General features: G+C 35.2%; 51 protein-coding genes and 3 pseudogenes (1 of these 54 running past the window's edge). 38 read left to right on the plus strand and 16 right to left on the minus strand.

Annotated elements, in window-relative coordinates; all coding sequences use genetic code 11:
- The first annotated feature begins 374 nt into the window (after positions 1-374).
- The 8 genes from BUB45_RS06425 to BUB45_RS06465 all read left to right on the plus strand — a co-directional run bounded on the left by BUB45_RS06425 (position 375) and on the right by BUB45_RS06465 (position 9,352).
- Positions 375-944 (plus strand): biotin transporter BioY, encoded by a 570-nt coding sequence (locus BUB45_RS06425; RefSeq protein ID WP_073006493.1) that lies wholly within the window; start codon positions 375-377, stop codon positions 942-944.
- A gap of 1,244 nt (positions 945-2,188) precedes the next feature.
- The gene (locus BUB45_RS06435) at positions 2,189-2,440 is read left to right on the plus strand and encodes a hypothetical protein (RefSeq protein WP_073006497.1); all 252 of its coding nucleotides are present in this window, start codon (positions 2,189-2,191) and stop codon (positions 2,438-2,440) included.
- 539 nt (positions 2,441-2,979) lie between these two features.
- Positions 2,980-3,282, plus strand: a complete 303-nt coding sequence (locus BUB45_RS06440; protein WP_073006498.1) for a metal-sensing transcriptional repressor — start codon at positions 2,980-2,982, stop codon at positions 3,280-3,282.
- A 196-nt stretch (positions 3,283-3,478) separates the two neighbouring features.
- The gene (locus BUB45_RS06445; RefSeq protein WP_073006500.1) at positions 3,479-5,863 is read left to right on the plus strand and encodes a heavy metal translocating P-type ATPase; all 2,385 of its coding nucleotides are present in this window, start codon (positions 3,479-3,481) and stop codon (positions 5,861-5,863) included.
- Positions 5,864-6,009: 146 nt separating this feature from the next.
- The gene (copZ, locus tag BUB45_RS06450) at positions 6,010-6,216 is read left to right on the plus strand and encodes a copper chaperone CopZ (protein WP_073006502.1); all 207 of its coding nucleotides are present in this window, start codon (positions 6,010-6,012) and stop codon (positions 6,214-6,216) included.
- Positions 6,217-6,498: 282 nt separating this feature from the next.
- Positions 6,499-6,696 (plus strand): cold shock domain-containing protein, encoded by a 198-nt coding sequence (locus BUB45_RS06455; protein WP_050351294.1) that lies wholly within the window; start codon positions 6,499-6,501, stop codon positions 6,694-6,696.
- Positions 6,697-7,402: 706 nt separating this feature from the next.
- Positions 7,403-7,603 carry an alpha/beta-type small acid-soluble spore protein gene (locus BUB45_RS06460; RefSeq protein ID WP_073006504.1) on the plus strand — a complete coding sequence of 67 codons (201 nt, stop codon included), beginning with the start codon at positions 7,403-7,405 and terminating at the stop codon, positions 7,601-7,603.
- Positions 7,604-8,158: 555 nt separating this feature from the next.
- Positions 8,159-9,352, plus strand: coding sequence for an MFS transporter (locus BUB45_RS06465; protein WP_073006506.1), 1,194 nt, complete (start codon positions 8,159-8,161; stop codon positions 9,350-9,352).
- Positions 9,353-9,771: 419 nt separating this feature from the next.
- Here BUB45_RS06465 and BUB45_RS06475 read toward each other — a convergent pair whose 3' ends face one another.
- On the minus strand, positions 9,772-10,173 hold the full coding sequence (locus BUB45_RS06475; protein ID WP_073006509.1) for a secondary thiamine-phosphate synthase enzyme YjbQ: 402 nt from the start codon (positions 10,171-10,173) through the stop codon (positions 9,772-9,774).
- Between the two features lie 1,032 nt (positions 10,174-11,205).
- On the opposite strand from BUB45_RS06475, the gene BUB45_RS06480 reads away from it, so the two are divergent.
- Positions 11,206-11,994, plus strand: a complete 789-nt coding sequence (locus BUB45_RS06480) for a sulfite exporter TauE/SafE family protein (RefSeq protein WP_244527670.1) — start codon at positions 11,206-11,208, stop codon at positions 11,992-11,994.
- 888 nt (positions 11,995-12,882) lie between these two features.
- Here BUB45_RS06480 and BUB45_RS06490 read toward each other — a convergent pair.
- Entirely contained in the window at positions 12,883-14,004 is a 1,122-nt protein-coding gene (locus BUB45_RS06490) for a C40 family peptidase (protein ID WP_073006513.1), read from the minus strand.
- Positions 14,005-15,183: 1,179 nt separating this feature from the next.
- On the opposite strand from BUB45_RS06490, the gene BUB45_RS06500 reads away from it, so the two are divergent.
- The 21 genes from BUB45_RS06500 (at position 15,184) to BUB45_RS06600 (ending at position 39,097) form a co-directional block, all read left to right on the plus strand.
- On the plus strand, positions 15,184-15,948 hold the full coding sequence (locus BUB45_RS06500) for a YveK family protein (protein ID WP_073006517.1): 765 nt from the start codon (positions 15,184-15,186) through the stop codon (positions 15,946-15,948).
- Entirely contained in the window at positions 15,923-16,624 is a 702-nt protein-coding gene (locus BUB45_RS06505) for a CpsD/CapB family tyrosine-protein kinase (RefSeq protein ID WP_073006518.1), read from the plus strand. The genes BUB45_RS06500 and BUB45_RS06505 overlap by 26 nt, the downstream gene beginning before the upstream one ends.
- Positions 16,625-17,029: 405 nt before the next feature.
- Positions 17,030-17,797 carry a tyrosine-protein phosphatase gene (locus BUB45_RS06510; protein WP_073006520.1) on the plus strand — a complete coding sequence of 256 codons (768 nt, stop codon included), beginning with the start codon at positions 17,030-17,032 and terminating at the stop codon, positions 17,795-17,797.
- Between the two features lie 447 nt (positions 17,798-18,244).
- On the plus strand, positions 18,245-18,913 hold the full coding sequence (locus BUB45_RS06515) for a response regulator transcription factor (RefSeq protein WP_073006522.1): 669 nt from the start codon (positions 18,245-18,247) through the stop codon (positions 18,911-18,913).
- A 662-nt stretch (positions 18,914-19,575) separates the two neighbouring features.
- Positions 19,576-21,405 (plus strand): polysaccharide biosynthesis protein, encoded by a 1,830-nt coding sequence (locus tag BUB45_RS06520; RefSeq protein WP_073006712.1) that lies wholly within the window; start codon positions 19,576-19,578, stop codon positions 21,403-21,405.
- Between the two features lie 21 nt (positions 21,406-21,426).
- The gene (gene galU / locus BUB45_RS06525; protein ID WP_073006523.1) at positions 21,427-22,308 is read left to right on the plus strand and encodes a UTP--glucose-1-phosphate uridylyltransferase GalU; all 882 of its coding nucleotides are present in this window, start codon (positions 21,427-21,429) and stop codon (positions 22,306-22,308) included.
- Positions 22,309-22,358: 50 nt separating this feature from the next.
- A complete protein-coding gene (locus BUB45_RS06530) occupies positions 22,359-22,994 on the plus strand; it encodes a sugar transferase (RefSeq protein WP_073006714.1) in 636 nt (211 codons plus the stop codon).
- On the plus strand, positions 22,991-23,857 hold the full coding sequence (locus BUB45_RS06535) for an NAD-dependent epimerase/dehydratase family protein (protein ID WP_073006525.1): 867 nt from the start codon (positions 22,991-22,993) through the stop codon (positions 23,855-23,857). The genes BUB45_RS06530 and BUB45_RS06535 overlap by 4 nt, the downstream gene beginning before the upstream one ends.
- On the plus strand, positions 23,854-24,702 hold the full coding sequence (locus BUB45_RS06540; protein ID WP_073006527.1) for a glycosyltransferase: 849 nt from the start codon (positions 23,854-23,856) through the stop codon (positions 24,700-24,702). The genes BUB45_RS06535 and BUB45_RS06540 overlap by 4 nt, the downstream gene beginning before the upstream one ends.
- 321 nt (positions 24,703-25,023) lie before the next feature.
- A complete protein-coding gene (locus tag BUB45_RS06545) occupies positions 25,024-25,932 on the plus strand; it encodes a glycosyltransferase family 2 protein (protein WP_073006529.1) in 909 nt (302 codons plus the stop codon).
- Positions 25,933-26,001: 69 nt separating this feature from the next.
- Positions 26,002-27,180 (plus strand): glycosyltransferase family 4 protein, encoded by a 1,179-nt coding sequence (locus BUB45_RS06550; protein WP_073006530.1) that lies wholly within the window; start codon positions 26,002-26,004, stop codon positions 27,178-27,180.
- Between the two features lie 44 nt (positions 27,181-27,224).
- Complete coding sequence (locus tag BUB45_RS06555; RefSeq protein ID WP_073006532.1) at positions 27,225-28,367, plus strand: O-antigen ligase family protein; 1,143 nt, start codon at positions 27,225-27,227, stop codon at positions 28,365-28,367.
- Positions 28,368-28,553: 186 nt separating this feature from the next.
- The gene (locus BUB45_RS06560; protein WP_073006534.1) at positions 28,554-29,855 is read left to right on the plus strand and encodes a lipopolysaccharide biosynthesis protein; all 1,302 of its coding nucleotides are present in this window, start codon (positions 28,554-28,556) and stop codon (positions 29,853-29,855) included.
- Between the two features lie 88 nt (positions 29,856-29,943).
- A complete protein-coding gene (locus BUB45_RS06565; protein ID WP_073006536.1) occupies positions 29,944-31,059 on the plus strand; it encodes a glycosyltransferase in 1,116 nt (371 codons plus the stop codon).
- A 259-nt stretch (positions 31,060-31,318) separates the two neighbouring features.
- A complete protein-coding gene (locus BUB45_RS06570; RefSeq protein WP_280157347.1) occupies positions 31,319-32,335 on the plus strand; it encodes an NAD-dependent epimerase/dehydratase family protein in 1,017 nt (338 codons plus the stop codon).
- A 184-nt stretch (positions 32,336-32,519) separates the two neighbouring features.
- Positions 32,520-33,686, plus strand: coding sequence for a nucleotide sugar dehydrogenase (locus tag BUB45_RS06575; RefSeq protein ID WP_073006540.1), 1,167 nt, complete (start codon positions 32,520-32,522; stop codon positions 33,684-33,686).
- A gap of 154 nt (positions 33,687-33,840) precedes the next feature.
- Positions 33,841-34,653 carry a hypothetical protein gene (locus BUB45_RS06580; RefSeq protein ID WP_073006541.1) on the plus strand — a complete coding sequence of 271 codons (813 nt, stop codon included), beginning with the start codon at positions 33,841-33,843 and terminating at the stop codon, positions 34,651-34,653.
- A gap of 303 nt (positions 34,654-34,956) precedes the next feature.
- Positions 34,957-35,874, plus strand: a complete 918-nt coding sequence (locus BUB45_RS06585; RefSeq protein ID WP_073006543.1) for an LCP family glycopolymer transferase — start codon at positions 34,957-34,959, stop codon at positions 35,872-35,874.
- A gap of 124 nt (positions 35,875-35,998) precedes the next feature.
- Positions 35,999-37,456: an APC family permease gene (locus tag BUB45_RS06590; protein WP_073006544.1), complete on the plus strand. Its 1,458-nt coding sequence runs from the start codon at positions 35,999-36,001 to the stop codon at positions 37,454-37,456.
- 274 nt (positions 37,457-37,730) lie between these two features.
- Positions 37,731-37,958: a hypothetical protein gene (locus tag BUB45_RS20130; protein WP_073006546.1), complete on the plus strand. Its 228-nt coding sequence runs from the start codon at positions 37,731-37,733 to the stop codon at positions 37,956-37,958.
- 503 nt (positions 37,959-38,461) lie between these two features.
- Complete coding sequence (locus BUB45_RS06600) at positions 38,462-39,097, plus strand: hypothetical protein (protein WP_073006548.1); 636 nt, start codon at positions 38,462-38,464, stop codon at positions 39,095-39,097.
- A 449-nt stretch (positions 39,098-39,546) separates the two neighbouring features.
- Here the strand turns inward: BUB45_RS06600 and BUB45_RS06605 are convergent, their stop codons facing one another.
- The 5 genes from BUB45_RS06605 to BUB45_RS06625 form a co-directional block, all read right to left on the minus strand.
- Complete coding sequence (locus BUB45_RS06605) at positions 39,547-40,518, minus strand: IS30 family transposase (protein ID WP_073006549.1); 972 nt, start codon at positions 40,516-40,518, stop codon at positions 39,547-39,549.
- 437 nt (positions 40,519-40,955) lie between these two features.
- Positions 40,956-42,152, minus strand: coding sequence for a transglutaminase-like domain-containing protein (locus BUB45_RS06610; RefSeq protein ID WP_073006551.1), 1,197 nt, complete (start codon positions 42,150-42,152; stop codon positions 40,956-40,958).
- Positions 42,149-43,093 (minus strand): hypothetical protein, encoded by a 945-nt coding sequence (locus tag BUB45_RS06615; protein WP_073006553.1) that lies wholly within the window; start codon positions 43,091-43,093, stop codon positions 42,149-42,151. Before BUB45_RS06615 ends, BUB45_RS06610 begins: the two co-directional genes overlap by 4 nt.
- Positions 43,094-43,111: 18 nt before the next feature.
- Positions 43,112-43,723, minus strand: a complete 612-nt coding sequence (locus BUB45_RS06620; protein WP_139300103.1) for a DUF5819 family protein — start codon at positions 43,721-43,723, stop codon at positions 43,112-43,114.
- Positions 43,724-43,843: 120 nt separating this feature from the next.
- Positions 43,844-44,152 (minus strand): hypothetical protein, encoded by a 309-nt coding sequence (locus BUB45_RS06625; RefSeq protein WP_073006557.1) that lies wholly within the window; start codon positions 44,150-44,152, stop codon positions 43,844-43,846.
- A gap of 223 nt (positions 44,153-44,375) precedes the next feature.
- On the opposite strand from BUB45_RS06625, the gene BUB45_RS06630 reads away from it, so the two are divergent.
- The 3 genes from BUB45_RS06630 (at position 44,376) to BUB45_RS19780 (ending at position 46,534) form a co-directional block, all read left to right on the plus strand.
- Positions 44,376-44,813 (plus strand): hypothetical protein, encoded by a 438-nt coding sequence (locus BUB45_RS06630; RefSeq protein ID WP_073006558.1) that lies wholly within the window; start codon positions 44,376-44,378, stop codon positions 44,811-44,813.
- Positions 44,814-45,102: 289 nt separating this feature from the next.
- On the plus strand, positions 45,103-46,377 hold the full coding sequence (locus BUB45_RS06635; protein WP_084723560.1) for a helix-turn-helix domain-containing protein: 1,275 nt from the start codon (positions 45,103-45,105) through the stop codon (positions 46,375-46,377).
- Positions 46,378-46,393: 16 nt separating this feature from the next.
- Positions 46,394-46,534, plus strand: coding sequence for a hypothetical protein (locus BUB45_RS19780; protein ID WP_170861720.1), 141 nt, complete (start codon positions 46,394-46,396; stop codon positions 46,532-46,534).
- Between the two features lie 329 nt (positions 46,535-46,863).
- On the opposite strand, the gene BUB45_RS06640 is transcribed toward BUB45_RS19780, so the two are convergent.
- The 4 genes and pseudogenes from BUB45_RS06640 to BUB45_RS06650 all read right to left on the minus strand — a co-directional run.
- The gene (locus BUB45_RS06640; protein ID WP_073006560.1) at positions 46,864-47,496 is read right to left on the minus strand and encodes a type 1 glutamine amidotransferase family protein; all 633 of its coding nucleotides are present in this window, start codon (positions 47,494-47,496) and stop codon (positions 46,864-46,866) included.
- A 74-nt stretch (positions 47,497-47,570) separates the two neighbouring features.
- A pseudogene (locus BUB45_RS06645) lies at positions 47,571-48,529 on the minus strand (helix-turn-helix transcriptional regulator).
- Between the two features lie 63 nt (positions 48,530-48,592).
- A pseudogene (locus BUB45_RS20375) lies at positions 48,593-48,873 on the minus strand (recombinase family protein); the annotation flags it as partial.
- Between the two features lie 106 nt (positions 48,874-48,979).
- A pseudogene (locus tag BUB45_RS06650) lies at positions 48,980-49,309 on the minus strand (GNAT family N-acetyltransferase); the annotation flags it as partial.
- A 34-nt stretch (positions 49,310-49,343) separates the two neighbouring features.
- Between BUB45_RS06650 and BUB45_RS06655 the strand changes: the two are divergent.
- The 3 genes from BUB45_RS06655 to BUB45_RS06665 all read left to right on the plus strand — a co-directional run bounded on the left by BUB45_RS06655 (position 49,344) and on the right by BUB45_RS06665 (position 51,002).
- Entirely contained in the window at positions 49,344-49,619 is a 276-nt protein-coding gene (locus BUB45_RS06655; RefSeq protein ID WP_244527671.1) for an ATP-binding cassette domain-containing protein, read from the plus strand.
- A complete protein-coding gene (locus BUB45_RS06660; protein WP_244527672.1) occupies positions 49,616-50,314 on the plus strand; it encodes an ABC transporter permease in 699 nt (232 codons plus the stop codon). Before BUB45_RS06655 ends, BUB45_RS06660 begins: the two co-directional genes overlap by 4 nt.
- 148 nt (positions 50,315-50,462) lie before the next feature.
- Positions 50,463-51,002: a GNAT family N-acetyltransferase gene (locus BUB45_RS06665; RefSeq protein WP_073006561.1), complete on the plus strand. Its 540-nt coding sequence runs from the start codon at positions 50,463-50,465 to the stop codon at positions 51,000-51,002.
- A gap of 353 nt (positions 51,003-51,355) precedes the next feature.
- On the opposite strand, the gene BUB45_RS06670 is transcribed toward BUB45_RS06665, so the two are convergent.
- The 5 genes from BUB45_RS06670 to BUB45_RS06685 form a co-directional block, all read right to left on the minus strand.
- The gene (locus BUB45_RS06670) at positions 51,356-51,694 is read right to left on the minus strand and encodes a hypothetical protein (RefSeq protein ID WP_073006563.1); all 339 of its coding nucleotides are present in this window, start codon (positions 51,692-51,694) and stop codon (positions 51,356-51,358) included.
- A 1-nt stretch (position 51,695) separates the two neighbouring features.
- Complete coding sequence (locus BUB45_RS20380) at positions 51,696-52,367, minus strand: hypothetical protein (RefSeq protein ID WP_244527673.1); 672 nt, start codon at positions 52,365-52,367, stop codon at positions 51,696-51,698.
- Positions 52,368-52,448: 81 nt separating this feature from the next.
- Complete coding sequence (locus BUB45_RS20385; protein ID WP_244527674.1) at positions 52,449-53,543, minus strand: DUF6792 domain-containing protein; 1,095 nt, start codon at positions 53,541-53,543, stop codon at positions 52,449-52,451.
- On the minus strand, positions 53,533-54,150 hold the full coding sequence (locus tag BUB45_RS06680; protein WP_073006565.1) for a hypothetical protein: 618 nt from the start codon (positions 54,148-54,150) through the stop codon (positions 53,533-53,535). Before BUB45_RS06680 ends, BUB45_RS20385 begins: the two co-directional genes overlap by 11 nt.
- 255 nt (positions 54,151-54,405) lie before the next feature.
- Entirely contained in the window at positions 54,406-55,017 is a 612-nt protein-coding gene (locus BUB45_RS06685) for a hypothetical protein (protein WP_073006567.1), read from the minus strand.
- Between the two features lie 247 nt (positions 55,018-55,264).
- Between BUB45_RS06685 and BUB45_RS06690 the strand changes: the two genes are divergently transcribed.
- Together BUB45_RS06690 and BUB45_RS06695 are read left to right on the plus strand one after the other, a co-directional pair.
- The gene (locus tag BUB45_RS06690) at positions 55,265-57,067 is read left to right on the plus strand and encodes an ATP-binding protein (RefSeq protein ID WP_342068340.1); all 1,803 of its coding nucleotides are present in this window, start codon (positions 55,265-55,267) and stop codon (positions 57,065-57,067) included.
- Positions 57,033-57,671, plus strand: the 5' portion of a protein-coding gene (locus BUB45_RS06695) for a response regulator (RefSeq protein WP_073006571.1). Its footprint extends 102 nt past the window's final position; the window shows 639 of its 741 coding nt (coding positions 1-639); it begins with the start codon at positions 57,033-57,035; the stop codon falls past the right edge of the window. The genes BUB45_RS06690 and BUB45_RS06695 overlap by 35 nt, the downstream gene beginning before the upstream one ends.

Consider the following 57,671-nt stretch of genomic DNA (forward strand, 5'->3'; position numbering starts at 1 on the left):
CGTGATCCGAGAATAGCTCATGAACATAGGAAAAGTCGCTCGTCTCCTGATTAAGTACGTTTAACGCTATAAGGAAGTAGCCGGTTTAAAATAAGTTACTTTTAAATGAAAAAGAAGACTGAATAACTATCATTATCTCTAGTACTCTTTGCTATATTCAATATTCATTTATATTTTAATTATTTAAAAATGCATCGATTAATGGCATTTACTGAATGACGTATTATTGCTTCTCCCTAATATAGAACGTTTAAACAATAAATTGCTCACTCTAAATGTAAACTATCATGTTAGTGAAGTTGACAATATTCTTTTTTCCAAGTACAATTTTGAAAAAACATGAACGTTTATGTGAAATGGGGGGATTTATTAACATGGAACAGCAACGAAAAAGACTTCGCTTCATGCTTAACTGTGCTTTGTTTGCAGCACTCACAGCTATTTTGGCGCAAATAGAAATACCATTACCACTAATACCGATAAGTGGACAAACTTTAGCAGTCGGAATTACGGCAACTATTTTAGGCAGTAAACAAGGTGCGTTAGCGATGATTTGCTATGCGGTAATTGGAGGTACAGGGGTGCCTGTTTTTGCTGGCTTTAGCGGTGGCGCACATGTGTTAGTCGGCCCTTCAGGAGGATATATTTTTGGTTTTATTGCTACAGCATATGTTACAGGTTTCATTCTCGAAAAGACAAGCTTTCGTTTCCAAAATGCTTTACTTGCAAATATAATAGGTATGTTTATTACATTAGCATTTGGGACAACGCAGTTGAAAATTATTTTAGATCTTTCATGGAATGCAGCATTAGTAGCTGGGGTCTATCCATTTATCATCGTTGGATTGATGAAAGCTGCATTAGCTAGCTGGATAGGAATCGCTGTACGAAAACGTCTCGTACATGCTAATTTAATATTGGAAACGAAACAAGAGGTAGTATAAATAAGGAAGAATAAATTTGTTAAATAAATGAGCCATTATTAGAATTGCCTATTGGAAAAAACTGGACCAGCGGCTTTTCACATTTTTTTTAAAAAGCCCTTCTTCGAAAAAGCGCTCACCTCGAGCGTAAAAACGCTCATCCAGAGTGTAAAATCGCTCACCTCGAACGAAAAAGCGCTCGCCCGAGCATAAAGACGCTCGCCCCGTAGGAAAAAGCGCTCGCTCCGAGTGTAAAAGCGCTCGCCCGAGCATAAAGACGCTCGCTCCGTAGGAAAAAGCGCTCGCTCTGAGTGTAAAATCGCTCACCTATAACGAAAAAGCGCTCGCCCGAGCATAAAGACGCTCGCTCCGTAGGAAAAAGCGCTCGCTCCGAGTGTAAAAGCGCTCGCCCGAGCATAAAGACGCTCGCTCCGTAGGAAAAAGCGCTCGCTCTGAGTGTAAAATCGCTCACCTATAACGAAAAAGCGCTCGCCCGAGCATAAAGACGCTCGCTCCGTAGGAAAAAGCGCTCGCCCCGAGCGTAAAATCGCTCACCTCGAACGAAAAAACGCTCGCCCGCATAAAGACGCTCGCTCCGTAGGAAAAATCGCTCACCCCGAGCGTAAAGGCGCTCATCTCGAATGTAAAATCGCTCATCTCGAACGAAAAAGCGCTCGCCCGAGCATAAAGACGCTCGCTCCGTAGGAAAAAGCACTCGCCCCGAGCGTAAAATCGCTCATCTCGAACGAAAAAGCGCTCGCCCCGAGCGTAAAGGCGCTCATTTCGAACGAAAAAGCGCTCGCCCGAGCGTAAAAACGCTCACCTCGAACGAAAAAACGCTCACCATACGCAAGAATTAACCCTCCGTACTTCGGAAAATTGCTCTCTCCATTCTCATGTTGGCTAAATTGCGCACGCATAAGTAAATAATTCCTTCCATACAAATTAGCGTAGACAGAAAATCATGAAAACGTTAACTTTTTTTGACAATTGCTTGAAAAGAATTGCAAATTGCTCCTATTCATGTAAAAGTTATGATAGCTATAAATGAAGGGGCAGTCGAGAACTTACAATGTTAAAAAGTTTTATTTCATATTAAGGAAATTAGAAGTTTTAAGTGAAACGTAGACTCTCCATGGAAGCTTGGCGTTAATTCACGTTTTTCTAATTACTCGAATGAACATAATAAAACGTATATTGTAATGTTCGACATAGCAATCGTTAATTTTATTAAAAATACGTGTAAACGTGGGGGGATTATTACTATGAATATGGCATTAATTATTTTCTTATTTTGTTTATTTCTTGTTGCTCTTGGGGGCACGTTGTACGTGTTTAAGCAGGAAGAGAGAAAAATGAAGCAATATGAAGCAGAAGGTGAAACCGCTCAAAGTGAATTGCAACGTTCGATGGAATATGAAACGAAATCGTTGAAATCAAATGTGCCAATACTCATCTGGATATATGCAGTGACCATTTTGATAGGATTGATTGCGTTTTTTGTTTATGCATTTTAGGGTTACTCGTTGCAGAAGCTATTTACGAAACTAACTATGAACCTTTTTGGCAAGTTTTTGCTGGAAAGGTTTTTTTGTGGTCTAGGAAATTATAAAATTTAGCAGCTGTGGATGAACTTACTAAGTTATTTAGCCACGTCTGGCTCCAGCGCCCAGCAACTAGGCGATTTCACTCCATTGCCCTACGATAAGTCATCATTGGTTTGTTCTAAATAGAAAGGCCGACTAAAGACGGGCTTGCCGGAGGGAGCCGGCATACTCCTGTTGCAGGAGCATGAATCCTAAAACTTTCGTTGATTCGTTCCACTTTCTACGTTGCTAAACGGGCGCCCCGAGCCTTTGTTCATGGTGATGTAATTTTAAATTTGAGAAATTGGCAAAAAACGGGTTGTTATAAACTCTAATTCAGTCCCAGCTTTTAATTTTGCAGCAGTTTATATTTGTTATACATTTTTATAAGCAAACATATTGCATAAAATACAATAGGGGGGTATAGTATAAGTGTGAGTAGTAAAAAATAAGAAATGGAGTTGATATAGATGACAACGGCAAAACCAGAACATCCTGTAACGCCTCGAACAAAGGATGAAATATCCGCGATAACGAACCGGCTGAAAAGGGTAGAAGGTCAAGTTCGAGGCGTGCAGAAAATGGTGGAAGAAGATAGATATTGTATTGATATTTTAGTCCAAATTAGTGCCATTAATGCAGCGCTTAAAAAAGTAGGTTTTTCCATTGCGGAAAGGCATACGAAGCATTGTGTATCGCATGCAGTACAATCAGGGCAAGGGGAAGCAGCTATTGATGAATTAATGGAAGTGTTAAAACAGCTGTCCAAATAAAAAGGTCATGCACTCCTAAAAGTGTTCTTTTAAAAAATATTCACTTTGAAAAGCAAAATTTTTAATCGGCATGCAGTGTTCTGGCGAAATAATCTAAAGTATAAAATCTTTAAGCTGTATCGTGTATTTGCTCGTCATAAAGACTTAGCGATATTAGTTTTCTTAAGGTATGAGTCAATAAGTGAGGTGAAGGAGAATGCAAGAGAAGGAACATGTAACAGTTGGAGTAACTGGTATGACTTGTGCGGCCTGTTCTAGTCGCATAGAAAAAGTACTGAATAAGGTGGACGGTGTAGAAGCACAGGTGAATTTAACAACCGAAAAAGCAAACTTAAATTACGACCCGGGAAAAGTTTCCTTAGAAGATATTACGGAAAAAATTGAAAAGCTAGGGTATGGTGTGGAAACGGAAAAGGTTGAATTTGATATTACGGGTATGACTTGCGCAGCATGTTCGAACCGGATTGAAAAAGTCTTGTCCAAACAACAAGGTGTGGAGAATGCGACAGTAAATCTTGCTAATGAAACAGCTGTTATCGAATATCAGCCGTCATTCATTGACGAAGAAAAATTTATTGGCATAGTTGAAAAATTAGGTTATCAAGCCCAGCCAAGAGCAAATAAAGAAGAAAAGCAAAGCCATAAAGAAAAGCAAATCCAACGTATGAAAACGAAACTTATCCTATCGGCTATTTTATCTATACCTCTTTTGGTAACGATGCTTGATCATTTGTTTGGACTTAGCCTACCAAGTATTTTTATGAATCCGTGGTTCCAATTTGCTTTAGCGACACCTGTACAATTTATTATTGGCTGGCAATTTTATGACGGCGCATATAAAAATCTTAGTAATAAAGCAGCCAATATGGATGTACTCGTAGCTTTAGGAACGAGTGCTGCTTATTTTTATAGTTTATATGAAGCAATAAAAACGATTGGCAATCCTGACTATATGCCACATCTTTATTTCGAAACAAGTGCGATTTTAATTACGCTTATCTTGTTTGGAAAGTATTTAGAAACAAAAGCGAAAAGTAAAACGACGATGGCAATTTCTAAATTATTGAATCTACAAGCAAAACAGGCACGTGTCATTCGAAATAATGAAGAGGCGATGATACCTGTTGAAGAAGTCGTTCTCGGTGACCGCCTCATTGTGAAACCAGGAGAGAAAATACCTGTAGACGGCGTTGTTATCAAAGGACGTACGGCTGTTGATGAATCGATGCTTACTGGTGAATCATTACCAGTGGAAAAAGATTTAAAAGATACAGTAATTGGCGCAACGATGAATAAAAATGGAACGATAGAAATGGAAGCGACTAAGGTAGGAAAAGATACGGCTTTAGCTTCGATTGTAAAAGTAGTGGAAGACGCGCAAGGCTCAAAAGCGCCGATCCAACGTTTGGCAGATATTATTTCGGGTTATTTCGTACCAATTGTTGTTGGAATCGCAATGCTCACATTTATTATTTGGATTGCTTTTGTGACACCAGGGGAGTTGGAGTCGGCATTAGTCGCATCCATTGCTGTTCTAGTCATCGCATGCCCTTGTGCACTCGGTTTAGCAACGCCAACATCGATTATGGTCGGAACTGGTAAAGCTGCCGAACAGGGGATTTTGTTTAAAGGTGGGGAGCATTTAGAGCGTACACACCAACTAGATGCTATTATTTTTGATAAAACAGGAACAATTACCAAAGGGAAACCAGAAATAACGGATTTCACGGGTACGGATGAAGTTTTACAGTTAGTTGCAAGTGCGGAAAAAAGTTCTGAACACCCACTAGCAGAAGCAATTGTTTCTGGGGCAACAGAAAAGGGCTTGGAGTTATTCGATACGGAAGAATTTCAAGCAATACCTGGTCACGGTATTTCTGCCCAAGTGAATGGAAAAATGATTCTTGTAGGAACAAGGACGTTAATGGAAAAATACAACATTGCTTACCAGCAGGAAGAAACGACCATGCAATCCTTTGAAAAAAATGGGAAAACTGCCATGTTGATCGCTGTAGATGGTCAGTTTGAAGGAATTGTCGCCGTAGCGGACACGGTGAAAGAAACAGCGAAAGAAGCGATCAGTCAGCTACAAAGCGAAGGACTTGAAGTTATTATGCTAACAGGCGATAATGAACGAACAGCGAAGGCAATCGCCAAGCAGGTTGGTATCGATCATGTGATTGCGCAAGTTTTACCAGAGGAAAAAGCGGATAAAGTAAAAATGATACAGGAAATGGGCAAGCATGTAGCGATGGTTGGTGATGGTATTAATGATGCTCCAGCATTAGCTGTTGCCGATATTGGTATTGCAATTGGAACAGGTACAGAAGTGGCAATAGAAGCTGCTGATGTAACTATTTTAGGTGGCGAATTATTATTGATTCCAAAGGCGATTAAAGCAAGTCATGCAACGATAAAAAATATTCGCCAAAACTTATTTTGGGCTTTTGCTTATAACACAGCAGGAATTCCGATTGCAGCAGTTGGCTTACTTGCACCTTGGATTGCAGGTGCGGCAATGGCATTTAGCTCTGTAAGTGTCGTATCAAATTCCTTACGATTAAAGCGGGTAAAGCTATAGGGAAATAAACATTTCCATATTAGCTTCTCTATAAATATTTCAACAGGAACTGATTAAAAGCTATTCGTACGAAAAGCATCGATAGTTGTTGTTTGATCAGACTTGTTGAAGATAAATCTTAAAAGTATTGAAAGGAGATTTGCGCTATGCAAACAACTTTAGATGTAAAAGGAATGACTTGTGGTCATTGCGAAAAAGCAGTAAAAGGAGCACTCGAAGCATTACCAGGTGTGACAGGAGTAGAAGTACATTTAAATACAGGAAAAGTAGATGTAACTTATGATGATGTACAAACAAACATTCAAGCAATGCGAGAAGCAGTGGAAGAACAAGGTTATGATGTTGTTGTATAAATAATGCTCATAAAGGCACTGTCTTAGGTTTTGACAGTGCTTTTTAAATACAGAAATAGGTAATATTTTTGCGGGAAATTTCAAAAAAAACTACTAATGGAAAAAAATATTACAAATTTTAGATGTATACACTTGCATTTTGTTTCAGAAAAGGGTAAAGTTAAAGGTGCAAAAGGAAATTGAAGTTTGGATATAATACTTTACGATCTCTTTATCAAAGTGGTGTAAAAGTATTCATGATTCAATTACTTTGCACGATATTTGAATAAGGAGGTCATTTTAATGACTGGTAAAGTAAAATGGTTTAATGCAGAAAAAGGATTTGGTTTCATCGAGCGTGAGGACGGAGACGACGTATTTGTTCACTTCTCAGCTATCCAAGCTGACGGTTTCAAAACTCTTGAAGAAGGTCAAGACGTTGAATTCGAAATCGTAGAAGGAAACCGCGGACCACAAGCAGCTAACGTAACTCGTCTATAATAGATAATAAAAAAAAGCTTATTTCCAATAGGAGATAAGCTTTTTTTCTTTTGTTGTCTAGGAAATTAAAAAAATTTGCAGCTGTGGATAAACTTACTAAGTTAATTAGCCACGTCCGACTCCAGCGCCCAGCACTAGGCGATTTCACTCCATTGCCCTACGATAAGTCATCATTGGTTCGTCAACACCATCTCATCATGATTCCTAAAACTTTAGTCGTTTCGTTCCACTCGCTACGTTGCTAACCGGGCGCCCCGAGCCTTTGTTCTTACAATAAAGAATGATGCAGGAAAAGAAATATATGTATGCTTAGGATGCGGGCCGAAGCCAAAGGAAAAGTGTTTCGGCATATATCGAGAACCGCCCATCGTTGGTAACCGTGCGAGCGGAGGTTAGAAATTTGTGTGGTATATATCAATGTCGCTCAATAAATAGTTCATGCGTTTTATATAAATAACTATGGGGCATAAAAATAGAACTTACTGGTTCAGCGTATAAAAGTAGAAGTTTTTCGTCTTATACATCAAGATGTTACTCACCTTGAATGCATTTGAAAGCGTAAAGTTGTCTGTTATCACATAGCGATAATGCATTGACACATAATCATGCATCCTTATATTGCCATGTATGTACCAGCTGCACCCACGCATACTATTACTGAACAGTATTTACTGTTCTACTACTTTTCCCATTAGGAGTGTTTCCGATGGCTCGACGAAACCGTAATCAGTTAGAAGTGCCAGGTGCAGAAAAAGCAGTCGACTCCCTAAAGTATGAGATCGCTAATGAATTTAATGTCGATCTTGGCGCCGATACTACTGCAAGAGAAAATGGTTCCGTGGGTGGCGAGATGGTGAAGCGTATGATAAAAATGGCAGAACAAGATCTCGCAAATAGACAGAAGTAGTAAATGAAAGGGAGCGTGCATCTGCGCGCTCCCTTAATCTTCGTTCTCGCATAAGGGTCACACATTTTTGTGCTACATATATTATGTGGATATTTAATGAAACTACACCGTATTGTGGTTTTTGGATAGTTGTGTTTAAAAAACATTTTCTTCAATGTTTAACCTGTATTAAGTTATAAAAATTTTAAAAATTTATGTCTTTTCTATTTGATCCACTTCTGTATAATTAAAGTATATATTTTGTTAGGAGGTCATTAATGTGCAAAAAAGACAAACGATTTTTCTCAAACCAACAAGTAGGGGTGAAAAATTAGGATAAGAAAAATAACGGATTATCCAACATGCTTTCTGCAAAAATGTCCATGGAGTTAAGCGATTGTATTTAAAACGCGCTTGAAAATGCTTTTTATTTTCAGTTGTAAGTCATTTCAAATGGGATATATGTGGTTTTTGCATAGCATAGAAAAAAATGGGTAAGCAGAGTTAAAAAAATTCCATCGTTGTTCACTCCTGCTTGTTTATAGCGAAATAAACAGGAAGCAGGAGGATGAAACATTGAAACAAGGTACATTAGCTTCACGAAACATTCGTGTGTTATTTTGGGCGGAATTATTTGGCAGTGTTCGATTTATTCAACCAGTCTTAGCATTATTTTATTTTTCTCGTGGACTGGATGAAGCATCTATATTATGGTTATTACTCTTTTGGAGTACTGGCGTATTAATTGGTGAAATTCCAACAGGTATGTTTGCGGATCGATATGGTGCAAAAATGTCGTTTATGATTGGAGCATTTTTAAGTATTATTAGTCATGCAATGTTAATTTGGGCATACGACCCATGGGTATTTGTCATTAGTAGTCTTTTAAGTGGATTCAGTGTAACGTTTTTTAGTGGTGCTGATGAAGCTTTTATCTATGAATCTTTAAAAGAATCAAATGAAGAAAATATGCTAGATAAAGCACTTGGAATTATCCAATCCGCGCAATTTATGGTCATGGTTATTGTATTAATACTAGGCGCTATTATAGCTCAAAATTTGACAGATGAGCAATTTGTCCTGCTTATTGCATTAGGTGTTTTTTTTCAAAGCTTGCAAATTGTATTGTTAACTTTTGCAAAAAATCCACCAGAACATGGGAGCTATCGCGAAAATCCTTTTAAACAAGTGAAAGAAGGGGTGCTAGCAATAAAAAAAGCACCTCAGCTGTTATGGATGTTTTTAAATATCACACTGGTATTTATCCCATCTGTAGCAATTTTTGATAACTTTAGTGACAAGTTACTTCTAGACGCCGGCTTGCCTGTCTATTTCATTGGTTTTTCGCTTGCGGGACTTTCCGTATTTAGCTTTTTCGTTTCTCGGTCTATTGGGTGGATGACATCTCGCATTTCTCGAATTCTATTTTTATATATAACGGGTGCTCTTGCCGTATTCGGATTGTTATTAGCAGCTTTTTACCGTGAAAATCTTTGGATTTTACTCTTTATTATGGTTTTGCTTCGATTTGTTGGTGCTGTACGCTACCCGGTATATGCGCAATTAGCTAACGATATAATTCCTTCAAAGGTAAGAGCAACAACGATCTCATTGCTATCTATTATTGATTCGGTTTGTGATTTGCTGGTTTTTAGTAGTGTGGCGACAATAGCAGTTTTCGGCTTTGACAAATTATTTCTAGCTGCCGCTGCAATTGCATTCGTGGGAAGTTTACTCCCCTTACGATCAGTGAACAGGGAAAGAAACTAGCTTTTTTTTGTACTTTAGCAAAGCTAAACTTTTTACGGGTTAATAGTATAAGCAAAACGACGGTATTCTGTCGATATAAGACTTCGATAGCTAAGTTTTTTAAGTGACTTTGGAAAAGAACGAAGAAGGACTACTTTGACACTGACACTGAAGTAATGGCAGGACTTTTTTTAATGGTTCCTAACATCAAGTTTGATAATAGGAACCATTTCCTGTTTCATCTGTTGAACAAAGCACTATTGGATAAGCAAAATGATAGTATCATAACCGCTTGGTGGATCAAATTTATCCAACAGATTAAAAAGAGGGGGCTTGTCCTCTTTCAAGTTCCCTTAAATGTGTTGGGATAAAACTGCATTGCTTCGAGCGTGTGACAAGTTATTTTATGATCGACTTTAAAAGCTTCTCTCCAATCTTTTTTATTCTGGAATCACCATAGCATGAAATTTTCGCTTTCGTGGACCATCAAATTCACAAAAGTAAACACCTTGCCATGTACCTAAAACAAGTTTTCCATCTTGGATAATGAGCGTTTGCGCATGACCAACCGTACTTGTTTTTAAATGTGCAGCAGTGTTGCCTTCCATATGCCGATCCTCTGCATGTTCCCAAGGATAAATTTCATCTAATCGCATCAGCATGTCTGTTTTTACATCGGGATCAGCATTTTCGTTCACCGTAATTCCTGCAGTTGTATGCAAGGAAGATACAACCATCATTCCGTTAATAACCTTTAATTCATAAATCCATTGTTCCAGCTGGATTGTGATATCGATCATATCAGTATGACGATGCGTTGTAAGTGTAAATGTTTTTTGCAATGTAAACATCCTTTCTGCATGTAAGTTTATTTTTTAATAGGAAGAAGCGCTTGGTTAACGAAAATGTCACCACACAACAATTTTTTGTTAGCATTGGCTGCTGAGTGGAAAAAGGATGCGCAGCAAGTTACTTTACAAACTTTATCCTTTCGTTCATGTTACAAGAAAACTACATATCCATAAAGGTTTGATTTGGCGATAAGCCGCGTTTTTCTAAAAAATGCGCATTTCATTTTACTTGCAGTGAGTGTGACAACTAGCCAGCAACTTCTTTTGCAAAATAGCCCCCCTTTTCGTTCATATTATCATGATAACCTGCTGATGAAGAAACAAAACAGAGGAAGAATATCGCTGTTCAAACACCCTTCACAAGATTTTTATGTTTTTGTGCTAAAATAAAAGATGTTGCATGGATGTCGAAATGAGGTGCTGTAAGATTGGCGCTTGAAGTATTAAAGATGTCAAGTGAAGGATTGCAGAGTCAATTAGAACAACTTATGCATTGAAGTTTCTCTACTGTAAGATGTCGGTAGATGTGGGCAAAGCTGATGGGAAGATAGCAGCACCTACGTCCTTTTTAGGTTATACATTGAAGTACGAAACAATTGGCGGGGGTGAGAGAAAACCGTGCTAATGGAAGCTCCCTTTTATAACCTTACACTACGCTGTATAGAATTAGAAGATCCGTCATCTGATAGGGAAGAACTTGAAGGCGAGTTTTTTATACAATTTCCGGGTTTATCGTTAAGAAAAACAATTGATTTTACTTTCATTCAATAAACCCAATAGAATGAGATTTTATTTGGATAATTATATACTCTATATGGTATTTGGGATAACCAGTGGCCTGTTTGCAGAGAACGAAAACGGACGGCTTTCATCATAAACAATTGGCGATAACCAAGTTTTTCTTGAAAGATAAGAAAGCATCAAATTTGATGCTATGGCGTAACCAAACAACCGAACGCGCTCTGTCCGGCTTCATGAAGAACATGACATAATTTACTGCCCCACAACTTAGAAAGTGAGATGATGATCATTTTTATAATTTACTTCTTAATAGGGTTGATCGCCTGCACCGCTGGAGCAATGGCTGGCTTAGGCGGGGGAATTATTATGAAGCCTTTATTAGATATGTTAGGGCATTACAATTTATCGACGATTGGTATACTTTCTGCAGCAACAGTTTTTTCTATGTCTGTCGTTTCCATAGTCAAAGCGCGAAATTCTAGTTTACATATCAATTGGACAAATAGTTTATTCATTGCAATTGGCTCGATTGCAGGTGGTTTCATTGGAAAAGGCATTTTTAATTATTTCGTTGTCCAATCAGGCTTATCTACGGTTATAGGTATGATTCAATCTATACTATTAGCTATTTTATTAATCATTATCTTTATTTTTATGAAGTATAATCATCGAATTAAAACATACCAGGTGCAAAATCGTGCCCTCATATTATTCGTTGGGTTTATTCTTGGTTTATTATCTGCTTTTTTAGGCATTGGAGGAGGACCTTTAAATGTTGCTCTGTTAGTATACATTTTTTCTATGAATACAAAGGATGCCAGTATTAATTCCATATTTATTATCTTTTTCTCGCAACTATCTTCACTCATTTTAGTAGCAATTTCGACTGGATATGCGCCCTATGATTTATCCATGATTTGGTTTATGGTTCCTGGTGGAATTCTTGGCGGAATGATTGGAAGTAATTTAGTCAAAAAAATATCCACAAGTGTTGTAGAACGTATTTTTAATATAACACTGTTAATCATTATTTTAATTACGATTTATAATATTGTGATGGAGTTGGTGTAAACTGAACCTCGTCAACTTCTCCGAGATAAGTCGTCTCCCGTACGTCGAGATATGGAATACGCTCCTGTCCGAGTAGAAATCGCACCTCGCGTGCTGAGACTCGCTCCTGTTTGAGTAGAAAACGCACCTCGCATGCGGGGGCTCGCTCCTGTCCGAGTAGAAAACGCACCTCGCGCGCTGGAATACGCTCCCGTTTGAGAGAATACCGCGCCTCGCGTGCTGAGACTCGCTCCCGTTTGAGTAGAAAACGCACCTCGCGCGCAGAAACTCGCTCCTGTCCGAGAGAATACCGCACCTCATGCACGGAGATACGCTCCTGTCCGAGTAGAAATCGCACCTCGCGCGCTGGAATACGCTCCCGTTTGAGAGAATACCGCGCCTCGCGTGCTGAGACTCGCTCCCGTTTGAGTGGAAATCGCACCTCGCGCGCAGGAACTAGCTCCCGTCCGAGAGAATACCGCTCCTCGTGTGCTGAAATCGCTCCCGTCCGAGAGAATACCGCTCCTCGTGTGCTGAAATCGCTCCCGTCCGAGTATAAAACGCACCTCGCGTGCTGAGACTCGCTCCTGTCCGAGTAGAAAACGCCCCTCGCGCACGGAGACACGCTCCCGTTTGAGTAGAAAACGCACCTCGTGCACGGAGACTCGCTCCTGTCTGAGTAGAACACGCACCTCGCATGCGGGGGCTCGCTCCTGTCCGAGTAGAAATCGCACCTCGCGCACGGAAACTCGCTCCCGCCCGGTAGAACACGCTCATCCCGCGCGAAATCTCGCTCATGTCAAAGGAAACCTCCCTTTACCGGACGTTCCACCCGATTAACCAGAAACCACGATAAAAAGCTTTGCAAAACATTGCAAAGCTTCCTTATAACTTATCTTGTATTCTATGTTAATAAAAACGTTTAAAGCTATCGAAATGGCTTTTCCAGTAGGAGTTATTTAGATTACTAATTTCTACGCCATTTGCTCCTGCATGAATGAAATTATTGTTTCCTAAATAAACGCCTAGATGCGAGATTCCTGGGCGATAGGTGCCTGCAAAGAAGACAAGGTCGCCTACTTTTGGATTGTTAATGTGATAGGATCTGTTGTAATATCCGTCACTAGATGTGCGGCCCATGCTTTTTCCACCTTTATTGTAGACGTAGTGGATGAAGCCGCTACAATCAAATCCAGAAGGGCTTGATCCGCCCCAAACATAAGGTACACCTTGAAAGCTTTTGGCAGTGCTAACGACTTTATTGACATTAAAATCTACGTTCGCGTTTCCAGTTGACCCACTTCCGCTATTTCCACTTGATGATCCGTTGGAGCTACCAGAATTAGAGTTTGCTTTTTTTCCAATATGAAGCTTTTGACCGACGAAAATGAGATCTGAGCGCAAGTTGTTCCAACGTTTTAAATTGGATACTGATACGTTGTATTTTGCTCCGATTTCAGATAGTGTGTCACCAGATTTAACGACATACGTCTTTGAGGAACTACTAGATCCGCTGGACGAGCTATTTCCAGAGCTTGAATTTCCACCCGAATGGTTACTTGAGCCCGCATTACTGCCTGTCCCATTTTTGCTCACTACGAAAACATTACCAGGGTAGATGAGTGTGGAATTCAAATTGTTCCATTTCATTAGGTTACGTATCGATATATTGTGTTTGAAAGCTATACCGCTCAAAGTATCACCGCGTTTTACAGTGTATTTCTTGGCATTGCTGCTAGAACTGCTATTCGAGTTATTGGAATGAGTACTGGAATTATTTGAACTGGACTGGTTGGAAGAACTTCCATTTTTGGTTGTTTCAATGATTTGGTTAGGAAAGATTAAGCTACTAGATAAGTTGTTGATCGATTTTAGTTCTGAAACGCTTGTATTATACTTTTGGGCAATCTTCCACAAAGAATCACCGTTTTTTACTTTATAGGATGCGGCTTCAGCCTCTTCCGCGGTAAAAATGATTGATGCAATTGCTGCTCCTGCTGTTACAGACATTAACATTTTCTTATTATTCATTCATTATTCCTCCCTATTTATGTTGAAATATTTTTTAACCACTCCTAATGGAGGAAGTTAAAAAATCAATGACCTTTGACGCAGTCTCATTTCTTATAAAAGACTTGACTTATCGCAAATTCTTTATAGCGAAAACGCTGCAAGTGCCTTTTAAATGGTCGCTCCCCCAATGCGAGTCCGATAAACTTTTAGCAATTTATACTTTCCTATAGTTCATATTAGGTAGTAACCCTTTGTTGTTTGGTTCAAAAGTACTTTTCATACTATTTTTCTAGTCATGTTTGTTTGCGAAAACGTACGCTTCATAGATGTTAAAAATGCAATTTCCCATTCGGCATGTTTCATTCTGAAAAAGAGCAATCCCTAAAGTTTTTCTTTTGCCATGTTGCTGAATAACCATGAACGCATGAATTACTATTCCTCTCCCAACCAAGAACTCAATACGACAAAATTCGCCTAGTACAGACATGAAATGATGATGATACAAAATCTTTCTCTTATAAAACTAAACAAATTACTGTGTCTGTATTTCTTTACTAGCACTGCCACGTTGTTTCTTGCTGTATATTATTTACTAATGACGTTACCCAATCATACTAAAGAACCAGTATAAAAGATATGTTTTCATATTATATCGGTTCAATTTCCCTATTGTTAAATCACTTTAGGGAAAAAAGTAGAAAAATATAATTAGTTCTTTCGTCTATTAATGGACAGGAGAGAAAAAAGTTCATAGTAAGCGAAACGTTATTATAGAGCGGATGTGAACGGTATTATCGTAGCTTTGGAAACAAAAAGCACTAAATTTGTAACTCTAGAAAAATTTATCGTACATGGTCCAAAGGACTTGAATAAGATGGGTACTTAGATACTGTTATCGCTTGCTTAAAACGATGCAGTACCTACGCCTTATGACCTAAATCGCCAGATATTTAATACTTTAGTAATCCATGTTGCATGTTGACGAAGTGCTAGATTTGATAACATGTTCGAAATATCGAGGTTTATTTGTAATCAGAATTTAATTTAACGGTTTACTGTTTAATTCAAGCGTTTTTTTGCAACATATCTTTTCAAATTCATAAATTTACCAACTATTCTATGTCGTTTTATGTTATAATTCATAACTAGGTTTATTCATAAAACAATGTATAGAAGAATAAAAATGGAGGTAACTTTATGGAAGAGACGATTTCCTTAAAGGAGATATTTGCTGTCTTAAAAAAGCGAATGTTGCTTATTTTAGCTTGTATATTTGGGGCTGCGGTGATTGCCGCTGTCGTTAGCTATTTGGTGTTGACACCAACATACGAAGCAGATTCTTCCTTTATCGTTAACCAAAGCCAGCAAGATGCGGAAACGCCATATAATGTCAATGATATACGAACAAACGTGGAACTCATTAATACATATAATGTCATTATTAAAAGTCCGCGCATTTTGAGTCAGGTAGTAGACGAACTGGGCTTGGACATGACAAGTGGTCAGTTAGCACAAAAAATTCAAGTATCTAGCGAGGAACAGTCACAAGTTGTGACGGTAACTGCTACGGATGAAAGTCCTGAACGTGCTGTTGAAATGGCAAATACAACGGTGACTACATTTCAAGATGAGATTCCAGAACTCATGAATGTCGACAATGTGAATATTTTGTCGGAGGCAGAACTTGGAACAAATCCGTCTCCTGTTTCACCAAATCCAATGTTAAATACAGCGATTGCAATTGTGCTCGGTGCGATGATTGGTGTTGGAATTGCGTTTTTATTAGAATATTTGGATAACACAATTACAACTGAAGACGACATTGAGCAGCACCTTGATATTCCTGTCCTCGGCACAATTTCAACTGTTCAAGAAAAAGATATTAGCGAGCAACAATTCCGCCCACAACCAAGAAATCTGGAGAGGGGGAGCCAACATGTTACGCGGAAAAAATCCGTCTAGACCTGGAACGAAGATGCGTCATTTAATCGCCAAATTAAATCCAAAATCACCTATTTCTGAACAGTATCGTACGATTCGTACGAATATAGACTTTGCTTCTGTCGATAATGAAATCCGTTCCTTACTTGTAACGTCATCAGGACCTGCAGAAGGAAAATCTATGACAATTGCTAATTTAGCTGTTGTATACGCTCAACAAGGAAAAAAAGTGCTGTTAGTTGACGCTGACTTACGTAAACCGACAGTACATTATACGTTTCGCATTGATAATTTACGGGGGCTTAGTAATCTATTAGTTGGAGAAAACTCTTTGGATCAGGTGATTCAGCGAACCGATGTAGATAACTTGGATGTAATGTCTTGTGGCCCTATACCGCCGAACCCATCTGAATTATTAGCTTCCAAGAAGATGAAAAGCTTGTTAGAAGAGCTAAAAGGAAATTATGATATGGTCATTTTCGACATGCCACCAGTTTTAGCTGTGACGGATGCGCAAATTATGGCGAACATTGTAGATGGTTCCATTCTTGTCGTTCGCAGCAAATATACGGAAATTGAAGGCGCGCAAAAAGCGATCGAAGCATTACAGCCTGCTAAAGCAAAACTTTTAGGTGCAGTGCTTAATGACCGTGAAAAGAAACAGTCCAATTATTATTACTATTACGGAGCAAAATAAAGCAAAACTCCTTATTCTCTTGGATAAGGAGTTTTGTTGAAGTTCCTGTTTACATGTCATTGTGAAAAAAGAGGATTCCAAAATGAAGCGAGTTGTTTTGAATGTATGCATGCATTTCAAAACAGTCCCAACGATGAGAGCACTTGAAGGCGACTTTTTTCCTAAATAAAGCGTTGAAAAACAGTATTGTCGTTAACATGTTACGAAACCAAAAAAATATTTCTTCGTGTGTTTGAAATACTCTTGTCAGTGATAAGAGAATACGGACGAGCTAATGTTACATTATTCGAATTTGCAAAAATATTTTTAAGTTTAGTCTCTCTAAAGTGCAATTTATAATTATATTTGTTATAATCTACCTAATTATTCAATAGAAAATGTTTAATTCATAGGATGTGAATACAAGTGATCGATATTCATAGTCATATATTACCAGGTGTAGACGATGGAGCGAAGACAGAACAATATAGTTTGGAAATGGCTAAGGTAGCTATAGACCAAGGGATTCACACTATTATCGCTACACCACATCATCAAAATGGTGCTTTCAATAATTTTCGTTGGGAAATTGAAAACCATGTAGAAATATTAAATGATTTGTTTAATAGAGAAGGTGTTTCGCTAACGGTATTGCCTGGTCAGGAAACACGTATTTATGGGGAAATGGTAGATGGCATTAGGCAAAACGAACTACTCCCGTTAAACCACGGTAAATACCTTTTTGTGGAGTTCCCTTCTGACGCTGTACCACGATACACCTCACAACTTATATTTGATATTCAAGTAGAAGGTTATACACCAATAATTGTGCATCCGGAAAGAAATCGAGCACTTCTCGAACACCCGAATCTATTATATGATTTGGTGTCCAAAGGTGCACTTTCCCAAGTTACAGCTGGTAGTGTAGTAGGTAAGTTTGGAAAAGATATTCAAAAGTTTACTACGCAAATCATCGAAGCGAATTTAACCCATTTTATTGCATCTGATGCGCATAATACGACTTCACGTTCTTTCTACCTACGAGAGGCGTTTGAAGATGTGAAGAAAAACTTTGGCTCAGACTATTATTACATGTTTCTAGAAAATAGTAATCTACTTGTCGATAACAACCATGTAAATCGCTTGGAGCCAATGCGAGTGAAAAAGAAAAAGAAATTCCTTGGTCTATTTTAAAAAGAATGGTAACTAGTTTGACGGTTTGTACTTAATCGTATAAAGAAGCGCGATGGATTCCCCCACATGAGATAGCAACAAGTTGTCGGCGAATGTTAGTACTTTTACGTTGAGACGGGCGAAAATCGAGCGGACAAGCGCGAATGTCATGGAGATGGCGATTGAAGAATCAACGTACGGGAATCAACGTACGGGAGTCAACGTATGAGAGCGATTACTATGAATTAGTAATCGAAATCCCGGTGAACGAGTTGCGGATTTCGCGAAAAAAAGTCAACTTTTCTTGAAATATGAGTGGAATTCTGAAGGTGTTCTTCTTTTAAATGCAGCATTGCATAAAGGTTTGTGCCGAAGTCTCTAGGTTGGTGTGGGTTCTTTTGAAACACACCAACCTGCTTCATACTTGAAATAAAGAGCCTTTTTATTTTTAATGGGGGGTGTTCATTGATGCGGATCATGCTAGTCGATGACGAGCAGCTTTTTATGGATGGTGTCGAAGCATTGTTAATCCAAGAAGAGGGTATGCAAGTTGTTACGACAGCTACAAATGGGAAATCGGCTATCCTTCAATTCAAAGCATATCAACCAGATCTCGTGCTCATTGATATCCATATGCCACATACAGATGCGATCAAGCTTATTGTACATATGAAAGAGTCTGCTGCTAATGTGAAAATTCTTGTCCTTACTTCATTTGCAGATGAAGATCTCATTGTGGCTGCTATATACGCTGGTGCAGACGGGGTTGTCCTAAAAAAACTAAACGGGGAGCATTTGATTGCATGCATGCGCTCTGTAATGCAAGATGAGGTTGTCTTCTCTGGAGAGGCTGCGCAAATTTTGGCGAAACGTATACTAGAACGCAAACTGGATAGACGAGAGTTGCTTGATGAGGCATTAAAAAATAGAGGGGTTTATTTGTCGAATCGAGAGCTAGATATTGCTTATTTGCTGACAGAAGGTGTTTCAAATAAGGATATTGCCAACCGATTATTTTTAAGTGAGGGTACGGTGAAAAATTATATCAGTAGCATATATCAAACGTTTCAAACGAATAATCGCAAGCAACTCATCACGTATTTTCAGGAGTTATTAGAAAAGAAGCCAATTTCGTGAAAAATGCCACAGGTGAAGTCGCGTTATCGGTATAGCGCTTTCATTACGAAAAAGCATTATGATGCTTTTTCTATTCACAAGCGATTATAAGATTATGACTTTTATTTGCAAAAGTCACTAATAATATGACTGGGTATATAGTATTATAGGAATGTGATTAAAGCACAACATTGTACGTAGTTTAACTGGAAATTATTACATAAACGTATTACAATAGAATTGCTGTTTTATTTTTTGGACGTTTTGAAGGTTGTTACCAAACATATACTGCTTCATAGTAATAGAAAGTGTTACGGCATCTATTTGATAAAAAGATACATAAAATGACAGCGTGTCGAATGGTGCTGTTTTTAATGCATGTAATTGTTTAGTAATTCATTTTGTTTCAATCATATAGAAAGTATGCACTTTCAAAATAGCCGAAGTGACACATGATTTCTCTTTACGTTACGCTTTTCTGCTATTAACAAGTACTGAAAAAAGAGACTTCTGTTGGTGAAGTTTCCATGATCACGCTTCGCTTTAAATACTGTTATAGGACTATCTCTCCTTTATTGTTCACTAAAATTCATGAATACCTCCCTGCTGATTATTTTTTAGGTGGAGGCAATTTACAAGTAGCTTATTCTACAGCAATAGAGAGACAGGAAGGAGTATTATTTATGGGGTACAAATCAAGACTGGGTCTATTGATGTTGCTAGACTCAGTAATTGTCACGACTGCTATTTTTATTGCATCGTGGGTCGTATACCCTTATACCGATGTTGTCAGCATGGACGCAATCATTATTAGCGCAGTTGCACTTTTAATTTTTCATCATGTATTTGCGTACATTTTTAAGCTATACAACAAAGTATGGGCTTACGCCAGTGTTGGCGAGTTAATCGCTATTGTACAAGCAGTAACTTTTTCTGTTCTTGGTGCAACGATTGTACAATATCTTGCGAATGACTTTAGTATTTACAGACGTGCATTGCTCGTCACATGGATGTTACATATTATCTTTATTGGTGGTTCTAGATTTGTTTGGCGCGTCGTACGCGACAGATATATAAAAGATAACCACGAACATAAACGGACACTTATTGTCGGTGCTGGAGCAGCAGGTGCAATGATTGCACGGCAATTGCGTGATCAGAGTAAGGAAACCGAGCTTCAACCAGTTGCTTTTGTTGATGATGATTTAACGAAACAGCGAATGCAATTATACAATATACCAGTTCAAGGGAAAGTACGAGATATCCCGGAAGTGGTTGGCGATATGCATATTGAACACATCGTCATTGCCATTCCGTCGCTTCGTAATGGCCAATTGAAGAAAATTGTAGATTTTTGTAATCAGACGAATGCGAAAGTGCAAATGATCCCGAAAATTGAAGATTTAATGACTGGCAAAGTAACCGTAAGCAGCTTAAAAAATGTCGAAGTGGAAGATTTACTTGGTCGCGAACCAGTACAACTCGACATTCGTGCGATTTCCAAATATGTGAGTGAACAAACGGTCATGGTCACCGGTGCGGGCGGGTCGATTGGTTCCGAAATATGTCGACAAGTGATGAAATTTTCCCCGAGTAAAATAATCTTAGTAGGACATGGCGAATTCAGCATTTATACGATTGATATGGAATTACGGGGGAAATATCGTGACGCAGGCATTGAAATCGTACCTGTTATCGGTGATGTACAAGACCGTGATCGGATGTTTGAAATTATGGAAACGTACAAACCGCGCATTGTGTATCATGCAGCTGCGCACAAGCACGTGCCTTTAATGGAACAAAACCCGCATGAAGCGGTAAAGAATAATATTATTGGTACTAAAAATGTCGCTGAAGCTGCAGATACATTCGGTATACATACATTCGTATTAGTTTCCACGGATAAGGCGGTCAATCCAACAAATGTGATGGGCGCAACGAAACGTATTGCGGAAATGGTCATTCAAGACTTAGCAGTTCGGAGTAAAACGAAATTTACCGCAGTCCGCTTTGGTAACGTACTAGGAAGTCGTGGTAGTGTCATTCCATTATTTAAGAAGCAAATTGCTAATGGTGGTCCCGTTACGGTGACGGACCCAGAAATGACGCGGTACTTTATGACGATTCCAGAAGCCTCTCGACTCGTTATCCAAGCAGGTACACTAGCGAAAGGTGGCGAAATATTCGTTCTCGATATGGGCGAACCAGTAAAAATCGTCGACCTTGCAAAAAATTTGATCAAGCTATCCGGCTATACAGAAGCAGAAATTCCGATTCAATTTTCTGGCATTCGCCCAGGGGAAAAAATGTACGAAGAACTGCTCGGCGAAGATGAAGTACATTCAGAAGCGGTCTATGAAAAGATTTATGTTGGCAAAACGTCCGCCGTCGATCAGGACGTGATTAGAGGAATTATGAATACTTTTGAAAACTACACTCGAAAAGATTTAAAAGATGCACTTATGCAGATTGTTTATATGGAACATGATTATGTCACAGTGAAAGGTTCGTAAACGAAGAAGGGGGATTCATTCATGCGTACGATTAAAAAAGCGATCATTCCAGCGGCGGGATTAGGGACAAGATTCCTACCAGCGACGAAAGCGATGCCGAAAGAAATGCTTCCAATTGTAGACAAACCAACCATTCAATATATCATTGAAGAAGCCGTACAATCAGGAATTGAAGATATTATTATCGTAACGGGAAAAGGTAAACGTGCGATCGAGGATCATTTTGATAACAATTTTGAACTAGAAGATTCCTTGATGAAAAAGGAAAAGTTTGATTTACTAGAAAAGGTAAAACGTCCTTCCAAAGTGGATATTCATTATATCCGTCAAAAAGAACCAAAAGGATTAGGTCATGCGGTTTGGTGTGCACGTAAATTTATCGGCAATGAACCATTCGCCGTGTTACTTGGTGATGATATTGTACAAGCTGATACACCTGGGCTGCGCCAATTAATAGATCAATTTGAAGAAACACAATCATCTGTCGTTGGCGTACAGCAAGTGCCAGATAGCGAAACACATCGGTATGGTATTGTCGATCCGAATACGATTGAAGGCCGTCGTTATCAAGTCGATCACTTTGTGGAAAAACCGAAACAAGGTACTGCACCATCTAACTTGGCGATTATGGGACGTTACGTATTAACGCCAGAAATCTTTGCTTACTTAGATAAACAGGAAATTGGTGCTGGTGGTGAAATTCAATTAACCGACGCCATTCAAAAACTAAACGAAGAGCAAAACGTCTATGCGTATGATTTTGAAGGAAAACGCTATGATGTTGGTGAAAAGCTCGGCTTTGTGAAAACAACGATTGATTTAGCATTAGAAAACGAAGAAATTCGTGACGACTTATTGAAGTATTTAGTGAAGAAAGTGCAGGAAGAAAAAGCGTCAGTTTAAATAGATGCACTGCAAGTTTATTTTTCTCATAGAAAGGATTCTCATAAATGATGTATTTAAAGTTTAAGAGATTGGTAGATATTCTATTGTCCTTTATTGGAATTGTGCTCTTATCACCATTCATTCTTCTATTGGTGATCGCTATAAAAATCGATTCCAAAGGGCCTGTCTTATTTAAACAAAAACGCGTAGGCATACATAAAGAACATTTTCATATCTTAAAATTTAGAACGATGCGAATCGATACACCAAAAGATACACCTACCCATTTATTAGAGGATCCGGCGCAATATATAACCAAAGTAGGGAAGTTTTTGAGAAAAACTTCCCTTGATGAGTTGCCACAAATATGGAATATCTTTGTAGGGCAAATGAGCATTATCGGCCCGCGCCCTGCATTGTGGAACCAAGACGATTTAATTGCAGAACGAGACAAATATGGAGCTAATGATGTGAAACCAGGATTAACTGGCTGGGCGCAAATTAACGGAAGAGATGAACTGCCGATTGAAGTAAAGGCTAAACTTGACGGCGAATATGTAGAACGCATGAATTTCTTTTTTGATGTTAAATGCTTTATCGGTACATTTATTAGTGTGGCAAAAAGTGATGGTGTTGTAGAAGGTGGAACAGGTGCCACAGCGAAGGAAGAAATGGCCTCCAATAAGGAGACTGCTTCCAAATGAAAAAAATACTGATCACCGGAAAAAATAGTTATGTAGGTAATTCATTTGTAGAATGGTCGCAGCAGTACCCTGATCAATACGAGATTGATAAGGTAAGTCTACGAAATGATGTATGGAAAGAAGTTGACTTTTCTAAGTATGATGTTGTCTTGCATGTGGCAGGGATCGCGCATGTGTCAACAGATCCTAACATGGAAGAGCTCTATTATAAAGTTAATAGAGATCTGACTGTAGAAGTCGCTAAAAAAGCAAAAAAGCAAGGTGTAGCTCAATTTATTTTTATGAGTAGTATCATTATATATGGGGAAGCAACAAGTTACAAAAAAGTTATTAATAGAGATACAGTGCCTACCCCTGCAAACTTTTATGGAAAGAGTAAGCTAGAAGCTGAAAAAAGTATTCAACCTTTAGAAGATGAAAATTTCCGCATTGCTATAATTAGACCACCTATGATCTATGGCAAAGATTCGAAAGGAAATTATCCTAAGTTAGCAAAGATTGCTCAAAAATTACCATTCTTCCCTGATTTCCCTAATGAACGGAGCATGCTACATATTGACAACTTGTCTGAGTTTATTCGTTTAATGATAGATAATAGGGAAAGTGGAGTGTTTTTTCCACAAAATAAAGAATATATAAAAACAAGTGAAATGGTACGATTAATTGGTGAAGCACATGGAAAAAAGGTTAGAATGGTGAAAATCTTCAATCCAATAATTAAGTTATTCTTGGGTAAGGTTACTATATTGAATAAGGTTTTTGGGAATTTATCATATGATAAAGATCTAAGTAAATATAGAGATAATTATCAGATTAGAACGTTGTCTGCTTCAATAAAAGCAACGGAGAGGTATATAAAATGAATCAAATTAGCAAACAAAGTAAATCAAGATACTCTGTACTTATGTCTGTTTATTATAAAGAAAAGCCAGAGTATTTAAGAGCAAGCTTGGATAGTATGTTGTCTCAAACCTTGTTTCCAGATCAAATTGTTTTAGTCAAGGATGGAAAGTTAACAGAACATCTAGATAATCTAATAAAAAATTATGTCAATGATAATGAAGGTTTATTTACTATAATAGAGTTGGAAGAAAATATAGGTTTAGGTAAAGCTTTAGATCATGGCTTAAAATATTGTAGAAATGAATTAGTTGCTAGGATGGATACAGATGATATATCGTTACCAACTAGGTGTGAAATCCAAGTAAAAGAATTTAATGAAAAACCGGAACTCAGTTTGAATGGTACTATGATTGATGAATTTTATGATATTCCTGATAATATTGTTTCTTCTAGGATAGTACCAACAGAGCATGAAGAAATCAAAAAATTTATAAGGCGAAGGAGTCCTTTTAATCATCCAACGGTTATGTTTAAAAAATCTGAAGTAATCCGTTGTGGAGGATATGGTTTACTGAGAAGAAAACAAGATTTAGATCTGTTTTCTAGAATGATTAATAACGGTTGTAAGAGTTCCAATATTAATCAATCATTATTATTATTTAGGTCAAATAAGGATAACTTTAAAAGAAGGAAAAGCTGGTCTTATTGTAAAAGTTATATTGATGTATCGTTTGCTATTTGGAGAAGGGGTCACTGTTCAATAGGAGATTTTATGTTTGTTAGTATTGGACAGATAATAATGTTTTTTGCACCGATGTGGTTGTTGAAATGGTTATCAAATTCATTTTTAAGAAGAGGACATTGATAATATTGAGAAAGTGAAAAAGCTATTGAATAACTATATTGTAAAAAAATTTGGATTTTGTTTTTCATTTTCTTTCAGATCATCTGATAATACAAATACAGCACAGAACTTTTTTAAAGAGAAAACTAGATTTAACAAACCCTAAAAGTTCCACTGATAGATTCCAGTATTATAAAATAAATTATTGTAGACTGCTAATGACGAAATGTGTTGATAAATATCGAGTACATGAATATTTACAAATTGAGATGAATATTTGTTTTAGCAGAGTTTAGTTGATTTGAATGAATATTAAATTATTAGATTTGACGAGGTGCAATAATGAAAGTTAGCGTAGTAATCCCAACTCATAATAGAGCTAATTTATTAAAAAATGCAGTAGATAGTGTAATAAAACAAACTTATAAGAACCTTGAAATCATTATTGTTTCTGATGGTTCCACAGATGAAACCGAAGTGTTATTAAGTGAGTATAAAAGAGTGGATTCAAGAATTAAAGCCATTCATTATTATCCTAATAAAGGTGGTAACTACGCTAGGAATTTAGGTATAAAGAACTCTACTGGAGAGTACGTAGCATTTTTAGATGATGATGATGAATGGATGGAAAAAAAAATAGAATTACAAATAAAGCAATTCACTAATAATCCAAAATTAGGATTAATTTATTCTGGAACTGAAATCACCTATACTCAATACGGTATATCTTATGAATCAATTCCTAAGAAAACAGGGGATTTATCAAAAGATATTTTAATTTCTAATTATATTGGGACAACTTCTTGTGTTATTGTGAAAAAAGAAATTCTAAATTTAGTTGGTGGTTTTGATACAGCATTAAAAGCTAAACAAGATTATGATTTATGGATAAGGGTTTGTCAACACGCTTCTGTGGGAGCAGTAAAAGAAGCATTGGTCAAATATAAAAATTCTAACACCACAAATCAAATTTCTGATGATATACACAAATATATAAAGTCTATGAATTATATAAATAATAAGTATAAATATTTATATAGTAAAATTAGTGATGAAATTTTAACCAAACATAAGCAGTCTAGTTATATGTTTCTAGTTAAAACAGCTTTACGAAATAATAATAAGGTAATTGCAAGAAAATACTCAAAGAAACTATTAACAAAATACCCTTCACTGAAAACTTTTTCTTTACATATATCTACTTTTTTTAGCTATAGTTTTATATTAAAAATTCGTGCACTTAAAAAGTGAATTAAATGGTTTATATACTCTAATTGATAAAGCACCGGTACATTTATTATTTTGACTGGAGAGATTCTTTTGAGAATAATACAAGTTTGTTATAAATATCCACCTATTTTCTCAGGTTATGGGAAGCAATTAAAAACGATTAATAAAAGTATTGAGCAAATAAATAAAGAAATTAATTTTAAAATACTTACTGGAAAGTTTGAATATAAAAGAAAATGTGTAGAACAATTTGAAGTTATTAGCCTAGGTTTTAAATTTTTAAATAAATTGAGTCCTGTCCTCCATCTTTATAGTTTTGCGCTAATGGTTTTCTTTCGAATACTATTTAACAGTAAGAATTTAGATGTAGTTCATTGTATTAAAGCTGGTCCAGAGGCTGCGTTTGCAGTACTTGCAGGAAAAATAATTAACAAACCTATAATAGTAAAAATTGCACAGGATGAATTTAGTGAAGTTGAGAAAAGAAAAGGAAACTTGGTAAACAAAATTGTAAGGAAAATTAGAGACAATATAATTCTTAAAGCAGATGCTTATATTGCAATTAATAGTGATATTAAGAGTAGATTATTAAGTAGAGGTATTGATTCAAATATAATTTATTCAATTCCAAACGGAGTAGATAACAACAAATTTTTTAAAATAACTCTAAACGAAAAGGAGGAATTAAAAGCTAAGTTGCAAATACCGAATAAATCAACAAATATTATTTATAGCGGATCAATAAGTAAGAGAAAAGGAATATTTGATCTGTTAGCTGCTTTAGAAAGCTTAGAAAGTGAAAGCCAAATACATACTATGATTTGTGGACCAATGTATGAAAATGAAGAATGCTTCTACTCTTTAATCAATAAAATTAATAATCAACAAAATAACGTCTCAATAAGTTATAGGGGAGAAGTGAATAATATTGAGGATTATTTGCGAGCTTCAGATATTCTAGTGTTACCTTCTTACTCTGAAGGACTTCCTAATGTCTTATTAGAAGGAAGTATGACTGGATTGGCAATGATAGCGACAAATATTAAAGGTTCAAGCGATATTATTAATCATGAGATTAATGGATTGTTGTTTCAGCCGGGTGATATTGATGCTCTTAAATACAATATAAAAAAACTTGCAGAAAATGAGGAATATTGTAGTATGTTAGGGGATGAAATTTATTCTAAGGGGAAGAAAAAGTATGAAGTAAGCATCGTTGCAAATGAATACATTAAATTATACCATAAATTAAAAAAAGAAAGAGTATGAATTATCATAATTAAATTGATGATTTTATTAAGGGAAGGGAATAAATGGTACTAAAAAAAGAGCATTTATTAAGTATGGTTTTATCTTTTATAATTTTTCTTATACTTAATATTCCAAGTTTAAAAATAATATATTCTACGCCATTAATTAACATCATTCTACCTTTGGCTTTGTGGAGTGTAGGTATATTGAAAATAATTTCAAATAAACAGTTGAATTTATCATATTCACGTGTGAAGTTCTTATTAATATTATACATGTTTTGGGGTATGATTTTTTTGATAACATTTGTTAGAATGCCTACTTTATTAACGTACGATAACTTATTAAAATATATTGTATCATTAATAATTGTTACAGGAGTATTATTGTTTTTGTATAAACAAGAGATATTAAATGTACTGTACTTTCAAGTTTTGTGGGCTCTTTGTCTTTCTATGCAAAAAATAATATGGGGAATTGAACTAAATAGAGGGTTGGGTCAACATTATCTAACTTTAGGGTTACCATTATCAGCTGGGATAGTCTGTGCAATACTTTTACTTTTTTATGAAAGAGGAAGGAAAATAACAAAGACTTTTTTAATAGTTTCAATAACTACAATTTTATTTGCTCTGACTTCTTTAAGCGGTAGGTCACCTGTAATACTTTCCGTTCTTATACCATTAATTATAACTATAATTCATTTGTTTATGGAAAAAAGAATTGTAAAGAAGGTAAAAGTTTTAATTGCAATTCTCATGTTTATCCCTGTTTTCCTTTTTTTAGTTTACAACAACATGTCTGATAGGTTATTAAACACTTTGACAAATGATTATAATTTTGAAAATGAACCTAGGTTTATTATATATAGTAAGAGTATAAGTTTGATTAAGGATAATCCACTAGGTTATGGTTTGAATTCAGGAGAATTAGGGGTAAGTTATCCCCATAATATTTTCTTGGAAACAGCAATGTCAGGTGGAATTTTTAGTTTATCTATACTTGTTATAATGCTCTTTTTTGTTTTCAGTAAATTTTTTAAGGCAATTAATTATGGCTCTTATAAGATTGTTTGTAGCGCGCTTGCATTGTTGTATTTTTTAACATGGAATATATCATATGATTTGACAAGTTCTTACATACCTTTTTCTGCAATAGCAATTCTAATTATAAGCACTGAAAAAAATAATTATAATAGTACTTAATTTTTTGTGCCCAAATTATCGACGTAGGAAATTTTATAGATTAAAGAATTTTGTGGTCTTTATGTAATATTAGTGGTTGTATCAACTGCTTTTAGTTTGAAAGGATATAAAATCTCTAAGTTACCCATTATTCCTTAAAAAATTTATTATATAAATATTATTCTCGGTACCTTGTAAGGAGATATTATGATAAATAAGTTAGTAAAAATTAAAAATAGTACTTTTGTACAGAATACCATTATTTTGGCTTCAGGAACTATGGTTGCTCAAGTAATTGCACTGTTATCTTCTCCAATAATTACACGAATTTACGGTCCTGAAATTTTTGGATTGATGGGAGTTTTTTTAGCCATAAATCAGATTTTTATTCCAGTTTCTTCACTAACTTACCCTATATCAATAGTGTTACCTAAAGATTATAGAAATGCTAAGAAGTTAGCGTTTCTGTCTATTATGGTTTCTGTATTATTATCTCTCATAGTCGCTTTAATCATACTTTTTCTTGGTGATTACATCGTGGAGTTATTTAAAATACAGCAGATAACGCAGTTTTTATTTTTAATACCTATTGTCATTGTCTTCTCAGGTTTTTCTCAGGTAGCAACTCAATGGCTTGTGAGAACTAAAGAATTTGCAATTAACGCCAAAGTTTCTGTTTATCAATCAATACTTATTAATGGGGGAAAAGTAGGTATAGGTTTGCTTTATCCTACAGCTGCTGTCTTAATTATTTTGACCGCACTGGCTAATGGTGTTCGTGCTATAATGTTGTTTTTATTTATGCAATTAAAAAGACAAAGTAACAGTTCTAAATATGAAAATACGGATGAAAAACAATTAACTATAGGAGAATTGGCAAAAAAATACAAAGATTTTCCATTATATAGAGCACCTGAAGTATTTATTAATTCAATATCTCAGCGTTTTCCAGTGTTAATGCTAACATCTTTTTTTGGACCTGCAATAGCTGGTTTTTATACTCTAGGTAACACTGTTCTCCAACAGCCAATAAGATTAATTGGAGATTCCGTTGGAAATGTATTTTATCCTAGAATAACAGAAGCTTCCCATAAAAAAGAAAGTCTAACAAAGTTAATTTTAAAGGCAACTGTTGCTCTTAGTTTAATAGGAATTATTCCATTTGGTATAATAATATTTCTTGGCCCTTGTCTATTCAGTGCCGTTTTTGGAGACGAATGGGTAACAGCTGGTAAATATGCACAATGGATAGGCGTATTTTTATTTTGTGAATTCATTAATAAACCAGCTGTAAAAAGTTTACCAGTATTATCTGCACAATTATTCCAGTTATTATTTACTATAATTACATTTATTGTTCGTATTTGTGCCTTAGCAATTGGTTATTTTGTATTCAAAAATGACTTATTTGCAATTAGTTTATTTAGTATTTCAAGTGCAATCTTACATATTGTTTTTATATTAATTGTTATAGGGAAAAGTAAGAGTTTTGATAAAAAACATTTGTAAGTAAAAACCTTTGAGTCTCTTAAGTTAAAGTGATTGTAGGTGAGATTATACTGAATTTAATGATAAATCCAGAAATGGGGTTGTTAATTTGAAGACTAAAGTTATACATTTAATCAATCATTTAAAAATTGGGGGTGCAGAAACACTTGTTACAGAATATGCACTTAATATTAATAAAGATAATTTTAACATTATAATAGTTACTATGGATAAGTTTAATAATAGTATAAATGAGAAACGTTTAATTAATGCGGATATAGAAGTTATAAACTTAGGAGAAAAATTACTTTTTATAAATGATCAAAATAAGTTTAAATATATCATTAATAAATTTTATAAATTTATTTTGTTTTTTAATCTAGTAAAGAAAAGAAAACCAGATATTATCCACACACATTTAGGTCTTAACAAATATCTCCTCCCTATAAGAAATAAGGCAAAAGGTATTAAACTCTATTATACGGTACACAGTGATGTTGACGTTCTATTCGGTCAAAAGCAATTTAAGAATAGGATAATAACCAAGTATTGTATTAAAAGAAAAGGTTTGATTCCTATAGCGTTGCATAAAAAAATGCAAAACAAAATTAATAAAACTTTCAATACAAAAAACTGTGTAATTGTACCTAATGGTATCGATATAGAAAAATTTAAAACAACTGATAAAAGTAGAAAGAGCATTCTACATTCTTTGAATTTAAACGAAGATGCGTTTATAGTGGGTCATGTAGGTAGATTTGTACCTGCTAAAAATCATAAATTTCTAATTAATGTATTTAAAAATATCAAGAAAACTGTCAATTCATCTCATCTAATTCTTATTGGAGTAGGCAAACTAGATAGAGAAATAAAGGAGCAAGTCAATAAATTAGGATTAGAAAACGATGTCAGTTTTTTAGGGAATAGAAGTGATATTCCTGAGTTAATGAATGTAATGGATGTTTTTGTTTTCCCATCTATTCATGAGGGTTTTGGAAATGTATTAATTGAAGCACAAGCAGCAGGAGTTAGATGTGTTGTCTCTAATAATATACCTAAAGAAGCAATCTTGACAAATTTAGTAAAAGCATTATCTTTAGATGATCCTATTGAAGAATGGAGTCGTGAAGTAATAAATTCAACTACATCAGAAAAAATTGATGACAATTTAGATAAACATGATATTAATAATGTTGTGAAAAAATTGCAAGAGTTATATAAATAGCATTGTATTAAAAAGTAACGGTTCTCTCCCAAAAAAGGTCATTGGGGCCATTTTTAATACCAAATATAGTTGGCGCTTAGTGTTGATATGACCACATTTTATAGTGGTTTTGGATCATTTTCTTTTAAGAAACTCCTTTTTGGGTGCTAACCAAGTAACTAGATAAAAGAAGTATTTTAACTTACAAATCGTAGTCTGACTTTGAAAATAATTTAGCAAGCGGGCGATTAAAGTATATATCATTGAAGGAGTGCTTATGTTGATTCATAATACAAGTGGAAGATATCTAATCACTGGCTCATCCGGCTTCATCGGTTTCTATTTATCTAAAAAATTACTAGACCAAGGTTGCACTGTTATTGGTCTAGACAACATGAATGATTATTATGACGTGAAACTAAAAGAAGCTCGCTTGGAACAGTTAAAGCCTTATGAGAATTTCACTTTCATTCAAGGTGATATTTCAGATAAAGAACTAATAATGAGCACTTTTGCAGAATACAAACCAAATATTGTAGTAAACCTAGCTGCGCAAGCTGGAGTTAGATACTCTATTGAAAATCCAGATGTCTATATAGAAAGCAATATAATAGGCTTTTATAATATTTTAGAAGCCTGTAGACATCATCCAGTAGATCATTTAGTCTATGCTTCATCTAGTTCCGTTTACGGTGCTAATAAAAAAGTGCCATTTGAAGAGAATGATTTTGTAGATAATCCTGTTTCGTTATACGCTGCGACGAAAAAATCAAATGAGTTGATGGCTCATACATATAGTCACTTGTATAAGATACCTGCTACAGGATTACGATTCTTCACAGTTTATGGACCGATGGGAAGACCAGATATGGCTTACTTTGGTTTTGCCAACAAGTACTTTAATGGAGAGCCAATCAAGATTTTTAATAATGGTGATTTTGAAAACGATCTTTACCGTGACTTTACATATATTGATGATATTGTTGAAGGTATTGAACGTTTATTAAGCAATCCTCCTAAGGGAGAAGTGGACCATAAAGTATTTAACATTGGAAATAACAATCCGGAAAAATTGATGGTCTTTATTGAAACGTTAGAAAAATGTTTAAGCAACGCACTTCATAAAGAAGTAGCTTTTGAAAAAATATTTGAACCAATTAAACCAGGTGATGTCCCTGCCACATATGCTTCAACAGAACTGTTGCAACAAGCAGTTGGTTTTCAGCCGAAGACATCTATTGAAGTAGGGTTACAAAAATTTGCTGACTGGTATGTAGATTATTATAAAGTGAAGTAGTTTTAAAGTGTCATATTTGATAGGGAAACAGAGGCGCACTTTTATTTAACGTGCGCTCTAAAGATATGTTTTAGTTACATATGCCTTTTAGGAGAAAAATGTCAATTACTAATGATGTATGTCATAATATAGCTGTAGAACTCTAATTTCAAGGTAAAATACAACAAAACTGGAGGAACTTCACATGAAAATTGCAGTTGCAGGAACAGGGTATGTTGGTTTAGCAAATGCCATACTTTTAGCTCAGCATAATGAAGTGGTAGCACTTGATATTCTGCAAGAAAAGGTAGATATGATCAATAGTAAACAATCTCCTATTGTTGATGCAGAGATTGATAGTTTCCTTAAAAATAAGGAATTGAATTTACGTGCTACAACAGATATGGAAGAAGCATATAAAGATGCAGACTATGTGGTGATTTCCACGCCGACAAATTATGATCCAGATAAGAATTACTTTGATACATCAACCGTTGAATCTGTCATTCGAGATGTATTAGATACGAATCCAAATGCGGTCATGATAATAAAATCTACCGTACCTGTAGGGTATACGAAAGAGATTAGTATTGAATTCGCCACGAGCAATATTATCTTTTCCCCAGAATTTTTACGCGAAGGAAAGGCTTTATATGATAACTTACATCCTTCTCGCATTATTGTCGGGGAGCAGTCAGATCGGGCGAAAGCCTTTGCGGATTTATTAGTTCAAGGTGCAGAAAAAGAAGATATTTCTGTCTTGTTTACAAGCTCTACAGAGGCAGAAGCAATTAAATTATTTGCTAATACATATTTGGCTATGCGCGTATCATTCTTTAACGAGCTTGATTCTTATGCAGAACTACGTGGTTTGGACGCCAAGCAAATTATTGATGGTGTAGCGCTAGACCCAAGAATTGGCGGGCATTATAATAACCCATCATTTGGTTATGGAGGATATTGTTTGCCAAAGGATACGAAACAGTTGCTAGCAAACTATGAAGATGTACCAAATAATATTATTCAAGCAATTGTGGAAGCAAACCGTACGCGAAAAGATCATGTTGCGAATATGGTATTAAATCGAAAACCAAATGTCGTAGGTATTTATCGTTTGACAATGAAGACAGATTCAGACAATTTCCGTCATTCTGCGATTCAAGGAGTTATGAAACGGATTAAAGCGAAAGGCGTAGAAGTTATTGTATACGAACCAGTATTACAGGAAGAAACTTTCTACAATTCTCGTGTCGTTAATGACCTTGAAGTGTTTAAAAAAGAAGCGGACGTGATCGTTGCGAACCGTTTAGATGATCACATTCGTGATATAGCTAATAAAGTATATACAAGAGACTTGTTTAGTAGAGATTAATCATTCACTCGTATGATGACAGTTTAGACCTAATGACAGCCTTCGAGTTGTCATTAGGTCAATTGTGTTTGACGAACTATGGTATAATTTTAAAAAGGAATTTCATGTATGTATATAATAAAAGGAAGTAAATATTTTGCAATGAGGCGTTTAAATGGAAATTTTTCAATATTTTATGAAGAACTCTAAAACTATAATAGCTATTATTAGCTTCTTACTAACTTTACGCATGTTTTTTATTGATTTCTTAAATAGATCTATGATTGTCAGAGTGTTGGAGGATAAAAACAAAAAAATGACAAACAATTTGTTTGAAAATATCATATTTTCTTTTTCATTTGCTTTGATTGTAACCTTGACTGGCTACCAAGTTAAAATAAACTATAATATTTCAGATGTGTTATTGATAATTATGGCATTTATTCTTTTTGTAACTCTTATAGTATTGATAGTGATGTTAATTATAAGTTCTTTTAGGAAAATAGGAAAATGTAAGCATATTATATATTGTGTGTCGTTATGTGTAATGAATTTTTTAGTGGCTGTAACAAGTGAAAATATAATGGAAGTAAAAGATTTATTTCAATTAGTACTGCTTTTTGGGTTCTTTTACCTCATGATTTTTACAAGTAATTTGTTAAACGGAAATGTTACTAGTACTAGTAATTGGGAAACCAATATTATCTTGAATTCTATAAACAGTAGGCTAAGTCAACTAGTATTGTTGTATAACTTGTCAAATGGTAAACAAATTTATATTGAGAAAAAAGATATCGGAAAAAAAGAACACGAGTTACATACCTTTTATGTGTTTTACAAAACTGAAAAATATTTACAATGTTATACTTTATATGATGATGTCAAAGAAACAAATCAAAAAAAAAGAAAATTGGAAGCTACTAAGTATAATAGAAAAAAAACAACCTTTTTTAGAAGAGCAAAAACAAGGAGTAATATAAAAATATGAATAAAAGGAGTTAAGCGTAAAAATACACACAATAATCTTAGGACATCTAGGTGGTAATATTCTAAAAAAATTTTTGGGGTTATGCGATGACCCTAAAAGACAAGTGAATGTAAGCATAAAATATCCCCTTTCTAGGTAATAGGTGTGGGCTGTTTTATGCTTTTAGACCTAATGACAGCCTTCGAGTTGTCATTAGGTCAATTGTGTTTGACGAACTATGGTATACTTTTTAAGTAGGATTATAGTTGCATATAACAAATTAATAACTGAAAATATAGAAAAGAAATGGATAGGTGAAAACGGATGAAACGAAGTGAACGCAAGAAATCTCGTAAGCTATGGCTGAAAATTCCGCTTGCTATTATATTAATTCTTGTACTTGGCGGGGGTGCGTATGCATTTTCGATTTACAATAATGCGAAGTCGACTGTAAACGACAAAATTAATGAACCAGTAGATGCTATTGATACAAAAGTAGCAAAAAAGAAAATTAAAGCGACAGAATCATTAAATATATTGTTGCTTGGTGTCGATCAACGAGGCGGCGATCGTGGGCGTTCAGATGCGTTAATGGTGCTTTCGTTAAATCCAAAAGAAGATACCATGCAATTGGTAAGCATACCACGTGATACAAGAACGACCATTGTCGGAAAAGGTGTCCAAGATAAGATTAATCACGCCTATGCTTTTGGTGGGGCGGATATGTCTGTAGCTACAGTGGAGAACTTCCTTGATATTGACTTAGATTACTATGTACGTATGAATATGGAAGGTTTAGAGGAACTTGTCGATCAATTAGGAACGATTCATGTCGATAATGAAGTTGAATGGGATGACGGCAATTATCACTTTACCAAAGGCCCTGTAGAAATGGATGGCGATAAAACGATGCATTTTGTCCGTATGCGAAAGCAAGACCCTGCAGGTGATTTCGGACGTACAGAACGACAACGCAAAGTAATAGAAGGAATTATTAATAAGGGTGCAAGCGTTGGCTCTGTGAATAAAATTAATGGCGTAATTGATGTATTAGGTAACAACATGGCAACAAATATGGATTTTGATGATATGCAAGACTTGTTATTCGGGTATAAAGACGTACGAAAAAATGTGAACAGCTATATGATGCAAGGAAGCGGCACGAACATTGGCGGTATTTATTATTATCAAGTCCCAGCTGAAGAAGTTGCTAAAGTTCATGATATGATAGCAGGAGTTTAGACTACAAACGATTTCGAGTCCATAGGTTCTTATTAGAAGAAAGGCTTTCCCTCTTTCATAAAAATAGAGAAGACGATGATGAAATGCAACTTGTTAACAGACTTAGACATACATGGAGGAGAATATGAAAGAGAGAACAACGTTGAAAAAGACAATGAAACCGCATTGGGTGTTGGCAATTGCGTTAGGCTCGTCCGTTGGTTGGGGGGCGTTTGTACAACCAACCAACTGGATGGGGCAAGCAGGCCCACTTGGTGTGGTTATTGGAATGGTTATTGGTGCCTTATTAATGATGGTAATTGCTGTGAGTTATGGTTTTTTGATTAAGCACTACCCTGTTTCGGGTGGTGGATTTGCTTATGCATTTATCGGTTTAGGGCGGACGCATGCTTTTATAAGTGGATGGTTTCTTACGTTAGGGTATATATGTATTGTTGCATTAAATGCATCTGCGTTAGCATTAATGTTTAAATATGTATTTCCTTCTTTTGTACAAACGTATAAATTGTATGAAATAGGCGGTTGGGATGTGTATGTTACCGAAATTCTTATTGCCACGACCGCCTTACTTGTTTTTGCCTATTTTAATATCCGTGGAACAGGATTGACTGGTAGCGCTCAGTTCATCTTCTGTTTTGTCATGGTGGCAAGCATTCTTGTTTTATTTAGTATGGTCAGTGTGTCACCTACGTCTAGTTTCGAAAATATCCAGCCTGTATTTCATCCTGAATTAACGACTTTTGGAGCTATTATTTCGATTGTCGCCATTGCTCCATGGGCGTATGTAGGTTTTGATAATGTGCCACAGGTTGCAGAAGAGTTTAATTTTTCATCCAAGAAAGCGTTTGGGCTGATTATTTTTGCCCTGACTGCTGCGGCATTGATTTATAGTCTCATGGTAATAACAACTGCTATGCCAATGCCTTGGCTAGATGTTGTGAACGAACAACTGATTTGGGGGACAGGAACTGTTATTAAGCAGGAACTTGGTGTTGTAGGTCTGATTATTTTAACAGTTGCATTAAGTATGGGAATATTTACTGGTTTAAATGGATTTATTATTTCGACAAGCCGTTTATTATTTTCGATGTCTCGTGCGAAGATATTACCTCAAATATTCTCAAAGCTGCATCCGAAGTACCAAACACCATATGCAGGAATCATTTTCACCGTCATCATTGCTATGCTAGCTCCATGGTTTGGTCGGGAAGTATTGCTATGGGTAGTAGATATGTCTTCTATAGGCGTGTCCATCGCATATTTTTACACCTGTTTTACAGCTTATTCTTTATTACAATGGTCAAATAGGGCAAGGAATCCTCAGAAACAGGTAGCCCCAGTAAAAAAATTGTTTGCTTTAACAGGTGCATTATTTAGTTTGTTATTTATTGGATTATTATTAGTGCCAGGTTCGCCGGCATTTTTGGGGATAGAATCTAGAGTAGCACTAGTCATTTGGATTGTACTTGGATTAAGCTTTTATCTACTGAAGCGAAAAGAATATCATGCGATACCTGAGACAGAATTGAGATACTTGGTGCTAGGGGAAGAAAACGAAAGGAAAATAAATGTAGGAAGATGAGTGTTTGAAAATATGATGGATTCTGGAAATTGTGCTGCAAAAACGCTCCCTTCTTTGGAGTTGAGTTTTCCTCTCCTCCATGTTAAAGCGGCGTCTTGAGATGAGTTCTAAAATAAGTGATTTTTCATACTTTTTTTGGTATAATTGATGCACCATGGATAAAGAGGAAGAATGATCCAGACTAAAAACAGCTAAATGAAATGAATATTCATAATCTACTGGATGAACAAAATATTCCCATACAATTTATTTAGAAAATAGGTGGTGGTACTTAATGAATGAGAAGCAAATACACAATCTTAAAACATATATTAATTGGTTGCCAGCAATTGGAACTGTATCAAGTTTAATTTCATTTTTTTACTTTTTTTTAATAGTAAATGTAGAATTAAATTTAAATATAATATTGTATAGTTTAATGCCTTTCTTCGTATTCACTATGGTACACATTCCCGCAAAAGTTCTAATTAAAAAAAGGAATAAAGATGAGCAAAAAGTGTAGAAAAGTTAAAGAAAGTAAAAAGATTTTAAGAAAAGAGAGCTGTATTTCTTGCTTAACTGGAGGAATACAGCCCTCTTTTTAATCTAAACTTTAAATCAAGTTTTCGGTTATGTATGACATCTTACTTAGATTTTGTTTATCAAATTTAATTTGCTGTTTATTTGCATAAATTTAAATTTAAAAGATTTTATCGTGGTTTTTTAATAGGAAGTAGATACAAAGCATATTTCGTATTTTAAAGCTATATTAAAGAGTGCTTTAAAAAGGGAAGCTCAAAAGAAGAAATTACCTTAAATCAAAACGGAACGAAAGAAATTGCTTTTAATGGTAAACGTAAAATGAAAATGTTGGTGCGTGGATAGGTGATAGTTACGATGAATCCAAAGAGTGGTTTGTAGAAACAACTGAAAAAGTTACTGACAGCTTAGAGGGATTTGTATCAGATACTTCAAAGTTTTTAGAAGGTATCTTTAATTAACAATCGTGAAAGTGAGGGCCAAACAATGCACCAAAAAGAATCATCAATAAAAAAACAAAATCAAACAGCAGCCTTAACAGGATTCATTTTCTTTTTTAAAGCAAACAGTATCATTATTCTTACATCCTTTCTATTTCTTATTAACTATACTTTTTGGAATTGGGACGGGCTTTATGCTCTGATGATTTTTGTGCTTTTTCCACAGCCATTCTTTGTTTTGCTAGCATTTATTGATGCATTTCAAAATAACAGACCGAGATATTCCTATTCATTTTCCGAGAACCCGAAAAATTCGTGGATTGGTTTTGGGTATACTATTATTTTTATTATGCTATTTTCACTTATTTTTCTAGGGGCTGGCATTCCCTTTCCTAGTACAATTGTGTTTTTAATGATCACTACAAATTTGATGGTGGCAACATTTTCGATTATTTTTCATCCTTTTACAATAGTAATTTATGAAGCTAATGTGTTTAAGGAATGTTATACAACGGTTAATTATTTATTTAAATATATTGTTATTTTCACTTCAAGCATCAATTATCATATACAAAGATTATTACAAACTCTACCACTATTGTGGAATAAAATCTTTGCTATACTATTTGTTGTTCTTTTAATTTGGCAATTATTCGGGGTTATTTCTATTTTTAGTATTTGAGTTCCAAATTACAAATTGAAAAAGTTTCAAGACCATCCTACTAATTTCACGAAAAGTGACCGTTTTCATAATGCCTTTATTTTCTTGGTTAAGGGTAATATATATATCTTCGCTATGTTTGCTTTATTATTATTGAATAAAAATGAATGGGGATATGACGGTGTAAACCATGTAGGAAATTTTCTATTTTTATTCGAAAGCTTTTTTATTTTTATTAATGTAGATTGTACAAAGTGATTTATGCCAGTTAAAAGAATAGCAATATACATATAGACGTAGTCCAATACTTTTTCTTTTGACCTTTCCATATTAGCTATAAATAACGCAATAGCTACTTTATGGAAAATAATAGAATAAAGAGCAATTAATAAATTAGTAACTAGAATAAAAAATACAATCGTGCTAGGGAAAGGAAGCCCAGCAGGAAGTATTTTTAATTTTTTGATTTGTCAAATTAAGCGAGACAACATATTTTGATCAAATTCTTTATCGACATGGGACATGAAACACTCCATCGGTGTTTTGTAACCTAATGATTTTCTTGGAAAATTGTTTCGTCTAAGTGCTACTTCAGAAATATACGTTTGGGTTATGGGGTTGAAATCCATATCCTTTGGTAGCCCATTTCTTCGAAGCAGACCGTTGGAATGCTCATTCAATCCTCTTTGTGAAGGGGTTCCAGGATCTGCAAAATAAATATCAATATCTTGCTTATTACTGATAGATTTCCAATTAGAAAACTCTTTACCACAGTCGAAAATAATCGATTTAAACAAGTGTTTCGGCAGTGGAGCGAGCCAGTCATTAAGCGATGATTCAACATTAGCAGCTCTTCTTCCCTCTGGCTTAATGGCAATGATACATTTTGTTAATCGCTCAACCAATGTTATGACGGCACTTTTATGGTGGCGACCAACAATCGTGTCTCCTTCTAGGTGACCAAATTCTTTCTTGTAGTTCGGATGGTCATTGTCTCGGTCTTGAATGCCGCGTCTAAAGCTTTGTTTCCCTCTTTTTTCCTTGTAGCCATTTGGCTTACGTTTGCCTTGCATAGGTAAAGTATTCACATCGAATTCGCCTGCTTCAAACTTACGATAAAGGGTACGCATGCTACAGGAAATAGTTCTTTCATTCCTACCGATGATAACATCAGGCGTCCAACCGTCACGGGCTTTTTCTTCAATGTAGGCCCTTTCTTCATCTGTTAACTGCGTTCTTTTTCGACCGCATTTAGCTTTGTTCGCTTTATAGTTCAAATGAATGTCTAGCGCAGTTAGACCGTTTTTCAGTGCGCGAATTACACGATATATAGTTTCATGACCACGCTTTAATTTTTCAGCAATTTTTCGACCCGATAGACCAAATTCAAGATATTCCTCTATGAAAATGATCTCTGTTTTGGTAAGATGGGTATAGGACATGTCAGATACACTCTCCTTAACTTTGGTAGGTTTTGATTGAGTATATCATGGCATGTCTTTTTTGTATTGCATGGTGTCATCTCTCTTTGAAGTTATGATATTACACTAACCACAGCTTTAGCTGCCTGCCCTTGACCACCGTGCCCATTCTTAGTGATCGCTGGAAGGGGTCGGGGCCCCACCAGCGGAGCTTAGAATGGATTGTCCGTGGTACGCTATTCATGCGGATGTTGCCTTATGGCATTTTTTCAACCATCCGCCGCTTACAACTCACCACGGACACAAACAAGGTCAAGGGTGGTGGTAGGGTGGCCTTCACTTAAAGCCCCTAATCTGATGACAATATTTTATGTGTCTCGCTTAATTTTACAATCTAGGTTATAAGGCGTCATCGTAAGACTAAACAGACATTGTTCTTCCTCTCTTTTACTTTCTCCTTAAATGGCACTCATAAATTGATAAATTGTACTTATCGTAGAAAACATAAATAAAACACATAAAATTAAAATTGGAAAGTTAAATTCCCTTCTAATAAAGGTTAAAATACTAAAAGTTCCTAAGAGCAATGATGTTCCTCCATGAATAATCATTGTAATAGGAATACTTATATTAAAAAAACTGATAATAAGGTCTAAATAAACAAAAAATACCGCAAGAATAAAAGAAAAAATCTTAACCTGATAGGAATAGTAATCGATAGGATTATTGGATTTGACATGAAAAGTACCTAATAAATCCTTCGTTTTGATGGTTTCATACGTATCATTTAAACATGGATAGATGGGTTGCATATATGGTGCAGCACCATGTATTGATTCATATCCCCAGGCAAGTTTACCATTTCCTACTATGTAAACAGTAGTGTCATTCACTGGTGTTCGATCATTATATGTAGGATAAAGTTTTCTTTCTGGATCAATCGAAAATACAATTCGACCGTCCTCAATTTCTCCAAAATACCGTTCCTTCTTGCTAAATGCTCCCCATCTTACAGTAGCGCCAATATTTCTTAATGGATATCTAAAAAATGTGTACATAGCAACGCTGACATCAATCGGTACCCATCCGTTATCTTCCGAATAAACTTCATTCCAGGCATGTGGCTGAAAACGTCCGCGAAAAGCTCCAACCATAATACGACAAGGAATCCCTAAAGATCTACAATAAGAAGCAACAACTGCTGACAATTCCCCGCAATCTCCTATCTTATTTGTTATACAATATTGGATACCCCTTTCCTTGATACGGCTTGAATATTTAAAGTTATCCCTTACATAGTTAAATATAGCTTTAATTTTCTCTTCCTTATGAACACATCCTTCCGTTATCTTTTCCGCCATTGTTCTAGTTTCCTTATTTACTTGTATGAGTTCACTATGGCGTAAAAAGTAATCTCTTTCTTCTTTTGAAAGACTCAAATTTGTTGTTGGCTGATATACTGCTTTGTATGTTAATTTTTTTTTACTTGGAACATTAAAATAATATAGCTTTCCTAAAAAAGGGTGTTCTTGATGTTTTTCAGGTTGAATATCAGGAAAGGATATATTTTCGGTCCCAGGAGCAAGAGACAACCAAATTTCAATAGAATCTTTACTTTTATTAACGTATTGAAAAGCAATTCGATTTAACTTCATGCTGACTTCCTCTCTGTATTTCTTATAAGTTTAAATTTGGTACGTATTTTATTTATAAATTGAACACTTTTAGTATATAACCAGCGGTACTCTGAATTGGAAATTAAAAGGGAATCTACAGCAATCATAATCAATGAAAATGTAACAAGTCCCATTTGGAAAAGGATTCCTATATGGAATGATACAATGCTAAAAATGACTATATATTTAGTATACTTATTAAATATTGCAAATGGAAAAGCTAGTTTAATTAAAATTGATGCATAGGTTGCTAAAACAATAAACTCTGGATTATTCAAAAGAAAATCAGGTAAGAACTGAGTTGAATACTGTTCGACTTGCATTACATAATATACCGCTGTTCCAGTATGCCATCTTTCTCCTATCACCTGATACAATCCAGACATAAAATACATTAGACATAATTGAGCAATTACAAAGATAAAACCAAAATTATGAATAATTGCTAACTGATCCTTCCATTCAATTTTTAACTTAGATTCTTGCTTTTTTATTTTGAAAGAAAAATATGCCGTTACATTCATGAAAAGCATATATAACAAACATATATACATAAGATTGTCCCCACCGTCACTAATTAGACCATTTCTATTAATAAGTGAAAATGTAAAGATATAATTTAATATTTGTATGGTTTTGCCCCCAAAGCCAATCGTAAATAAAAATGCAAAAATAATACCTAAATGATAAAATAATTCAAAAATAAAAGGGCTTTCAAACAAACCATATACTGAGAAAAATATTCGATTCATCTCTGTATAAGTTGCATTATCAATTATACCTTCATTTCCCCAAAAATAATGTCTTAGTGGATAATTTACTATGTATGTATAAACAATTAATATTCCAAAGCTAATTCTTAGAATACTAGCCCCTATTAAATGTTGTGGTGACTTAAACCAATTATATACTTTTATCATTATTTATAGACTCCTTTTTTATGAAAATGATAAAACTGGAAAGTATTCTTTCCATTCAAATTCCAAATTTTCTATCTTCTGTTTGTAATCTGGATTATGTCTTTCAGAAAAGGGTACTGCCTTCACATTCATTATTTTTACTTTGACTTCTTTTACTTCTTCATTCGTTATTAATGGAATGGCAGAGTTAGCAAATCGATACAACAAATCTACTTGTTTTAAACGTGATTCTTCTATTTTACTCATATTAATTGCTTGATCAAATTCTTCTTCAGAGGTATTTTCTTCCATTTGAGCTATTAATTCATTCTCTTTAAAAATACCAAAGTATAAACCTGAAGGGATTCGTGCTGCTTTATTATAAGGACTAATAATATTGGACTGGTTTGATTCTATAAGTGATTCCGAGATGTTATACCAATCAGATGTGTCATTTGTCGATGTACGATACTGAATAAGAATATTTTGAGTTTCCTCTACTGGATCTGGTGCAAAAAGATTCCAATTTTGAGTCAATAATGGATTGACATACTTTTCTACTGCAATTCGATATTTTGCATAAACAGGATTAATTGGTCCAGTATGTAAAAATAATATAAGAAAATGTATGATAGTATATAATGATAACAATGATATTAATGAGATGTTTAATATTTTTTTCATCTTGATTTCTTCTCCCTCCTATTTGAAAGGGAAGCAGTGAAATATATGCTTCCCTTTCCAATTTTAGTATAAAATTATTGGTAATAATCAATCAAACATAACATCTAGGTCTGCATTACTAGAAACAGGATCTTCTTCGACACTAAAAATACCGATGATTTTATCCGCAACCCAATCACCAACTTTAGCACCGGCAGCACCAGCAGCGCCTGATAAAAAGGCTGTTCCAACAACTGCAGGTACAGCTTGTGGTTCTACTACTTCTTGTTTTTCTCCAGCATAATCTACAACTTCTGGAGTAAGATCATCACTCGCAGTAGCAGAAGAGGCTCCTATTGAACCAACCGCTAAAATGGCTATGGTTGCCACAGATACAATCTTTTTCTTTAATTTCATTTATCTCCCTCCCTCCTCATAGTATTTATAACAAAACCATTTTTAATTGTCAATATAATTAGAATAATATATATAAATTAGGCGGAGTTTCAATTATAATATAATTAAATTGGAGCACATCTATTGCTATGGAAGTAGGGGTACAAAATTATTTTGTTCATTATTAAATTTAGATAAGGTTAATAGTAAGCGTAAAATATTTTACGGTTACAGATGAATCAATTTGACGGAGAAAACACTTGAATCTGGAAAAGATATTTCAAGCATTCAAGAGCAGTTGAAGGAATTTGAAAAGCAAATTGCTGAACTTGACAATAAAATTGTTAAACAGCAGATGAAAGAGCAAGAGAAAGCACTTGGGAAGGAAAAAGATGTAAAGAAGAATGAGACTCCACAATCAGAGGAAGAACAGTTATTTACCCAAGCCTTTGCATTAGATCAAACGCAAAAAATGAATCATGTTTTCAAAGGGCTAGAGCGGGAAAAAAACACGCTTGAAAGTGAAATGAAGTTAGATGCAAATAGAGGAATTTATAGTGAAAGAAAGCAAGAAAAATTAATAAAGTTAGAAGAGAAGCTCCAAACGATTCAAGAACAAATAAAGGAAAATGGGGAGCAATCAACGGAGGAAAAGAACAATGGTTTTAGTGTACCTGTTTAATGGTTGTATGCATTATTTCCCATATAGATAGATGAAAGGTTTCTTGAAACAGTCATGAAAAGGAATATAACATGTTAGCTTATTCATAGTTTAGCAGCTTCTTCCAACCCTTTTGGTGAAAGCTGTATTTTTTTGGTATTTTCCTCTTTGAAGAAAATCAATAAATTAGTAGCGTAATTCAGCTAAAAAAACGCTGTAAAATCAGATTATTTTCTCAATATGATTTTTCTGAATTAATGGTATAATATAACTAGAAAGGTTATTAGTTTAAGGATAGTGGGTGAATCTAGTGCATATTGGCTCATTTATTAAATTGCACCGATTGAAATGCAAGATGACACAAGAAGAATTATCGGAGGGTATCGTCTCCTTGTCCTATCTATCAAAAATAGAGAATCAAAAGACGAATGCAAGTCCAGAAATCCTCCAGTTACTCTGTGATCGATTAGGGATTGAAATTTCCGAAGACACAGATAGAGAAATAGAAGAGAAGTGTAAAGAATGGTATGATATGTTGTTTGACGAGAATGATAAGAAGGTGATGACAGAGAAGTATGAAGAATTACAACCGTTAATGGAACGTAAGATTAATCAACATACGATTATGTTTGAAATACATACCATTCGTTATTATATCGTCTTACGTGATTTAGGGAAAGCTTTACATATAATGAATAAACTGCATGATATGGCTGATTCGTTTAATTACGAAGAAAGCTATTACTGGCATAAATTTAAAGGAAATTATTATACACATAAGGAAGTTCATCAAGAAGCGTTACGAAATTATAAATTGGCAGAAAAAGTTATTCGTTTAGCTAATATTGTTGATAAAGAAATAGCTGATTTGTATTATGCATTATCGATAACGCATAATTATCTTCGTGCAGATTTAGAAGCTGTAGATTATGCGAATCGTGCAATGACGGTATTTCAGCAAAACTACAATTTTAATCGCTGTGCGCAATGTCATATTATATTAGGTATATCGTATCAAAGGGTAAAAGATTTAGATGCTGCAATAAAAAACTATAATTTAGCATTACACTTAGGAGAATTAAATAAGAATGAAACAATCGTTTATTTAGCACATTATAATTTCGGTTATCTTTATTCCATGATGGGAAATTCAGAAGAAGCGATTAAACATTACTTATTAGCGATAGAAACGAAAGATTTAGCATATAAAACCAAAATAGATGCACTAACTCATTTAGTTCAGGAGCTTTATATGATTGGAGAATATGAAAAAGCAAAAGCGTACGTAAAGCAAGCTAAGGAGATATTAGAACTAGCAAAATGTAAATACGATGACTTTTATAATGGGTATCACAATTACATGATTCAAGTATATACATGTTTACTTTACGATGATTTTAAAAAATTTAAAACGATATTAACGGATGACTTTATCCCTTATTTAACACGCCGAGGAGATTATAGCAATTTAGTGTTTTATGCGAAGTTATTAGCTACTCATCTAGAGGAAAAGGGGAAATATAAGGAGTCTGTTGAATATTATAAATTAGCAAACAGCAGTTATGACCAATTAATCAAGTTGTAAGCGGGGAGGGGATCGTTTGAAAAAAATAGTACTAACAATGGCATGTGGGGCTCTATTAATCAGTGGAATTTTATTTACGACTAAACTAGATGAGGAAACTGCATCACGTCCTCCAAGTCCAACAATGAGCTTGTCGATGGAAGATGTAAAAATGTAATGAAATTGGTACATTTCGTGTGAGTGCAAAGAGCGCATATCGTCGTATAGATATGCGCTGTTATATGTTATCTACAGGAAAAAGTCTAAGGCGACTGTTCAATAATAAAAATTAACAAATAGTCTCTATGACCAGTTAATCAAGTTGTAATCGGGGGATATCGTTCGAACAAGATAGTACTAATAATAGTATGTGAGCTCTACATATACGTGCATTCTTATTGGGATAGCGTCAAGTAAATGCAGATTTACAACGGTAATGAAATTCTAAACTAAAAAGCCAAACTTCTCTGTAAATTAAAATTAGAGAAATTAAGCTTTTTAGTTATTTCATTTATTTATTAAATTCATTAACTGGAAGAAGTATTCAGGTTTATGCGTCTTATTTAGGTTATACCATGCATGTAATGCATCTGGTGTACATACATCCATTGTTTTTAGTACCTCCATTGCAAATTCCAGAGGGGCTATTCCTGATGCAGTAACTAAATTCATATCAGATACCGCAGATTCCATCTTATAGAACTTTTCTCCTTTATAGTTGGGACAGACCATTTTAGTATATTCTAAGCTATTACTTGTATGCTTTCTAGTATCCAAGTATCCCATATTCGCGAGGGCATCAGTTGCACCACAAATTGCAGCAACAATAGTGCCAAGCTTTAAAGCTTGGCCAATTCTTTCCAAGATAGGTTGATGAATTTCTTCCCTCCAAGTAGTCCCTCCTGGTAAAATTAAAAGATCTCTACTCTCAAGCGTACATTCAACAATGGAAATATCTGGTCTTATACTCAGCCCTCCCATTGTAGTAATCATTTCTTGATTAGCTCCTACTGTAATTACTTTTAAAGGTGCTACATCTTTTTTGAAATATCTTCCTGAGTTTAGTTCAGCAATTAAATATCCATATTCCCAGTCCGACATGGTATGAAATACATATAGAAATGCTTTTTTTGTTTGCATGCAGAAACACTCCAATCCCAATTGATATAGCTATTATAATATAACTTCCCTGACAGCTAACATCAGGGAAGTTATCATACTTGATGAAATTTAATTAATTCCGAAAGAACTTCAATCAGTCTCTTCTTTAGACTGATTGGCTCAATAACTTGAATAGATTTATTGTACGGTAATAGTAAATAAGGTACATATGTATGTATCATATCTTTTTCAAGCAGAAAAACTGCTTGATTTGTAGTCCGTTCTTGTAAATGTCCTAAAAACCAATGTTGGCAAATATCAGTCAATACACTTTTATCTCCACTAATAACCAAAGAAATAATTCCTTCCTTATCTTCTATAGTTGGAAGAAGGTTTTTCATAAAAAAGTCACGTGCAGAAAAATTTTCTGGGGGGTTAAACTTATTTTCGGTTAGCATTAGATTTTCAATTCGATCCACTCTAAAACTACGGATATCATTCCTAAGATGGCAAAACCCAATCACATACCACTTATTATTCCAATAGATCATTCTGTACGGATCAATCAATCTATTATTTAATTGCTTTTTGCCGCTTTTATGATGAAGAATTTTTACTGAGTACCTGTCAGCTACGGCTTGCTCCAACTCCTTCAAAAAAGGTTCCTTAGAGAGTGAACTTAATCGACTTATTACTTCAAGACTAGTAAAATGTTGGTTTACTTTTGTTTTCTGCTCTTGATTTGAGTATTTACTTAGTTTTGAAATGGCTCTATTTAGCGCTTCACCTCCATAATATCCAGCTTCTTCTGCAAAAACAGCAGCGTGAAACAACGCAGTTTGCTCCTCCAAATCAAAAAAAAGAGGTGCCTCCATAAAATGGTCAATAAAGTGTATCCACCGTTATGTCCTGGTTCTGAAATTATAGGTACGCCACTTGTTGAAATTGTATCAATATAACGATACACAGTTCTTATATTTATTTCTAGATTTTCAGAAATTTGTTTGGCAGTAATTTTTTTACCTGAACGAAGCATCCATAGAATTGCTAACATATTGTCAATTTTAGGCATATAATTCCACCTCTATATGAAATTTAATTCCTATTATATAATTTCGATTTTTGGTATAAATCATCAACTGTTCCCTTCCGATAGCTTTCTATATAATAGAGCCCAAATTCACAAATTTGATTTACAGTTGTATCTCGCTCTCTATAAAGCTTTACTGCATAATTCATTCTGATGATTTTTATGGTGCTTCTTTAACCGACCTTTAATTCTTAGCCAGTTCAATTCCTTCACCGCATACGGATAAGGTTATGTTCTATTTGGTTTACAACTGCCATAACTGTAATTAAGAATTAGCTGTAGGGATTGTTTTCTGATAAATCTAGCCATATATCTATTAAGGATTTTTAATTTTCCTTTTTACTCTATATGTAAACGATCCATTCAAAAAAATCTTGTTACTATCGTTGCATTGTTTATATCTGATGATTAAAAATGATATTAATGTTCAATAGCGGCATCCCAACTAGGATAAATTCCTTTTTTAAGACATTCCAGAAGTAGCGCACTTGATGCTACAGTAGCCAAACCTTTCCGTCTGTGCTTACGATGTGTAGCAACCTCAATTTCAATTCCTTCATTATAAATACTGTAGGAAGAAGCACCACACACAACTTCTCCGTTGTGCAAAATTCCAAAACCTATTCCTCTTTCTATATAATCATCTATAGAATCAAATTGACTTGTAAAATCCTCTGAAATTTGATTGAAATTTGGGTCTCCTGCTAATGACTTATCAATTCTTTTCAATTCATAACCATCTGGTAATGTTGTTAAGTATGAAGCAGGAACGACGATTTTTCTAACTACGCATAATATGGAAGAAGCGAATTCCTTATGCGATCGTGTTGCTTTTCTTCACGAAGGGGAAATAGTCGAATTGGATGATCCCGATGAGCTTCGCTACAAGCATTCAACGCACACCTTTCATATCGAAACATATGAAGGAGAGCGGCTTGTGATTAAAAATACGCCAGACAATGCAGAGCGAATAAAGGAATTAATTGTATATAATCGGGTGAAATCCATGCAGACAGATAAACCAACATTAGGGCAAGTCTTTTTGAAAGTAACAGGGGAGGAGCTGGTATGATGAATATTCAACGCATAAGCGCTATTTTTGAAAAAGATATAAAAGATTTTATGAAAAATATGATGCTATTGATGATGCCGCTTATCCCAATAGGACTAGCCTTATTATATAAGCAGATGAGTAATGGGGAAGAGTTTCCAATCTATTTCTTGTATCTAAATGTAGGAATAGCGTATTCTTCTGTTACGTCAACCTGTATGATGACCATGATGGCTGAAGAAAATGAAAAGAAAACATTACGCGGACTGATTCAGTCACCTGCCTCCATGGTAGACATTCTTGTTGGTAAAAGTCTCGTCGTCGGACTCGTAACTTTTGTCTCTTTAACAGTATCTTTAGCCATTATAGGGAGTGACCCATTCTTAAACGGGAAAGCTATTCTTGCGTTGCTTTTATTGTTTTTGTTCTTTCTATTTTTAGGTATTGGTATTGGCTTATTTTCTAAATCTATTTCTGCAACGTCTGCATATACCATGCCTGTCATGCTTTTGTTTGGCTTTACACCTATCCTTGGTTCTCTTCAGCTAGACGAGGATGGGATCGTTATGAAAATTACTGATACTTTTCCAATTATGCAAGCTATTGAATTCCACGATACGAGCTCTTGGATGCCACTAGCAATTATTTCTGGTTGGGTTTTTGCTGCAGCGTTGTTCATGTATAGTTGCTTTAAAAAGACAATGACAGATGATTAATTAGTATGGTAAGTAAGTTTACTAGAAAAAGGAAGAATCAGTGGAAGCGTGTTTTACTTTTCCGCTGGTTTTTTGTATCAATTCATAGCAGTTTTGTAGGAAAATTGTATGATATGAAAAGAAGTTTTTCAAAGAGGTGAGGTGAAAAATGTTATATGTAGAGACGTCTAGATTAAAATTGCGTGACTGGGATGAAACAGATATAGTTCCATTTGCGGCACTTAATGCGGATGGAAATGTGATGCGGTATTTTCCTAAAACATTATCAACCGAAGAAACAGAAGCTTTTTACATATTAATCGTAGATAAGATCAAAGCTAATGGATATGGACTCTTTGCTGTGGAAGAAAAGGAAACGAATGAATTTTTAGGATTTATTGGGTTTCATCGAGCCACTTTTGCAGCTGATTTTACACCTTGTATTGAAATTGGTTGGCGACTAAAAGAAGCTGCTTGGGGAAAAGGTTTTGCTACAGAAGGGGCAGCAGCTTGTTTGCAATATGGATTTACGAAGTTAGGTTTTACTGATATTTATAGCTTTACAGCTGAGGTGAACACCCCTTCACAAAATGTCATGAGAAAAATAGGTATGCAATATGTAAAAAATTTTGATCACCCAAAGCTGAAGCAGGGAAGTATACTGAAAAAACATGTATTATATCATATAAATTCAAATTTGTTGAAATGATTTGACTGTTACGTTGGGTACGAAAAAGGAATGTGAATTGTATTAAACGGTCAGGTCATGCGGAAAGAACGTGAGCATGCACGAAAAAAATAGAATGCGAGCAGTTAGTTCAACGGTTAAGTCCGCAAACAAACAGATGGCCACGATTATTAGTGGTGAAGCCATATTCATTTCCCCAAATCAATAAATGCAGTTGAATAGGTAAATATTCAGGGGGCTGTTCTTGCGCTGCCCGTTCACATATGCAAAAGCGGGAGCTGACAGCCCTATAGATATATGTTCCAGTGAGAGTGGGGGATGATGACTGATAGGGGGAGAATAATTTGCCTTTCTACCACAGGCTGGAGTGCATGTTACGCAGACGGTGTATTTTCATAGGTAATGGTCATGCGTTGGCTTTTTATTTCATCCACTTGTTCATCTAGTCTTTGCACAATCTTATTCATACGTTTATCGATGTGTTCTAGTAAATTACGATTGTACGTCGTTAACTTTTTTGTTTCTTCTTTCATTGCTTCCACAATCTCACCCTTTTGATCTTCATTGACAATAATATCATCCATAAGATTGAAAAAAGTCTTATCGATTTTAAATATCTCCTCTGTGTATTTACGTAGAATTTGTTTCTTATGCATGAGATTCTCACTTGCAACAATTTTTTCTGTTACTGTAATTGATTCTATATCTTTCATGTCATTCTCCCTCTACTAAACGAAATAAAGTAGCAATTTCTTTTTCTTCCGTAAACAAATCTTCGATGGCTTTGCGATAATTTTCAATATATGTATAGCTTTCTTGTACACTTTGCTTTAGTTCGTATATTTCTTCATCTAGGTTCTTATGTTCTAATGGGAAAAATACGTCGTGGACTTGAATCCGCCTTACTTTTTTATCTAATCGTGAAAAGTAAAGATGCTTTCTAAGAATATGTGTATATACACTAGGATTTGCCTCTATGTCATCTATTTTGCGCATCACTTTATATTTGTTTCTGTCATAGGATTTGGGAATTTCTCTATCTATTGCTGCTTGAAACTGACGAATCTTAGATAGCTTTTCTTCTAAAACGGTTTTCCCTTCTTGATACATACGCAAAGCGGCTGAAATATTTACTTTTATTTCTTTATTCCCATGATTGGTAGTGAAAAGCATATCTGTTCCTAAATAGGATTTTTTACCATGCGACAAACCATTTAAAACTTCCATAATACTATGGCTAGCCTTTAACTCATCTAAAACCTTCAGAAGATCCTCTTGATTTAACACTTTGAGACTATCTTTGATCGCGTTAATATGTCCCTTTATTTTTAGCGCTGCTGCAATGTCCCCGCCGATTTGTGTGATAAAGTTCCCAGTGCCTCGCACATCTACTATGCTAGATAATGTCTCTTGAATCCCTTCTAGTTCTGTTTCTATGTTGGAGAATTCTTTACCAATAAGTTGCTTTTATGCATTTGATATATATCCTGCATCTTCTAATCTACCAAAAATTAAATCAGCATTACTTGTAATTGTTTTTACTTGTTGAAGTAGTCCTGGCACTTTTTTATCTAACTGGCGGATCATTCCATCAATTTCAGTTTGATTTGTCATATAAGTTTTAAGGGAATTATCACCGATTTTGTTTACAATATTCATATTAACACCAAAAATCTCTTGCATAACTCCGTTTATTCCACCTTGGTTAGAAGCAGTGGTGTACTGGATGGCTAGTTCTTGAAAGTCCTGTATTACTTCATCTGGAATATCCTCTACTAGTGACCGCAACCCTGGATAGTTAGGGTTGGTGTCCACCATTTCGACATTCCCAAGTGTAAAGAAACCACGTACAGCACTTGCCACATAAAGTGGATCATCCTTTGAGATGATTTGGTGGATATTTTTTGCTTTGTCTTTATAGTAGTTTTCTGCGAATTGTCGAAGTTGGTTTGGGTCTATGTCGTAGATGGTATTAGGATTATCGTATGACATAGAAAAATAACTTCTTACATCATTTGCAAATTTTCTATCTGCGAAATAGAGTTGATAATAATTTGTTTGAGCACCATTAACACTATACACTTTATCAAAAGTATTATGCATTAAATGGGCAGTGGTATTATTATTATGAGCTAATGAATGTGATAAACCAATAACAGGTGTTGAGTTTTCATTATTATTGAGCTTAAAATGATGTTTTGCGGCTAATACAAATCTATTCGTTGAATTAGCTTGCCGAATATCTCTTCCTGCTAACATTGCTTTAATATTATAATCCCAATCTTTAATATCCGTAGATCCTTGTGAAACAATGTATAATTCATCTTTTTTATTTTCCTTAGCATCTAAATAAATTGCCAACCCATCATATCCGGATTGTTTACTAGTTCTTGCCTCTTTTGAGGTATATACTTTAACATCGGCATGTAGTTTCTTACCTGTTTCTTCTAAATATATTCTTTTTACTTTTTCTGTAAATTCCGCCTTCGATAACTTATCATCGTATCCTAACTGAGTTAATCTTAACCGCAGTTCCGGTGAATGCATAATTCTACGACCCATCCCCATTCACTTCCTTATCCTCATCTATAAAGCTGACAGATTTCAGCCAATCCAAAACATATTTTTCATTTTCTATTTCGTTTTTATTGCATTTTTCTTTTAGTTCTTGCCGGCAATCGATTTGGTAAATAATTTCAAGTGCTCCACCAGCTTTTTCATTTTGTATATATCCTGCGTATGCATAAAACTCACTTTTATCAATGTTGCTATAGTAAAGTGATAGACCATCTCCTGCTATCTTTTTATAATTTATATCTTCACCAATCCTACTACTGAAGCTTTTTAAATTCATGTCTAATTCATCTGCCGTGTAGTCTGAAAAATAAAATATAGTAATGCCAGCGCCTCCAACAACGCCATTCAAGATATGGACAGAGAGTTCTTCATACTCTTTATCATCTGCAAAATATCCTCGTTCACCAATAATCCCACCTTCAGGAAAATCCATTTCATACTTCCCCGTCCCGGATAAAAATGGATAATAGCCAGGTCTTGTTTCTTCTGTCGATTGTAAAAAACCTCGGGTAAATTCATCTTGAAATGCTCTCACATCAGGCAGGTTTTCGGGGTTCATTTCTGAAGGCTTCTTTGTTTTCTCGCTTGCCATTTGACAACCTCCTAAGAAAATTATGAATAACAGTAGTAAAAAAATGTAACGTTGCTTCTTCACATTTTAGCCTCCGATAAATAGGTCATTTACCAATATGACCCATATTTTCAGTTATGTATAGTATATAGTTGACTATGAGCAAATGAAAGTGAAGAGAGGGATTTTTTTGAAAAATGAGTATATCGTCATATGACGAAAGAAGGTTTAGGGTGGAGGAAATAGCTAGGTGTTCATGTAATATATTTCTTTGGCTTATGAGATATTCACTTCCTTATTTTCATCTATAAAGCGGATCGTTTTCAGCCAATCCAAAACGTATTTTTCATTTTTTGTTTTGTTTTTATTGCATTTTTCTTTTAGCTCTTGCCTACAATCAATTTGGTAAACTATTTCAAGTGCTCCATCAGCTGTTTCATTTTGTACATACCCAGCGTAAGTATGAAATCCATTTCGCTCAAAGTTTCCGTAATAAAGTGACTGACCATCTCCGGCTATTTCTTTATAGTTTATATCTTTTCCAATCCTACTACTGAAGCTTTCCAAATTCATATCTAATTCATCTGTCGTATCATCAGAAAAATAAAAAATAGTAATGCCAGCGCCTCCAACAACACCACTCAAAATATGAACAGAGAATCCTTCATACACCTTATCATCTCCAAAATATCCTCGTTCACCAATAATCCCACCTTCAGGAAAATCCATTTCATATTTCCCCGTTCCAGACAAAAATGGATAATAGCCAGGTCTTGTTTCTTCTGTCGATTGTAAAAAACCGCGAGTAAATTCATCTTGAAATGCTCTCACATCAGGCAGGTCTTCGGGGTTCGTTTCTGAAGGCTTTTTTGTTTTCTCGCTTGCCATTTGACAACCTCCTAAGAAAATTATGAATAATAGTAGTAAAAAAATGTAACGTTGCTTCTTCACATTTTAGCCTCCGATAAATAGGTCATTTACCAATATGACCCATATTTTCAGTTATGTATAGTATATAGTTGACTATGAGCAAATGAAAGTGAAGAGAGGGATTTTTTTGAAAAATGAGTATATCGTCTTATGATAAAAGAAGGGAGTTTTTAAGAAAGATGAGTTATTGCAAAGGGAGAAGATTTTGCTCACAGTAGCATCCATTTTTCTTTTTATCCTGTCTACAATCGGTTCGTTAAAGCAAATTCTTTCTTCCTATCATAAACATGTCATTATACTAGTAAGAGAGAGGATGAAAAGGGGCGTAAAGATGTTTATTCTACATAAGAAGAAAGATATTATTGCTAATAAACGATATTTCAGTTTAAAGGTGAAAATGATCATGCTTATAAGTATCTTGCTTATAGGTATGTTTGTTATTTTTGGATTGTTTCTTCGCTCATTTATAGCAACAACGATGGAAGATCAAATAGCAAAGCGGGCGTTAAGCGTATCTAAAAGTGTCGCGAATATGCCAAGTGTACGTGATGCTTTTGAGTTAGAGCGTCCGGAAACGGTCATGGAAAATATTGTCGGACCCCTTCAACAAAATGTTGGTGCAGAGTTTATAGTTATAGGAAATAAGGAGGGCATTCGTTATGCACATCCAGACCCGAAAAAAATTGGAAAGCCAATGGTTGGTGGGGATAATGCTCGTGCTTTAGAAGAAGGGGAGTCATATATCTCGAAGCGTGAAGGGTCATTGGGATTATCCATTCGCGGAAAAACACCTATTAGAGATAAGGATGGAGAAATTATTGGTGTGGTATCGGTTGGATTTTTAAATGAAAAAGTGCAACATATTATTGAGGATCAAATTAGATCTGTTTGGTTAATGCTATTTGGTATTCTTTTCATAGGGGTTATAGGTGCTATCCTGATTGCAACGTATTTAAAAAAATTGCTATCGGGAATGGAACCAGAGGAAATCACTCAACTATTATTGCAAAAAGAGGCCATTTTACAGTCTACACATGAAGGCATTATTGCTGTAGATAACCAAGGAAGAATGATGATGATGAACGATGCTGCGCAAACTATTTTATTTGATCGAGAAATAGATAAGCGATCGTATGTAGGTAAAACCGTTGAGCAATTTTTACCTCATACGGGGTTATTTGATGTTTTGAAAACAGGTGAGAAGCATTTTAATAAAGAGATGGTCCTTGGCGATGTCGTTGTTTTGACAAACCGAACACCTATCTTTCATCAACATACTATCATTGGTGCGGTTACTACTTTTCGTAAAAAAACGGAGCTGGAAAGCATTACAAAAGAGTTATCGCAAATGAAACAGTATGCCAATGCCCAACGTGCACAAACCCATGAATTTTCCAATAAATTGCATACTATTCTAGGTTTGTTACAGCTAGATAAGCAGGAAGAAGCGATTACTTATATAAAGCAAGAAAACAAAACCCAAGCGACACTTTCGCGATTTTTACTGGAACAGGTAGCTGATCCAATGGTTCAAGGGTTGCTTCAAGGGAAATGGGATCAAGCCAGTGAACTTGGCATTACGATGGCGATTGATCCAGAGAGCCAGCTTTCTACTAGTTTTGTTGGAGAAAAGCAGCGGGCGTTTTTAACAGCGGTCGGTAATTTGCTTGAGAATGCTATCGAGTCTGTGAAAAAGGAGGAAAAATCGAATCGTAACATGACGGTTCTCTTTACAGATATTGGAGAAGATGTCATTGTAGAGGTGGATGATTCGGGAAGCGGGCTTTCACATCAGAATATCGATCCTATTTTTGAACAAGGTTATACGACCAAAGATGGGGCTCATCGTGGTGTTGGTTTAGCGTTAAGTAAACATCTTGTAGAACGTGTTGGAGGAGAAATTTTAGTGGAAGAAGGCGAATTAGGAGGGGCTCGTTTTATCATCATTATGCCGAAAGGGGAAGCGGAAAGGCATGGAGAAACAGGGGATACAGGTACTAATTATTGAAGACGATTTTCGCGTTGCAGCAATCAATCAACAATTTGTGGAACAAGTAGAAGGTTATCAGGTTGTAAAAAGTGTCAAAACAGCTGAAGAAGCGTATCATTATTTGCGAGAGCCAGGGGCAGAAATAGATCTCATATTATTGGATATTTATATCCCCGATGTAGAAGGGTTGGAACTTTTTTGGCAATTGCGTACTCACTGTAAACGAGTAGATATTGTGGTAATCTCCGCTGCGATAGAAAAAAATGTCATTGAGGAAGTGCTACGTGGTGGCGTGATTGATTATATTATTAAGCCTGTGGATGCAGAGCGGTTTATAAAGATGTTGAAGCAGTATCAACAAAGGCGTCGTTTTCTGATGTCGAAAGAAGTTTTAGAACAGCATGAAATCGATGGTCTGATGGAAAGACAGATCGGGGGTTTTTCTCCTACCAAAAAAACGCATGGCCAGTTGCCTAAAGGAATTGATTCAATTACGTTAGATGAAGTTACCAATCTATTTCAAACTAAAAAGGTAAAAGGAATTACAGCTATGGAGTTAAGTGAACAAATTGGGACGAGCAGATCAACTGCCAGGAGATACTTGGAGTATCTCGTTTCCTTA

Source organism: Virgibacillus chiguensis (assembly GCF_900129865.1).
Classification (GTDB): domain Bacteria; phylum Bacillota; class Bacilli; order Bacillales; family Amphibacillaceae; genus Virgibacillus; species Virgibacillus chiguensis.

What these genes read in the sequence shown, in the direction of transcription:
- BUB45_RS06615 (WP_073006553.1), bottom strand. Translation starts at nt 43,093, where the DNA reads ATGATAAAAGTATATAATTGGTTTAAGTCACCACAACATTTAATAGGG.
- BUB45_RS06670 (WP_073006563.1), bottom strand. Translation starts at nt 51,694, where the DNA reads ATGAAAGATATAGAATCAATTACAGTAACAGAAAAAATTGTTGCAAGT.
- BUB45_RS20130 (WP_073006546.1), top strand. Translation starts at nt 37,731, where the DNA reads ATGAATGAGAAGCAAATACACAATCTTAAAACATATATTAATTGGTTG.
- galU (WP_073006523.1), top strand. Translation starts at nt 21,427, where the DNA reads ATGCGTACGATTAAAAAAGCGATCATTCCAGCGGCGGGATTAGGGACA.
- BUB45_RS06605 (WP_073006549.1), bottom strand. Translation starts at nt 40,518, where the DNA reads ATGTCCTATACCCATCTTACCAAAACAGAGATCATTTTCATAGAGGAA.
- BUB45_RS06600 (WP_073006548.1), top strand. Translation starts at nt 38,462, where the DNA reads ATGCACCAAAAAGAATCATCAATAAAAAAACAAAATCAAACAGCAGCC.
- BUB45_RS06540 (WP_073006527.1), top strand. Translation starts at nt 23,854, where the DNA reads ATGAATCAAATTAGCAAACAAAGTAAATCAAGATACTCTGTACTTATG.
- BUB45_RS06545 (WP_073006529.1), top strand. Translation starts at nt 25,024, where the DNA reads ATGAAAGTTAGCGTAGTAATCCCAACTCATAATAGAGCTAATTTATTA.
- BUB45_RS06555 (WP_073006532.1), top strand. Translation starts at nt 27,225, where the DNA reads ATGGTACTAAAAAAAGAGCATTTATTAAGTATGGTTTTATCTTTTATA.
- BUB45_RS06500 (WP_073006517.1), top strand. Translation starts at nt 15,184, where the DNA reads ATGGAAGAGACGATTTCCTTAAAGGAGATATTTGCTGTCTTAAAAAAG.
- BUB45_RS06490 (WP_073006513.1), bottom strand. Translation starts at nt 14,004, where the DNA reads ATGAATAATAAGAAAATGTTAATGTCTGTAACAGCAGGAGCAGCAATT.
- BUB45_RS06560 (WP_073006534.1), top strand. Translation starts at nt 28,554, where the DNA reads ATGATAAATAAGTTAGTAAAAATTAAAAATAGTACTTTTGTACAGAAT.
- BUB45_RS06445 (WP_073006500.1), top strand. Translation starts at nt 3,479, where the DNA reads ATGCAAGAGAAGGAACATGTAACAGTTGGAGTAACTGGTATGACTTGT.
- BUB45_RS06665 (WP_073006561.1), top strand. Translation starts at nt 50,463, where the DNA reads ATGTTATATGTAGAGACGTCTAGATTAAAATTGCGTGACTGGGATGAA.
- BUB45_RS06660 (WP_244527672.1), top strand. Translation starts at nt 49,616, where the DNA reads ATGATGAATATTCAACGCATAAGCGCTATTTTTGAAAAAGATATAAAA.
- BUB45_RS06520 (WP_073006712.1), top strand. Translation starts at nt 19,576, where the DNA reads ATGGGGTACAAATCAAGACTGGGTCTATTGATGTTGCTAGACTCAGTA.
- BUB45_RS06590 (WP_073006544.1), top strand. Translation starts at nt 35,999, where the DNA reads ATGAAAGAGAGAACAACGTTGAAAAAGACAATGAAACCGCATTGGGTG.
- BUB45_RS06435 (WP_073006497.1), top strand. Translation starts at nt 2,189, where the DNA reads ATGAATATGGCATTAATTATTTTCTTATTTTGTTTATTTCTTGTTGCT.
- BUB45_RS06425 (WP_073006493.1), top strand. Translation starts at nt 375, where the DNA reads ATGGAACAGCAACGAAAAAGACTTCGCTTCATGCTTAACTGTGCTTTG.
- BUB45_RS06460 (WP_073006504.1), top strand. Translation starts at nt 7,403, where the DNA reads ATGGCTCGACGAAACCGTAATCAGTTAGAAGTGCCAGGTGCAGAAAAA.
- BUB45_RS06455 (WP_050351294.1), top strand. Translation starts at nt 6,499, where the DNA reads ATGACTGGTAAAGTAAAATGGTTTAATGCAGAAAAAGGATTTGGTTTC.
- BUB45_RS06440 (WP_073006498.1), top strand. Translation starts at nt 2,980, where the DNA reads ATGACAACGGCAAAACCAGAACATCCTGTAACGCCTCGAACAAAGGAT.
- BUB45_RS06535 (WP_073006525.1), top strand. Translation starts at nt 22,991, where the DNA reads ATGAAAAAAATACTGATCACCGGAAAAAATAGTTATGTAGGTAATTCA.
- BUB45_RS06575 (WP_073006540.1), top strand. Translation starts at nt 32,520, where the DNA reads ATGAAAATTGCAGTTGCAGGAACAGGGTATGTTGGTTTAGCAAATGCC.
- BUB45_RS06625 (WP_073006557.1), bottom strand. Translation starts at nt 44,152, where the DNA reads ATGAAATTAAAGAAAAAGATTGTATCTGTGGCAACCATAGCCATTTTA.
- BUB45_RS06505 (WP_073006518.1), top strand. Translation starts at nt 15,923, where the DNA reads ATGTTACGCGGAAAAAATCCGTCTAGACCTGGAACGAAGATGCGTCAT.
- BUB45_RS06585 (WP_073006543.1), top strand. Translation starts at nt 34,957, where the DNA reads ATGAAACGAAGTGAACGCAAGAAATCTCGTAAGCTATGGCTGAAAATT.
- BUB45_RS06515 (WP_073006522.1), top strand. Translation starts at nt 18,245, where the DNA reads ATGCGGATCATGCTAGTCGATGACGAGCAGCTTTTTATGGATGGTGTC.
- BUB45_RS06685 (WP_073006567.1), bottom strand. Translation starts at nt 55,017, where the DNA reads ATGGCAAGCGAGAAAACAAAAAAGCCTTCAGAAACGAACCCCGAAGAC.
- BUB45_RS06680 (WP_073006565.1), bottom strand. Translation starts at nt 54,150, where the DNA reads ATGGCAAGCGAGAAAACAAAGAAGCCTTCAGAAATGAACCCCGAAAAC.
- BUB45_RS06640 (WP_073006560.1), bottom strand. Translation starts at nt 47,496, where the DNA reads ATGCAAACAAAAAAAGCATTTCTATATGTATTTCATACCATGTCGGAC.
- BUB45_RS06480 (WP_244527670.1), top strand. Translation starts at nt 11,206, where the DNA reads ATGATCATTTTTATAATTTACTTCTTAATAGGGTTGATCGCCTGCACC.
- copZ (WP_073006502.1), top strand. Translation starts at nt 6,010, where the DNA reads ATGCAAACAACTTTAGATGTAAAAGGAATGACTTGTGGTCATTGCGAA.
- BUB45_RS06580 (WP_073006541.1), top strand. Translation starts at nt 33,841, where the DNA reads ATGGAAATTTTTCAATATTTTATGAAGAACTCTAAAACTATAATAGCT.
- BUB45_RS06655 (WP_244527671.1), top strand. Translation starts at nt 49,344, where the DNA reads ATGGAAGAAGCGAATTCCTTATGCGATCGTGTTGCTTTTCTTCACGAA.
- BUB45_RS06530 (WP_073006714.1), top strand. Translation starts at nt 22,359, where the DNA reads ATGTATTTAAAGTTTAAGAGATTGGTAGATATTCTATTGTCCTTTATT.
- BUB45_RS06610 (WP_073006551.1), bottom strand. Translation starts at nt 42,152, where the DNA reads ATGAAGTTAAATCGAATTGCTTTTCAATACGTTAATAAAAGTAAAGAT.
- BUB45_RS20385 (WP_244527674.1), bottom strand. Translation starts at nt 53,543, where the DNA reads ATGGGTCGTAGAATTATGCATTCACCGGAACTGCGGTTAAGATTAACT.